The sequence below is a fragment of the Labrys sedimenti genome (assembly GCF_034424805.1).
In the GTDB taxonomy this organism is placed as follows: domain Bacteria; phylum Pseudomonadota; class Alphaproteobacteria; order Rhizobiales; family Labraceae; genus Labrys; species Labrys sedimenti.
Map to the genome: position 1 here is coordinate 906,404 of NZ_JAXOUF010000001.1, position 56,531 is coordinate 962,934.

Annotated in this window: 52 protein-coding genes and 3 tRNA genes (1 of these 55 cut by a window edge); 23 read left to right on the forward strand and 32 right to left on the reverse strand. The window is 63.5% G+C overall.

What is annotated here, in order from left to right:
- Positions 1-876, forward strand: partial view of a tetratricopeptide repeat protein gene (locus tag U1R88_RS04230; RefSeq protein WP_322430107.1) — the 3' portion only. 120 nt of this gene lie to the left of the window's left edge; 876 of the gene's 996 nt are visible here — the last part of the coding sequence; its start codon lies beyond the left edge, outside the window; its stop codon occupies positions 874-876.
- Between the two features lie 84 nt (positions 877-960).
- Here the strand turns inward: U1R88_RS04230 and U1R88_RS04235 are convergent, their stop codons facing one another.
- Positions 961-1,662: a metal-dependent hydrolase gene (locus U1R88_RS04235; protein ID WP_322430108.1), complete on the reverse strand. Its 702-nt coding sequence runs from the start codon at positions 1,660-1,662 to the stop codon at positions 961-963.
- Positions 1,663-1,869: 207 nt separating this feature from the next.
- On the opposite strand from U1R88_RS04235, the gene ruvX reads away from it, so the two are divergent.
- On the forward strand, positions 1,870-2,334 hold the full coding sequence (gene ruvX / locus U1R88_RS04240; RefSeq protein WP_245315004.1) for a Holliday junction resolvase RuvX: 465 nt from the start codon (positions 1,870-1,872) through the stop codon (positions 2,332-2,334).
- A 255-nt stretch (positions 2,335-2,589) separates the two neighbouring features.
- Here the strand turns inward: ruvX and U1R88_RS04245 are convergent, their stop codons facing one another.
- The 3 genes from U1R88_RS04245 to U1R88_RS04255 all read right to left on the reverse strand — a co-directional run bounded on the left by U1R88_RS04245 (position 2,590) and on the right by U1R88_RS04255 (position 6,722).
- Complete coding sequence (locus tag U1R88_RS04245; RefSeq protein WP_322430109.1) at positions 2,590-3,567, reverse strand: Ldh family oxidoreductase; 978 nt, start codon at positions 3,565-3,567, stop codon at positions 2,590-2,592.
- A 108-nt stretch (positions 3,568-3,675) separates the two neighbouring features.
- On the reverse strand, positions 3,676-4,971 hold the full coding sequence (locus tag U1R88_RS04250) for an MFS transporter (RefSeq protein WP_322430110.1): 1,296 nt from the start codon (positions 4,969-4,971) through the stop codon (positions 3,676-3,678).
- A gap of 221 nt (positions 4,972-5,192) precedes the next feature.
- On the reverse strand, positions 5,193-6,722 hold the full coding sequence (locus U1R88_RS04255) for an ABC-F family ATP-binding cassette domain-containing protein (RefSeq protein ID WP_322430111.1): 1,530 nt from the start codon (positions 6,720-6,722) through the stop codon (positions 5,193-5,195).
- Between the two features lie 86 nt (positions 6,723-6,808).
- Between U1R88_RS04255 and U1R88_RS04260 the strand changes: the two genes are divergently transcribed.
- The 3 genes from U1R88_RS04260 (at position 6,809) to U1R88_RS04270 (ending at position 9,471) form a co-directional block, all read left to right on the forward strand.
- The gene (locus tag U1R88_RS04260; protein WP_322430112.1) at positions 6,809-7,078 is read left to right on the forward strand and encodes a hypothetical protein; all 270 of its coding nucleotides are present in this window, start codon (positions 6,809-6,811) and stop codon (positions 7,076-7,078) included.
- 133 nt (positions 7,079-7,211) lie between these two features.
- Complete coding sequence (locus U1R88_RS04265) at positions 7,212-8,159, forward strand: aspartate carbamoyltransferase catalytic subunit (protein WP_322430113.1); 948 nt, start codon at positions 7,212-7,214, stop codon at positions 8,157-8,159.
- Entirely contained in the window at positions 8,152-9,471 is a 1,320-nt protein-coding gene (locus U1R88_RS04270; protein WP_322430114.1) for a dihydroorotase, read from the forward strand. The genes U1R88_RS04265 and U1R88_RS04270 overlap by 8 nt, the downstream gene beginning before the upstream one ends.
- A gap of 161 nt (positions 9,472-9,632) precedes the next feature.
- Here U1R88_RS04270 and U1R88_RS04275 read toward each other — a convergent pair whose 3' ends face one another.
- Positions 9,633-10,070 (reverse strand): hypothetical protein, encoded by a 438-nt coding sequence (locus tag U1R88_RS04275; RefSeq protein WP_322430115.1) that lies wholly within the window; start codon positions 10,068-10,070, stop codon positions 9,633-9,635.
- Positions 10,071-10,323: 253 nt separating this feature from the next.
- Between U1R88_RS04275 and plsY the strand changes: the two genes are divergently transcribed.
- From plsY to U1R88_RS04295, 4 genes are all read left to right on the forward strand, one after another.
- Positions 10,324-10,929, forward strand: coding sequence for a glycerol-3-phosphate 1-O-acyltransferase PlsY (gene plsY, locus U1R88_RS04280; protein WP_322430116.1), 606 nt, complete (start codon positions 10,324-10,326; stop codon positions 10,927-10,929).
- A complete protein-coding gene (gene dprA / locus U1R88_RS04285) occupies positions 10,926-12,086 on the forward strand; it encodes a DNA-processing protein DprA (protein WP_322430117.1) in 1,161 nt (386 codons plus the stop codon). The genes plsY and dprA overlap by 4 nt, the downstream gene beginning before the upstream one ends.
- Positions 12,087-12,330: 244 nt before the next feature.
- Complete coding sequence (topA, locus tag U1R88_RS04290; protein WP_322430118.1) at positions 12,331-14,985, forward strand: type I DNA topoisomerase; 2,655 nt, start codon at positions 12,331-12,333, stop codon at positions 14,983-14,985.
- A 190-nt stretch (positions 14,986-15,175) separates the two neighbouring features.
- Positions 15,176-15,934: a DUF2259 domain-containing protein gene (locus tag U1R88_RS04295; RefSeq protein WP_322430119.1), complete on the forward strand. Its 759-nt coding sequence runs from the start codon at positions 15,176-15,178 to the stop codon at positions 15,932-15,934.
- Between the two features lie 14 nt (positions 15,935-15,948).
- On the opposite strand, the gene U1R88_RS04300 is transcribed toward U1R88_RS04295, so the two are convergent.
- Both U1R88_RS04300 and U1R88_RS04305 read right to left on the reverse strand, forming a co-directional pair.
- Positions 15,949-16,353, reverse strand: coding sequence for a thiol-disulfide oxidoreductase DCC family protein (locus U1R88_RS04300; protein WP_322430120.1), 405 nt, complete (start codon positions 16,351-16,353; stop codon positions 15,949-15,951).
- A complete protein-coding gene (locus U1R88_RS04305) occupies positions 16,343-17,200 on the reverse strand; it encodes a 5'-nucleotidase, lipoprotein e(P4) family (RefSeq protein WP_322430121.1) in 858 nt (285 codons plus the stop codon). Before U1R88_RS04305 ends, U1R88_RS04300 begins: the two co-directional genes overlap by 11 nt.
- A 491-nt stretch (positions 17,201-17,691) precedes the next feature.
- Between U1R88_RS04305 and rnr the strand changes: the two genes are divergently transcribed.
- The 5 genes from rnr to U1R88_RS04330 all read left to right on the forward strand — a co-directional run bounded on the left by rnr (position 17,692) and on the right by U1R88_RS04330 (position 22,165).
- Positions 17,692-20,001 (forward strand): ribonuclease R, encoded by a 2,310-nt coding sequence (gene rnr / locus U1R88_RS04310; RefSeq protein WP_322430122.1) that lies wholly within the window; start codon positions 17,692-17,694, stop codon positions 19,999-20,001.
- The gene (locus U1R88_RS04315; protein WP_322430123.1) at positions 19,998-20,405 is read left to right on the forward strand and encodes a DUF983 domain-containing protein; all 408 of its coding nucleotides are present in this window, start codon (positions 19,998-20,000) and stop codon (positions 20,403-20,405) included. The genes rnr and U1R88_RS04315 overlap by 4 nt, the downstream gene beginning before the upstream one ends.
- 23 nt (positions 20,406-20,428) lie before the next feature.
- Positions 20,429-21,142 (forward strand): NUDIX hydrolase, encoded by a 714-nt coding sequence (locus tag U1R88_RS04320; protein ID WP_322430124.1) that lies wholly within the window; start codon positions 20,429-20,431, stop codon positions 21,140-21,142.
- A gap of 171 nt (positions 21,143-21,313) precedes the next feature.
- The gene (rpmG, locus tag U1R88_RS04325; protein ID WP_068297055.1) at positions 21,314-21,481 is read left to right on the forward strand and encodes a 50S ribosomal protein L33; all 168 of its coding nucleotides are present in this window, start codon (positions 21,314-21,316) and stop codon (positions 21,479-21,481) included.
- Positions 21,482-21,556: 75 nt separating this feature from the next.
- Positions 21,557-22,165, forward strand: coding sequence for an MFS transporter (locus U1R88_RS04330; RefSeq protein WP_322430125.1), 609 nt, complete (start codon positions 21,557-21,559; stop codon positions 22,163-22,165).
- Between the two features lie 36 nt (positions 22,166-22,201).
- Here U1R88_RS04330 and rpe read toward each other — a convergent pair whose 3' ends face one another.
- The 8 genes from rpe to U1R88_RS04370 form a co-directional block, all read right to left on the reverse strand.
- A complete protein-coding gene (gene rpe, locus U1R88_RS04335) occupies positions 22,202-22,885 on the reverse strand; it encodes a ribulose-phosphate 3-epimerase (protein ID WP_322430126.1) in 684 nt (227 codons plus the stop codon).
- A 29-nt stretch (positions 22,886-22,914) separates the two neighbouring features.
- Positions 22,915-23,850: a CbbX protein gene (cbbX, locus tag U1R88_RS04340; RefSeq protein ID WP_322430127.1), complete on the reverse strand. Its 936-nt coding sequence runs from the start codon at positions 23,848-23,850 to the stop codon at positions 22,915-22,917.
- 106 nt (positions 23,851-23,956) lie between these two features.
- Entirely contained in the window at positions 23,957-24,376 is a 420-nt protein-coding gene (locus U1R88_RS04345; RefSeq protein ID WP_322430128.1) for a ribulose bisphosphate carboxylase small subunit, read from the reverse strand.
- A 13-nt stretch (positions 24,377-24,389) separates the two neighbouring features.
- On the reverse strand, positions 24,390-25,850 hold the full coding sequence (locus U1R88_RS04350; protein WP_322430129.1) for a form I ribulose bisphosphate carboxylase large subunit: 1,461 nt from the start codon (positions 25,848-25,850) through the stop codon (positions 24,390-24,392).
- Positions 25,851-25,878: 28 nt separating this feature from the next.
- Complete coding sequence (gene fba, locus U1R88_RS04355; RefSeq protein ID WP_322430130.1) at positions 25,879-26,961, reverse strand: class II fructose-bisphosphate aldolase; 1,083 nt, start codon at positions 26,959-26,961, stop codon at positions 25,879-25,881.
- Positions 26,962-27,011: 50 nt separating this feature from the next.
- Positions 27,012-29,036: a transketolase gene (gene tkt / locus U1R88_RS04360; RefSeq protein ID WP_322430131.1), complete on the reverse strand. Its 2,025-nt coding sequence runs from the start codon at positions 29,034-29,036 to the stop codon at positions 27,012-27,014.
- Between the two features lie 74 nt (positions 29,037-29,110).
- Positions 29,111-29,986, reverse strand: a complete 876-nt coding sequence (locus U1R88_RS04365; protein WP_322430132.1) for a phosphoribulokinase — start codon at positions 29,984-29,986, stop codon at positions 29,111-29,113.
- A 115-nt stretch (positions 29,987-30,101) separates the two neighbouring features.
- Positions 30,102-31,163 carry a class 1 fructose-bisphosphatase gene (locus U1R88_RS04370; protein ID WP_322430133.1) on the reverse strand — a complete coding sequence of 354 codons (1,062 nt, stop codon included), beginning with the start codon at positions 31,161-31,163 and terminating at the stop codon, positions 30,102-30,104.
- Positions 31,164-31,288: 125 nt separating this feature from the next.
- Between U1R88_RS04370 and U1R88_RS04375 the strand changes: the two genes are divergently transcribed.
- Positions 31,289-32,224 carry a LysR family transcriptional regulator gene (locus tag U1R88_RS04375; protein ID WP_322430134.1) on the forward strand — a complete coding sequence of 312 codons (936 nt, stop codon included), beginning with the start codon at positions 31,289-31,291 and terminating at the stop codon, positions 32,222-32,224.
- A gap of 59 nt (positions 32,225-32,283) precedes the next feature.
- Here the strand turns inward: U1R88_RS04375 and U1R88_RS04380 are convergent, their stop codons facing one another.
- Entirely contained in the window at positions 32,284-32,652 is a 369-nt protein-coding gene (locus U1R88_RS04380) for a response regulator (RefSeq protein ID WP_068297025.1), read from the reverse strand.
- A gap of 182 nt (positions 32,653-32,834) precedes the next feature.
- On the opposite strand from U1R88_RS04380, the gene U1R88_RS04385 reads away from it, so the two are divergent.
- A complete protein-coding gene (locus tag U1R88_RS04385) occupies positions 32,835-33,164 on the forward strand; it encodes a DUF3572 domain-containing protein (RefSeq protein ID WP_322430135.1) in 330 nt (109 codons plus the stop codon).
- Positions 33,164-34,432 (forward strand): DNA polymerase IV, encoded by a 1,269-nt coding sequence (locus tag U1R88_RS04390; protein ID WP_322430136.1) that lies wholly within the window; start codon positions 33,164-33,166, stop codon positions 34,430-34,432. Before U1R88_RS04385 ends, U1R88_RS04390 begins: the two co-directional genes overlap by 1 nt.
- A 119-nt stretch (positions 34,433-34,551) precedes the next feature.
- On the opposite strand, the gene U1R88_RS04395 is transcribed toward U1R88_RS04390, so the two are convergent.
- The 7 genes from U1R88_RS04395 to U1R88_RS04425 all read right to left on the reverse strand — a co-directional run bounded on the left by U1R88_RS04395 (position 34,552) and on the right by U1R88_RS04425 (position 38,980).
- The gene (locus U1R88_RS04395; protein WP_322430137.1) at positions 34,552-36,252 is read right to left on the reverse strand and encodes an ArnT family glycosyltransferase; all 1,701 of its coding nucleotides are present in this window, start codon (positions 36,250-36,252) and stop codon (positions 34,552-34,554) included.
- A gap of 99 nt (positions 36,253-36,351) precedes the next feature.
- Positions 36,352-36,428: transfer RNA gene (locus U1R88_RS04400), tRNA-Arg, on the reverse strand.
- A 23-nt stretch (positions 36,429-36,451) separates the two neighbouring features.
- Positions 36,452-36,757, reverse strand: a complete 306-nt coding sequence (locus U1R88_RS04405; RefSeq protein WP_322430138.1) for an ETC complex I subunit — start codon at positions 36,755-36,757, stop codon at positions 36,452-36,454.
- A 33-nt stretch (positions 36,758-36,790) separates the two neighbouring features.
- A tRNA-Pro gene (locus U1R88_RS04410) sits at positions 36,791-36,867 on the reverse strand.
- Between the two features lie 95 nt (positions 36,868-36,962).
- Positions 36,963-37,382, reverse strand: coding sequence for a DUF192 domain-containing protein (locus tag U1R88_RS04415; protein ID WP_245315001.1), 420 nt, complete (start codon positions 37,380-37,382; stop codon positions 36,963-36,965).
- Positions 37,383-37,441: 59 nt separating this feature from the next.
- Positions 37,442-38,032 carry a cold-shock protein gene (locus U1R88_RS04420; protein ID WP_068297011.1) on the reverse strand — a complete coding sequence of 197 codons (591 nt, stop codon included), beginning with the start codon at positions 38,030-38,032 and terminating at the stop codon, positions 37,442-37,444.
- Positions 38,033-38,203: 171 nt separating this feature from the next.
- Positions 38,204-38,980, reverse strand: a complete 777-nt coding sequence (locus U1R88_RS04425; RefSeq protein WP_322430139.1) for an SIR2 family NAD-dependent protein deacylase — start codon at positions 38,978-38,980, stop codon at positions 38,204-38,206.
- 34 nt (positions 38,981-39,014) lie between these two features.
- Here U1R88_RS04425 and U1R88_RS04430 point away from each other — a divergent pair, with 34 nt between their 5' ends.
- The 4 genes from U1R88_RS04430 to U1R88_RS04445 all read left to right on the forward strand — a co-directional run bounded on the left by U1R88_RS04430 (position 39,015) and on the right by U1R88_RS04445 (position 42,064).
- Positions 39,015-39,455 carry a VOC family protein gene (locus U1R88_RS04430; protein ID WP_068297007.1) on the forward strand — a complete coding sequence of 147 codons (441 nt, stop codon included), beginning with the start codon at positions 39,015-39,017 and terminating at the stop codon, positions 39,453-39,455.
- Positions 39,456-39,571: 116 nt separating this feature from the next.
- Positions 39,572-39,646: transfer RNA gene (locus U1R88_RS04435), tRNA-Glu, on the forward strand.
- 684 nt (positions 39,647-40,330) lie between these two features.
- Positions 40,331-41,353, forward strand: coding sequence for a sulfotransferase family protein (locus tag U1R88_RS04440; RefSeq protein ID WP_322430140.1), 1,023 nt, complete (start codon positions 40,331-40,333; stop codon positions 41,351-41,353).
- Positions 41,354-41,536: 183 nt separating this feature from the next.
- Complete coding sequence (locus U1R88_RS04445; protein WP_322430141.1) at positions 41,537-42,064, forward strand: DedA family protein; 528 nt, start codon at positions 41,537-41,539, stop codon at positions 42,062-42,064.
- 47 nt (positions 42,065-42,111) lie between these two features.
- Here the strand turns inward: U1R88_RS04445 and U1R88_RS04450 are convergent, their stop codons facing one another.
- The 8 genes from U1R88_RS04450 to U1R88_RS04485 form a co-directional block, all read right to left on the reverse strand.
- Positions 42,112-43,404 carry a dihydrolipoamide acetyltransferase family protein gene (locus U1R88_RS04450; RefSeq protein WP_322430142.1) on the reverse strand — a complete coding sequence of 431 codons (1,293 nt, stop codon included), beginning with the start codon at positions 43,402-43,404 and terminating at the stop codon, positions 42,112-42,114.
- 12 nt (positions 43,405-43,416) lie between these two features.
- Positions 43,417-44,430, reverse strand: a complete 1,014-nt coding sequence (locus tag U1R88_RS04455; protein ID WP_322430143.1) for an alpha-ketoacid dehydrogenase subunit beta — start codon at positions 44,428-44,430, stop codon at positions 43,417-43,419.
- On the reverse strand, positions 44,430-45,707 hold the full coding sequence (locus U1R88_RS04460; RefSeq protein WP_322430144.1) for a thiamine pyrophosphate-dependent enzyme: 1,278 nt from the start codon (positions 45,705-45,707) through the stop codon (positions 44,430-44,432). The genes U1R88_RS04455 and U1R88_RS04460 overlap by 1 nt, the downstream gene beginning before the upstream one ends.
- A gap of 223 nt (positions 45,708-45,930) precedes the next feature.
- The gene (locus U1R88_RS04465; RefSeq protein WP_489671953.1) at positions 45,931-47,079 is read right to left on the reverse strand and encodes an isovaleryl-CoA dehydrogenase; all 1,149 of its coding nucleotides are present in this window, start codon (positions 47,077-47,079) and stop codon (positions 45,931-45,933) included.
- Between the two features lie 39 nt (positions 47,080-47,118).
- Entirely contained in the window at positions 47,119-48,027 is a 909-nt protein-coding gene (locus U1R88_RS04470) for a hydroxymethylglutaryl-CoA lyase (RefSeq protein ID WP_322430146.1), read from the reverse strand.
- Positions 48,024-50,036 carry an acetyl/propionyl/methylcrotonyl-CoA carboxylase subunit alpha gene (locus tag U1R88_RS04475; RefSeq protein ID WP_322430147.1) on the reverse strand — a complete coding sequence of 671 codons (2,013 nt, stop codon included), beginning with the start codon at positions 50,034-50,036 and terminating at the stop codon, positions 48,024-48,026. The genes U1R88_RS04470 and U1R88_RS04475 overlap by 4 nt, the downstream gene beginning before the upstream one ends.
- Positions 50,033-50,794 (reverse strand): enoyl-CoA hydratase-related protein, encoded by a 762-nt coding sequence (locus U1R88_RS04480; RefSeq protein WP_322430148.1) that lies wholly within the window; start codon positions 50,792-50,794, stop codon positions 50,033-50,035. Before U1R88_RS04480 ends, U1R88_RS04475 begins: the two co-directional genes overlap by 4 nt.
- An 8-nt stretch (positions 50,795-50,802) precedes the next feature.
- The gene (locus U1R88_RS04485) at positions 50,803-52,410 is read right to left on the reverse strand and encodes a carboxyl transferase domain-containing protein (protein WP_322430149.1); all 1,608 of its coding nucleotides are present in this window, start codon (positions 52,408-52,410) and stop codon (positions 50,803-50,805) included.
- A 377-nt stretch (positions 52,411-52,787) separates the two neighbouring features.
- Between U1R88_RS04485 and U1R88_RS04490 the strand changes: the two genes are divergently transcribed.
- Both U1R88_RS04490 and U1R88_RS04495 read left to right on the forward strand, forming a co-directional pair.
- Positions 52,788-53,387 carry a TetR/AcrR family transcriptional regulator gene (locus U1R88_RS04490; RefSeq protein ID WP_322430150.1) on the forward strand — a complete coding sequence of 200 codons (600 nt, stop codon included), beginning with the start codon at positions 52,788-52,790 and terminating at the stop codon, positions 53,385-53,387.
- Between the two features lie 288 nt (positions 53,388-53,675).
- Positions 53,676-54,701, forward strand: a complete 1,026-nt coding sequence (locus tag U1R88_RS04495; protein WP_322430151.1) for an aldo/keto reductase — start codon at positions 53,676-53,678, stop codon at positions 54,699-54,701.
- A gap of 21 nt (positions 54,702-54,722) precedes the next feature.
- Here the strand turns inward: U1R88_RS04495 and recJ are convergent, their stop codons facing one another.
- Complete coding sequence (recJ, locus tag U1R88_RS04500) at positions 54,723-56,528, reverse strand: single-stranded-DNA-specific exonuclease RecJ (protein WP_322430152.1); 1,806 nt, start codon at positions 56,526-56,528, stop codon at positions 54,723-54,725.
- Positions 56,529-56,531 lie beyond the last annotated feature (3 nt).

The window sequence follows — 56,531 nt, forward strand, 5'->3', positions numbered from 1 at the left end:
GAGGACATCTTCTGGCAGTCGGTGCAGAACAGTACCGATCCTGCCATGTTCCAAGCCTATCTCGACCAGGTGGCCAACGGTACCTTCAAGGGCGTCTACAAGCCCCTGGCCGAAATCAAGTTGAAGGCCCTCGGCAAGGCTGCCGCACCAGCCACGCCGGCGACGGAAACAACGGCACAGGACCGGGCTACGCCGCCGCCGGCAACGGAACCGGCAACCCCGCCGCCGCCCGCCCAGACTGCGCAGGATACGGTGTCATCGCCGGATATCGAGGCCTGTGATCGTGCGGCGGCGCATGCGATGGACGAGCAGAAGCCGGCCAACCTGCCCGGTGTCACCTTCGACAAGCTCGACACCTCGGCGGCCATCACCGCTTGCCTCAAGGCGACGCAGCTTGCCGACGCGCCACCGAGGGAGTTCTTCCAGCTTGGCCGCAGCTATGACAAGGCTGGGAACTACAAGGAAGCCATGGTGGCTTACAAGGCAGCGATGGAAAAAGGGCACAAACGGGCGATCTACAACGTAGCGACCGGCCTGATGAAAACCCAGCGCGGCGTCAAGAAGGATCCTGCCGCGGCATTGGCGCTGATGGAGAGGGCAGTGGACGAGAAAGTCATGTTCGCCCTGTCCGGCCTGGGCGACTATTACCGCCTCGGCGTCGGTGGCCGCCGCAACTACCCGAAGGCGATCGACTACTACAACCAGGCCATCGCGGCCGGCGATTCACAAGGCTATGTCGGCCTCGCCATCATGACCTATGACGGCACGGGCGTACCGAGAAACCGCAACAAGGCCTGCGATCTCTGGCAGAAGGGCTCCAGCCTCGGGGACGTCAACGCTGCCGATTACAGCAAGCGCTACTGCCGGTATCGCTGAGGCCGCGGCACAAACAGCCACCGCTTTGGACAGAGGGCGCAGGCAGGCTGCCTGCGCCCTCCAAGCATTCTCACCCGAGCATCCTCACCCGACTTCCACGCTCTCGCCGGATCTGGGAGCAAGCACCCTCGTCTTGGTGCCGGCAAGCCCTGCGGCGAAGGTGTCGGCATTGCTCACCAGGCCGGGGAAGGTCGCATAATGGCAAGGAATGGCGACATCGAGATCGAGATAGCGCTTCACCGCCAGTGCCGCGGTCTGCGGTCCCATCGTGTAGCGGTCTCCGATCGGTACCAGGCCGATCTTGGGCTGATGTAATTCGGCGATCAGGGCCATGTCGGAGAAGATGTCGGTATCGCCGAGATGATAGAGGGTCGGCTGGCCCGGCGCCTTGAGAATCAGGCCATTGGCGTTGCCCACGGCAATGCTGACGCCATTGTCGATCAGGCTGGCCGAATGATCGGCTCTTACCATCGTGACGCTGAATCCAGCGAGATCGACCGTGCCGCCGGTGTTCATCGGCTCGACCTTCTCGACCCCCTTGCCCGCCAGGAAGGTCACGAGATCGGCGTTGGAGACCACTGTCGCACCCGTTTCCCGCGCCAGCTCGATCGTGTCGCCGACATGATCGGCATGGCCATGGGTGAGCAATATATGGCTGATGCCGGCACTGACGGCGGCGCGATCTCCCTTGAAAGAGGGATTCCCGCTCAGGAAGGGGTCGAACAACACGGCCTTGCCGTCGAATTCGACCCGGAAAGCGGCGTGGCCGAGCCAGGTAATACGCATTTGGACAATTCCTTGAACAATGAGGTTGGTGCTTGGATCAGAAAACCATAACGCCCAAGCGGCGCAAAATGCTATCGGGATTCTCGCAGGGTTCCACGATGAGGTGCCCTTCCCTGGAGTGCGGACGTCCTCGTCCGCATCCAGGAACGTGACATTCAATGGATGGGAAGAGCGGACGAGGACGTCCGCACTCCCAGGGATATTCCCTTGATTGTTGATCTCTTCGACCTCGCCGAAAACCTGCCCGCCAACCAGCGCCTGCTCGGCCTCGATCTCGGCACCAAGACGATCGGCCTGGCACTATCCGACGTGATGCTCACCATCGCCTCGCCCCTGGAGACGATCCGCCGCACCAAATTCACCGCGGATGCCGAGCAATTGCTCTCACTCTGCGCCCGGCACGAGGTCGGCGGCCTGGTCCTCGGCTATCCCCTCAACATGGATGGCAGCAAAGGCCCGCGCGCCCAGGCCTCGGAGAGTTTCGCCCGCAACCTGCAGCGCCTGAGCGACCTGCCAGTTGCCCTCTGGGACGAGCGCCTGTCGACAGCCGCCGTAACCCGGACCTTGCTCGAAGCCGACGCTTCGCGTCGCAGGCGGGCAGAAGTCGTCGACAAGATGGCGGCATCCTTCATTCTGCAAGGCGCACTGGATCGCCTGGGCTATGGGCGATAACCGCGCGAAGCCTCTGGCTTCGATATCGCCAAGCCACCGCCGCGCCGTCATGACCGATTTAGCAGCCGTGTCATGCCAACGGCCGCGACGTTGACCCGCGCGTCCTTGCGAGCGCAGTGAAGCAATCCAGGCGCCACGGCCGCTACGATTTCCAGCACTGGATTGCTTCACTGCGCTCGCAAGGACGGTGCTTGATCGGTCAAGCATCAATGCCATTGGTGTCATTGCGGGGAGGAACCGAGATGGCGGAACATGTCAGCGCCCGTGCCGTTCCAGCGCCTCTATCACCGCCTTGGGAACGTCGATGGCCTCTCCTGCCCGCCCGCGGCCGGGAATGTGCACGCCCTTGCCGGACAGCCTTTCCAACTGCTTTTTCAGGCGGTCGGCAAAGTCCGGCTCCAGGAGATCGGGCTTGAGGGCGAGGACGAACAGGCCCGTACCCGGGCTCTTCTCTCCGGTCATGAAACGGGGAGCATCGAGCGACCAGTTCGCCCCGCTGATGCCGGCTGCCAGGACCTCCACCATCAGCGCGATATTGCCTCCCCGCGCGCCGCCGAAAGCCAGGAGCGCTCCCTTGACGGCCTCGCGCGCATCGGTGGTTGGCTGCCCCTGTGCGTCGATCGCCCAGCCTTCCGGAATGGTCTCGCCCTTCTCTGCAGCCTTCCGGACATTGACGAAGGCGGTGGCGCTGGAAGCCTGGTCGATCACCAAGGGGGGCTCGCCTGCAACAGGCGCCGCGAAAGCCAGCGGATTGGTACAGTAGACCGCCTCGCTTCCCAATGCGGCCGCCATCAGGGCCGGGCCATTCGAAGCGGCGATGGCGACCAATCCCTGTTCGGCCAGGCGGCGGACATAATAGCCCAGTTCGCCGGTGGTATAGCTGTTGCGCTGGGCGAAGACCGCCAGTCCGTAACGGCCGGCCCGGCTGCATAATTCCTGGAAGGCCCGGTCGAAACCGAGCTGGGCAATGCCGCCCTTTGCGTCCGAGCGGATGATGGCCAAGGCCGGATCGTCGAGCTCCGGCTCCACATTGGTGGCGATACGCCCCGAGGTAAAGCCGGCCAGATAATCGCGCAGATGCGCAAGGCCCACCGAGGGGCGCCCGACCCATTCGGCAGCGACGATGGCATCGGCGAGCGATCTTGCCATCGCTTCACTGGCACCCGCCCTCCGGCAAGCGCCATGGGCGAGCGTCCAGGCGGCCTCTCGCCCCAATCTTACGACATCCGACATCTGCGATACTCACCCCCCGAACCGTCCTGCGACCTTCCGGAACACAGGAGAAACCATTCAACAAAGAGTTAGAGCAAACGAGCATTCGGGTCCGAACGTTCGGTTGTTCTAGAAGGCCGAAGCCGGATCCGGCCGGCTGCTCGCCAGCTTCATACGATAGATGAGCAGCGCCGCAACCAATCCGCAAGCAGCCGCCAGCGACAACCACAGCCCCGGAGCGGCCTTGTTCTGCAAAAGGGAGATCAACCAGGTGCAAATCGCCAGCGAGAAACCGCCGAGCGCCGTGGCGAAGCTGTAGGCCAGTGAAAAGCCCGTCGTGCGGACATGGGCTGGCACGATTTCGGTCAGGGCCACCACCATCGCACCGTTATAGCTGCCATAGAGGAAGGAAAACCACAGCTCGACCTCCAGCATGCGCGCAAAGCTCGGCGCGCTGACCAGCCAGGAAAGCGCGGGATAGGCGGTCACCAGCATCAGCAGGGAGAAGATCGCCAGGATGGGAAAGCGCCCGATGCGATCCGACAACGCTCCCATCACCGGCAGCCAGATGAAATTGGAAATGCCGACGCACAAGGTGACCACGAGAGCATCGGACTCGGAGAGCTTGAGCACGCTCTTGCCGAAAGTCGGCGTGTAGACGGTGATGAGATAGAAGGAGACGGTGGTCATCAGCACCAGCATCACGCCGAGCAGCACGACCTGCCAGTTCTGCAGCAAGGAAGACACGGCCTGCTGCAAGGTCGGACGGACATGGCGTGCCTCGAACTCGGCTGTCTCCTCCAGGCTCCGGCGCAGGAAGAACAGCAGCGGCACGATCATGCAGCCGATGAAGAAGGGAATGCGCCAAGCCCAATCGGTGATGGTCTCCGGCACGAACAGGTGATTGAGCGCATAGCCGATCAGGGCCGAGACGACGATGGCGACCTGCTGGCTCCCCGATTGCCAGGAGACATAAAAGCCCTTGTTGCCCGGTGTCGCCATCTCCGCGAGGTAGACGGAGACGCCGCCCAGTTCAACGCCGGCCGAAAACCCTTGCAGCAACCGCCCGACCAGCACCAGGATCGGCGCCAGCACGCCAATGGTCTGATAGCCCGGCACGAAAGCGATCAGCACGGTGCCCATCGCCATGATGCCGAGCGTGACGATCAGCCCCTGCCGCCGCCCGATGCGATCGATATAGGAGCCCAGGAACAGCGCACCGAGCGGCCGCATCAGGAACCCGGCCCCGAACGTCATGAAGGCCTGCAGGAGAGATGTCGTTTCGTTCTGGGACGGGAAGAAGGCCTGGGAAATCTGGGTGGCGTAAAACCCGAACAGAAAGAAATCGAACATTTCGAGGAAATTGCCGCTGGTGACCCTGAGAACGGTCCCCGCTTTCGACTGACCTGCCGCCGCGCCTGCCATGAGCGTTCTCCCCCGCTGTTCTTGTTCGGCGCCCCCCGGCATGGGCATTAAGAGCCAGCCTCCCCGCCCGGACAAGGGAAATTTCGGGCCACCGACAGGGCGAAAGGCGCTCTTCAAGCCCCATGGAGAGGCCCCAGCCACAAAATAGGGGCAATACCGGCTATCCCGCCGGTCCTCCTGATCGTGCCCGTGGCTCGAGCAGGAGGACCGGCCAGGAAGGATCAGCTTCCCGCTTGGCTGATGGAAGCGAAGAATGCTTCCGGCCCCTCCAGCTCGATGAGCCGCCGGCCTTCGATCAGCCAGAAGCGGTTGCCGACGGCCCGCACGAAGCTCCTGTCATGCGAAACCAGCAGGCAACTGACATTGGGACGCAGCAATTCCCCTTCCAGCGCCTCCTGCCCCTCGATGTCGAGATGATTGGTCGGTTCGTCGAGGAGATAGAAGTTCGGTTCGGCCAACCGAAGCATCAGCAAGCCCAGACGCGCCTTCTGGCCACCGGAAAGCTGGCCGATCGGCCGGGTCTGCTTCTCGATGGCGATGCCGGCTCCCGCCAGCAGGGAGCGTCCCCGCTGGTCGCCGACCTCGAAGCGATGGGTCAGGGCGTGGTGCGGCGTCTGCCCATCGTCGAGATCGGCAAGGGCCTGGTCACCATAACCCAGCACCAGCGCGGGCGTTGCCTTTATGCCCTCAACGCTGGTCTCCGGCTGGGCGATGGCGCGGCGCAGCATGGCGATGAGGCGGCTCTTGCCCGCGCCGTTCCGGCCAAGCAGGACGATACGGTCGCCCTGACAGATGAAACGCTGTCCGGTCCGGAACAGCAGGGCCCCATCCGGAATGGTCACGGCGGCATCCTCCAGCGTGACCAAAACCTTGGCATGCGTACCCTGGCTGGCGAGACGGACTGCCCCCGCGGAGCGCTCCTGATGCGCGGGCTTTGCCGCCTCTTCCAGGCGCCCTGCCCGCTCCTTGAGTTGTTTGGTCTTGACCACCAGGAGATCGCTGCCGGAGTTGATGCCGATATTGTTCAGCTTCGCCGCCTGCTTGCGCAATTGCTGGGCCGTCTTCATGTCGCGCTGATAGCGCCGTTCCTCCGAGGCGTCGGCGTCCTCAAGGGCAGCCCGTGCCCGCGAATAGGCCAGGGGGAAGAGTTGCGATCGCTCCGGGCGCAGGAACAGGGTGCGGTTCGTGGTGGCATCGAGGAAGGCACGATCATGGCTCGCCACCAGCAGCGGCACGTCGCGCGGCAGGGCATTGAGCCAATCTTCCAGCAGGGCGATCTTGGCAAGATCGAGATGGTTGGTGGGCTCGTCGAGCAGCAGGAGATCGGGCTCCCTCACCCAGACTCTGGCCAGCATGGCGAGCCTCAGCCAGCCGCCGCTCAACTGCCCGAGCGCTCGCTGGCGCAGATCGTCCGGCACCTGCAGCGAGTCGAGGGTGACGTCGACGCGCCAGGCCTCGCTCGCCTGCATTTCTTCGGGCAGTGCTGCCAGTACGGCGTCATAAAAGCGCGCTGCCAGGAGGGCTGGCGGGACCTGCTGTTCGACATGTCCGACCGTCAAGCCCCGTGATCTTGTGATATCGCCCTCCCCGGCTTCCATCGTGCCGGCGATGCAGCGCAGCAAAGTGGACTTGCCTCGGCCATTGGCCGCCACCAGGCCGATCCTGTCACCGGCATTGATGGAAAGGTTGAGTTGCGAGAAGAGCGGTGCGCTCAGCGTCACGCCGAGGTTGCGCAGGGTAATCAGGCTCATGGAAATTCTCTGGTCCGAACCGGCGATCGCAATATCCCGGGCATCAAGCCATCAAGGGATACGGGGCGAAGGCACGGCGTTTGACAATGCGCAGTCACGAGCTGCAGCTCGTTCTGCACGGCCATGAAGGGCAGACCAGTATGGGGAGATACGACCTCTGGTCAGCCCTGCAAACGCGTTTGCAGGGCCTGGACTGGGCCACGCTGGCGATGATGATCGCAGCGAATAATCATGCGCAGCCCTCCTTTCCCGGTTCGAATATCCCTTCGCCGATAGCATTGGCCGGAGGGATAGGCAAGGTCGTCTGGAGGGGCGATCTCCAGTTCGACCGCGTGCAAACACGGCTGTCGCCGTAAGAAAATGGTCGCCCGCGCCTATCATTCTGTGGAGCCGAGGAGATCGCCCCTCCAACGCCCGCGGTGGAAAAATGCGCAAGGCGCATCTCCTGCCTTGCTGCCGTCACCGGTGCAGCCTATGAAATCGGCTTTGATGACAAAGACAGCCCCAGCGACGTATCCGCATCGCCACCTCCTCGGCATCGAAGGCCTGACGGAGAGCGATATCATCAGCCTGCTCGACGAAGCCGACGAGCACATCGCCTTCAACAGGCAGGTCGAGAAGAAATCGTCCGCCCTGCGCGGGCGCACCCAGATCAACCTGTTCTTCGAGCCCTCGACGCGCACCCAGTCCTCCTTCGAGCTGGCGGGCAAGCGGCTCGGCGCCGATGTGATGAATATGTCGGTCGGCTCGTCCTCGGTGAAGAAGGGCGAGACGCTGATCGATACCGCCATCACCCTCAACGCCATGCGGCCAGACGTGATCGTGGTCAGGCACAACCAGGCCGGCGCCGTGCATCTCCTGGCCCGCAAGGTCGATTGCGCCGTGGTAAACGCCGGCGACGGCGCCCACGAGCACCCGACCCAGGCTTTGCTGGATGCCCTCACCATCCGCCGCAACAAGGGGCGCATCGCCGGGCTGACGGTGGCCATCTGCGGCGACATCCTGCATTCACGCGTTGCCCGCTCCAATATCCTGCTGCTCGGCACGCTGGGGGCCCGCGTCCGCCTGATCGCCCCTTCCACTCTGCTGCCGGCCGGCATCGACCGCTTCGGCGTCGAGATCCACAGGGACATGAAGGAAGGCCTGCGCGATGCCGATATCGTGATGATGCTGCGTCTCCAACGCGAGCGCATGGCCGGCGCCTTCATTCCCTCGATCAAGGAATATTTCCGCTATTTCGGCCTGGACGAAGAAAAGCTCAGCCATGCCAAGCCGGATGCGCTGGTGATGCATCCCGGGCCGATGAATCGCGGGGTAGAAATCGATACCGCGGTCGCAGACGGTGCCCAGTCGCTTATCCGCGAGCAGGTGGAGGCGGGCGTCGCCGTCCGCATGGCCGTGCTCGAAGCGCTCGCCCGCAACCTGCCGAATGTCTGAGGGGAATGAAAAGTTGACGAACGCTCGCCCTCTGCTTCTGGCCAACGCCCTGCTGACCGATCCCGCTGCCCGTACCCAGCAGCATGGCGGTCTGCTGATTCGAGACGGCGCCATCGCCGATACCGGGCGTCATCTCACCGCCGGCGCCGTCGGATCGGACACTGATGTCATCGACTGCGAGGGCCAGGTCGTCGCTCCCGGCCTGATCGACATGCGCGCCGTGACGGGGGAGCCCGGCGCCGAACATCGCGAGACGCTCGCCACCGCCTCGCAGGCCGCGGCGGCCGGCGGCGTCACCACCATCGTATGCACGCCGGAAACCCATCCGCCGATCGATGATCCCGCCGTGGTCGATTTCGTGCTGCGCCGTGCCCGCGACACCGCCATCGTGCGGGTCCATGCCATGGCGGCGCTGACCAAGGGGCTTGCCGGACAGGAGATGACCGAGATCGGCCTGCTCGGCGAGGCCGGCGCTCTGGCCTTCACCGACGGTGCGCGCAGCGTGATGAATGCCCGGGTGATGCGCCGGACGCTGACCTATGCCCGCGACTTCGACGCCCTCATCATCCATCACACCCAGGACAAGGACCTGGCCGGTGACGGCGTGATGAACGAGGGTGAATTTGCCAGCCGCCTCGGCCTGCCCGGCATTCCCGCCGAGGCCGAGGCGATGCTGCTGGAGCGCGACATGCGCCTGGTCGCCCTGACCGGCGGCCGCTATCACGCCGCCACCGTCACCAGCCGCGCCTCGATCGAGGTGCTGCGCCGGGCCAAGAAGGATGGGCTCAGCGTCACCGCCTCCACCTCGATCAACCACGTCACCCTCAACGAGAACGACATCGACGGTTTCCGCACCTTCTGCAAGGTGTCGCCGCCGCTGCGTCATGAGGATGACCGCATGGCCCTGGTGCAGGCTATCAAGGATGGGCTGGTCGATGCGATCGTCTCCGATCACAATCCCCAGGACGTCGAGACCAAGCGCCAGCCCTTCGCCGAGGCGGCCGACGGCGCCATCGGCCTGGAGACTATGCTCTCGGCCGGCCTGCGCCTGGTGCATGACGGCTCGCTCGACCTGATCGGCCTGCTGCGCGCCCTCTCGACGCGCCCCGCCGAGATCCTGCGCCTGCCCGGCGGCACCCTCGCCAAGGGCGCCAGCGCCGACGTCATCGTCTTCGATCCCGACGTGCCCTTCGTGCTCGACGCCGCCAAGCTGCGCTCACGGTGCAAGAACTCGCCCTTCGACGGTGCTCGCCTCAGCGGTCTGGTCTCGCGAACCTTCGTCGCCGGCAAGCAGGTGTTCGAACGGAGCTGATACCAGCGTCCCCGTTCGCTGGAGCTTGGGAAACGCCATGCCAGGTCACGTATTGCCCGACCTGGCGCTACGAGGGTGGTCATTGGTGTGCCGGTCTTCAGACCGGCAACTGCGCTCCGAATGCCGATCTGAAGATCGGCACACCAGACCGCACTCAGCCATTATTCGTCAAATGTCTGGTCCAGAACCTGCTTCTGCGCCGCGCTGGGTCCGCCCAGATAGACCGGCTTGTCGCCGTCGCGGATCTCCGCCCAGGCCCGACGGCCATCGGCCGTGAACAGGAAGACGCTTCCATATTCGGCACAGGTCACATTGGTGGGGCAGACCATGGCGACGCGATAGGCCGAACCATCGACGCTCACCTGCTTCGAGCCGAAGGTCATATAGTCACCCTTGCGCCGGAGCACATCGGACAGATAATCGGGAACGGGTGACAATTCCTTCAGAAGGGTACTGTAAGCTCCCTTGTAGGGCTGGGCCTTCACCAACTTGTCCAAGGCGGGAAACTCCTTCTCGACCTGCTCGTTATAGGTCGGCTGTTGCGCGAAGGCAGCGCTGGCAAAGCCGAGAAACAAGGCCGAAGCCACGATGGCACGCATTCAAATCTCCTTCAGTCGGCCGGCTCCCGCATATGCGGCATGTCCCTGCGTCATACAGCATTGAACCAGCACGGCACACAGGGAAAGCCTTAGCGTGCTCCCGGGTCATCGCAACCTGCCGCCCCAACAAAGGCTGAGGAAAACTCCCGCCTCGAAGTCCCACCTCGCCCCGAAGTAAAAATTTTCGTGGCCGGGCCTCGTCGAGTGGCGATAGTGTGCGGCACGGACCTTTTCTTCCCAAAGCGAGCTGCCGATGTTTGCCGACCTGACCCTGACGACGACGCTGGCGGCGCTGCTGCTCGGCTATCTGCTCGGGTCGATCCCCTTCGGCCTGATCCTCACCCGCCTGGCAGGATTGGGCGACATCCGCGCCATCGGTTCGGGCAATATCGGCACCACCAATGTCCTGCGCACCGGGCGCAAGGACCTGGCGGCCGCCACCTTGATCCTCGACGCCCTCAAAGGCACGGCCGCCGTGCTGCTCGCGCGCCATTTCTGGGGCGACGGGGTCGCTGTCTTCGCGGGTCTCGCCGCCTTTGTCGGCCACCTCTTCCCGATCTGGCTGAAATTCAAGGGCGGCAAGGGGGTTGCGACCTATCTCGGGCTGCTTGCCGCCTTCGCTTGGCCCATCGCCATCTTCTTCGCACTGGTCTGGGTCCTGGTGGCCTTCACCACCCGCTATTCTTCCGCCTCCGCCCTGACGGCCAGCCTGCTGAGCCCGATCGGACTGCTACTGATGGGCTACCAGCGTGAAGCCCTGCTCTTTGCCCTCCTCTCGACGGCTCTTTGGGTGATGCATCGCGCCAATATCGGCCGTCTCCTCAATGGCACGGAGAGCCGCATCGGAAAGAAGGCGTGACGTCGCCAGCGTTAACTCTCTCGGATGAAGAAAAGCTGGATTGGCTGCGCCTGATCCGCTGCGACGGCATCGGCCCCATCAGCTTCAAGGGCCTCATGGAAAGCCACGGCTCCGCCAGGGCGGTAATCGAAGCCTTGCCCGAGATTGCCAGACGCAGCGGCCGAGCCCTCAAACTGCCGTCCGAAGCCGGCCTTCGGCGGGAGCTGCAAGCCATGGCTGCTCTTGGCGCCCGCTTCTTGGCCGTAGGCGAAGCGGACTACCCCGTCTCCCTGGCAACTATCGATTCGGCCCCGCCTCTCCTCGCCGCCTGGGGCTCGCTCGCCCCCCTGTCCCGGCCGATGGTCGCCATCGTGGGAGCCCGCAATGCCTCCGCGCTCGGGCGCCGATTCGCGGCTGCAATGGCGAGCGAACTGGCCAATGCCGGCTTCACCGTGGTTTCCGGCCTGGCCCGCGGCATCGATGAGGCAGCCCATAGCGCCACGGTAGGAAACGGCACCGTCGCCGTGGTCGGCGGCGGTCTCGGCAATATCTATCCTCCCCAGCACATACAGCTCGCACAGGATATCAGCGAGGCAGGCTGCATCCTGTCCGAGATGCCGTTCGGCTGGGTAGCGACGGCACGCGATTTTCCCAAACGCAACCGCATCGTCTCGGGCCTTTCGCTCGGCGTCGTCATCATAGAGGCCGCTGCGCGCTCCGGCTCCCTCATCACCGCCCGCCTTGCCTTGGAGCAAGGCCGGGAACTGATGGCAGCCCCGGGTTCCCCGCTCGACCCGCGCAACGAAGGCAGCAACCGATTGCTGCGCGAAGGCGCCATCCTGGTTCGGCATGCCGGCGACGTGCTGGAAGCCCTGACACCGTTGGTCGAACGCCCCGCAGCGACGCCGCGGCGGCCCATTCAACCTCGTTTCAATTTCGAGGCTCCTTCCTCCGAAGCCCCGCCCGCCCCACCGGACGCCTCGACGGGCGATCCCGACCAGGATCGGCTGATCGCCGTGCTCGGCCCCTCGCCCGTAGCCATGGATGAGCTGGTGCGCGCCTGCGGCCTGGATGCAAGGCGAGTTCAGCTCGCCTTGCTCGAACTCGACATGTCGGGCCGAATCGAACGGCACGGCAATGGCATGGTGTCGCTGTTGTACGCCGGTCGGCCGAATTGACTTGAGCCCGCCTTTTGCCCATCTTGCCGCCGCCTTGGTGGTTGCAACACCACCTAATCTGACAAATGCGCCAGTTTGCAATTTTCGGATTTACCCTTATTTGGCAGTTAGTCGACGGCTCCAGGGCGCCTATTCGCGCCGAAAAGCCGGACGGCCTGCTCGTTTCCATGCCCTGTTTGGCCGGCCACCGAGGTGAGCTCCTGGCAGGGGAGATTTCGTTTTCCGCGTATTGAACGGCCCGCCCATGCCTGTCGTCATCGTTGAGTCGCCTGCCAAAGCACAGACGATCAACAAATATCTCGGTTCCAACTACCAGGTGATCGCCTCCTACGGTCACGTGCGCGACCTGCCGGCCAAGGATGGTTCGGTGGAGCCCGACGCCGATTTCGCCATGGTCTGGGAGAACGACGCCAAGGCCGGCAAGCGCCTGTCCGACATCGCCAAGGCGGTGAAGGAGAGCGACAAGCTCATTCTGGCAACCGACCCTGATCGCGAGGGCGAGGCGATCTCCTGGCATGTGCTGGAGATCCTGCGCCAGAAGCGCGCCATCAAGGATATCCCGGTCGAACGCGTGACCTTCAACGCCATCACCAAGGACGCTGTCCTGAAGGCGATGAAGGCGCCGCGCGAGATCGACGAAGGCCTGGTCGACGCCTATCTCGCCCGCCGTGCCCTCGACTATCTCGTCGGTTTCCGCCTGTCGCCGGTGCTCTGGCGCAAGCTGCCGGGCGCCCGCTCGGCCGGCCGCGTCCAATCGGTGGCCCTGCGCCTGGTCTGCGACCGGGAACTCGAGATCGAGCGCTTCGTCGCCCGTGAATATTGGTCCCTCGTCGCCACCCTGACCACGCCGCGCGGCGATCTGTTCGAAGCGCGCCTCGTCGGCGCCGACGGCCAGAAGATCCAGCGCCTCGACGTCGGCACGGAGAAGGAGGCACTCGCCTTCCGGGATGCCCTCGACCGGGGCCGCTATGTGGTGGCGGGTGTCGAAGCCAAGCCCGCCCGGCGCAATCCCTTCCCGCCCTTCACCACGTCGACGCTGCAGCAGGAAGCCAGCCGTAAGCTCGGCCTGTCGCCCAACCGCACCATGCAGATCGCCCAGCGTCTCTATGAGGGCGTGAATCTCAATGGCGAACAGGTCGGCCTGATCACCTATATGCGTACCGACGGCGTCGATATGGCGCCGGAGGCCGTCGCCGCTGTGCGCAGCATGATCGGCAAGAGCTATGCGCCGGGTTACCTGCCCGAAACGCCGCGCCGTTACATCACCAAGGCCAAGAACGCCCAGGAAGCCCATGAGGCGATCCGGCCGACCGATCCTTTCCGTACGCCCAAGGACGTCACCCGTTTCCTCGACAACGAGCAGGCCCGGCTCTATGAACTGATCTGGAAGCGTACGGTCGCGAGCCAGATGGCTTCGGCAGAGCTCGAGCGCACCACGGTCGACATCCTGGTCGAGGCAGGCGGGCGCAAGCTCGATCTGCGCGCAACCGGCCAGGTCGTGAAGTTCGACGGCTTCCTGACGCTCTACAATGAAGACCGCGACGACGATGGCGACGAGGAGGACGGCAAGCGTCTTCCCGCCATGACTGCCGGCGAGAAGCTCGACAAGAAATCGATCGCCGCCACCCAGCATTTCACCGAACCGCCGCCCCGCTACAGCGAGGCGACGCTGATCAAGCGCATGGAAGAACTCGGCATCGGGCGGCCCTCGACCTATGCCGCGACGCTCGCCACGCTGCGGGATCGCGAATATGTCTCTGTCGACAAGAAACGTTTGAAGGCGGAGGACAAGGGCCGCCTCGTCACCGCCTTCCTCGAGAGCTTCTTCGCCCGCTATGTCGAATATGACTTCACCGCGGCGTTGGAGGAAAAGCTCGACCGTATCTCCAACCACGAGCTCGACTGGAAGGAAGTCCTGCGCGATTTCTGGCGCGATTTCTCGGCTGCCATCGACGGCACCAAGGAATTGCGCACCACCCAGGTCCTCGACGCGCTCAACGATCTGCTCGGTCCCCACATCTTCCCCGATCGGGGCGATGGTTCCAATCCGCGCCAATGCACCGTTTGCGGGACCGGCACGCTCTCGCTCAAGCTCGGCAAATACGGATCGTTCATCGGCTGTTCCAACTATCCCGAATGCCGCTATACCCGCCAATTGTCGGCCGGCGCCGACCAGAATGGCGATGCGGAAGGCGGCGGCGAGGCCGGCACGAGGAAGCTCGGCAGCGATCCGGAGACTGGCCTGGACGTCACGCTGCGTGACGGACGTTTCGGTCCTTATGTCCAGCTTGGGGAGGGCGAAAAGCCCAAGCGCTCCAGCCTGCCGAAGGGCATGAGCGCGGCCAATGTCGATCTCGAACGGGCGCTGGCCTTGCTCTCCCTGCCGAAGGAAGTCGCGGTGCATCCCGAGAGCGGCAAGCCGATCCTGGTCGGCATCGGCCGCTACGGCCCCTATGTCCAGCACGAGAAGACCTACGCCAATCTCGACAAGGATGACGACGTGCTGTCGATCGGCTCCAACCGGGCCGTCGACCTGATCCTCACCAAGGAAAGTGGCGGTTCGGGACGCCGCTTCGGGGCGGCTGCACCGGCCGGGCGCCCTCTCGGCGATTATCCGGGCGGTGGCAAGGTCGAGGTCAAGCCGGGTCGCTATGGCGCCTATGTGACCAACGGCAAGGTCAACGCCACCCTGCCCAAGGGCATGGAAGCCGATGCGGTGACCCTGGACCAGGCCATCGAGTTGATTGCCGCCAAGGCCGGCAAGGCACCGACGACCAAGAAGGCACCGGCCGCCAAAAAGGCGCCAGCCAAGAAAGCCACGGCCGCCAAGAAGCCTGCCGCCAAGAAGGCAACCAAGGCAATCGTCGATTCCGACGAGGTGCCATTCGATACCGATTGAGGCGGCGTTTCCGGGTGCACGGGCATCTTGCCCGTTCTTCTTATTCTGCGAATGCCGCGTTTCCAGGAACGGGCAAGATGCCCGTGCACCCGGAATTCGCGATGCGGATCCCCCTCCTGTTCCGATCGGCACTTTCTTCTGCTCGCGCACAACTCTAGCTTGCTTGAGGCAAGCAAGCGGGAGGTGGGTCATGGTTCGTTACACTGTGAGGCTCTTCGGCGTCATATTGTCTTGCAATCTCGCCGCCTTGCCGGCCCTCGCCGGCGATGCCGCCACGCCCGACATCATCGGCTTTTCCAAAGACGGCCGTTATTTCGCCTTCGAGGAATACGGCACGCGCGATGCCTCCATCCATCCCTACAGCACGATCTTCGTGCTCGATCTCGACACCGGCAAATCCGTGCCCGGCGCGCCCTTCGCCATCGAGCATGACAAGGAAGGCCCCGAGGACGCCGCCCGGGCCGAGACGAGAAAGCAAGCGGAGCCTTTGCTGGCCCGGCTTGGCATCGGCGAGAAGCCGACCAGGCAGGTCATGCACGAGGACGCACGCTTGTTCGATCCGCCAACTCCCGACCAGGCCTATGCCACCATGGCCGCCGAAGTAACGAATCTCAGCATCGGGAATGCCCTTCCCGGCGGCGACGTCACGGTGGACGTTCTGTCCCGCACGATCACCGACGCGGCTTGCGCGGCTCGCGGGCGTGACAAGCTCAAGAGCTTTTTGCTGGTGCGCACCCTGCCGGAGAAAAACCGGAACAATGAAATCGTCTATGTCGACGAGGCTACCGGACAGGAGCGCGGCTGTTCCCAGTCCAATGGCCTGAATGCGCTTTTCGTCTACAGGCCGGCCAATGCCAGGCCGCGGCTGGTGGCATTGGTGAGCTATTGGCCCCATAGCTGGGAGGAGCCCGACAGACGCCATCTTGCCATCCCTGTTCCCCTGCCGTGATGGAACCAGGTCCGCTACCACCGCCCGTGGCGCTTGTTCCAGGCGAATAGAAGGTTTGCGAAGCGATCATAGGCAAAGCGGGTCAGCGTGCGGATCCCCGGCGCGCCGAGCAGGCCGGCAATCCAGGCCTGTCCCGGTGTGCGCCGCCAGACGGCCAGGGCGACGTCGGCGCCGACCAACAAACGGCCATCCTCGTCCGTCGCATGCAGGCGCCGCCTGATGTCGTCGAGGCTGGCGCCGAAATGCGCGAGGGCATCCGGTTCGAGATTGATGTCCAGAAACTCGATGCGTCCGGCCTTGACCGCTTCCAGGAGCCGGTTGCGTTGATGCCGGATGCCGGCATCGCAGACCGGACATTTGGTGTTGTACCAGACCGTCAGGGGACGGACGCCGCCGGCTTTTGCAATCTCACTGGCCATCCCAGCTCTTCAGCGCCTCGATCTTGAGCTTGCGTTGCTCGTCGGCAGAAAGCTCGTAATTGCTCTTGTAGGGCGCGGATTCGAACGAGCCATAGGTCGGATTGGCGATCACGATCCAGTCATGCCCCCAATGGGACGCATTGTCTGCAAAGACCTTATCGCGCTCTTCCGGCGTGCCCTTATAGGCATCGGTGAAGTCCCCGAGATTGTCACCGACCAGCAGCAGGATGCGATAATCCTTGGCAATCACTGCCCGCCTTGTGCCCTTGGCCGACTTCCAGTCCGGCTGTTCCTTGGCGCTGAGGAAGGTGTCAACATTGCCGCCATCCGGGAAACCAAGCTTCGTCATCAACTGCACCGTCGGTTCTTCCTCCTCCTTGGTGCGGTTGGTGACATAGAAGACCTTCACGCCCTTGGAGGCGGCATATTGGGTGAATTCAACCGCGCCGGGAATGGCGGTATCGACCTGCGCCTTGACATATTTCGTCCAGGTCTCCGGCGTGAACCTCGTTGCCGCCTTGACGTTCCAGGCCTGGTAATTGGAGGTGTTGAGCAAGGTATCGTCGACATCGAGGACGATCGCCGGCGGATGATCCTTGAAATCACCTGTCTGTTCCGCGGGCGCGGCCGTCCAGGCAGGGTCGGCGAGGGCCTGGTCGAGCCTGATCCTCGCCAGGGCGAACATGGCTGTCGCATTGGCCTTGGCTTCGACAGCGGTCTGGTCCCAGAGCACGGCATTGAGATTGTCGTCGGGCTTGGTGCTGTCCTGCGCTTGGGCCGAAGAAAGGACGCTCGAAACCGCAACGAGCGTCGATGAGAGGCAAAGTCCGATCAATGCACCACGCATACCGCACTCCCAGTTTGGACCCGCAAAAACAGGAACGATATCATCGCTCCCCGACGGGTCAACGCGACATGTTCCCGGGGATGGCGGCAAAAATGCTGCAACGCAGCATTTTCATTGACAGATCACGAACATGAACCTATATGCCCATGTGTCCGGTTCGATCGAACCATCCCTCCCCCCCGCCCGTGCCGGTGGAACGCTTGAGGGTTTTGGACAGTCTGTCCCGGCACGTTGAGTTTCCTGCCGTTCCGCGTTTTGCCAAACACGGCTCTGACGCGCAGTGGGATCCGTTGGGATCGCCGCGCAGAGCGCTTCGACAACCTCTTCCTTCGACAGACACAGCTGCCAATCGCGCAGGACGTTGCGGAAATGCGCAATGTCCACGATTGGCTTCGACAAATACCCCATGCGTTGGTCTATGATGACACTGGATCCACTGCCCGCTTTCCTTGGGCATGCCGGGCCGCCAACGCCAATTCGGAATAATTTCTGTGGTTCGTAAAAACAAACAAGCCGAGGCATTGGAACCCGCCCTGCCCAGCCGCGAAGACATTCTCGCTTTCATCGCCCGCTCGCATGGCCGCGCCGGCAAACGGGAGATCGCCCGTGAATTCGGCCTGGGCGGGGCCGAAAAGATCGCCCTCAAACATCTGCTCAACGAATTTGCCGACGAAGGCGCGGTGCAGCGCAGCCGCAAGGGCTTCAATGCGCCCGGCGCCCTGCCCTCCTCCCTCGTCGCCGACATCACCGGCCGTGACCGGGACGGCGAACTCGTCGCCGTTCCTTCCGACTGGAACGAGGACAATGGCAAGCCGCCGCGCATCGTGGTGACCGTTCCCAAACGCTTCGGCGGCGCGGCGCCCGGCGTGGGTTCCCGCGTTCTCCTGCGCATGGCCGATGGCGGCTCGGATCATCAGCCGACCGGCCGGGTGATCAAAGTGCTGGAGCGGCTGCGCCAGCGTATTCTCGGCGTCTTCCGCCGCCTTCCCAATGGCGAAGGCCAGATCGTGCCGATCGAGAAGCGCAATGCCGGCCGCGAGATGCTGGTGCGGCCCGACGATGCCGCGAAGGCCGAGGATGGCGAACTCGTCGCCATCGAGCCTCTGCGGGCCCCCCGCCATGGCCCGCCGATGGCGCGCATCGTCGAACGCGTCGGCAAGGTCGGCAGCGAAAAGGCGATCAGCCTGATCGCCATCCATGCCCACGACATTCCCTATGTCTTCCGCAAGGACACGCTGGAAGAGGCCGAAGCCGCCAAGCCCGCCACCTTGTCCGGCCGCGAGGATTGGCGGCGCCTGCCGCTGATCACCATCGATCCGGCCGACGCCAAGGATCACGACGACGCCGTCCATGCCGAGCCCGATCCGGCCAATCCGGGCGGTCATATCCTGACCGTGGCGATCGCCGATGTCGCCGCCTATGTCAGGCCGGATTCGCCGCTTGACCGCGAGGCCCTGATCCGCGGCAATTCGGTATATTTCCCCGATCGTGTCGTGCCGATGCTGCCGGAACGTATCTCCAACGACCTGTGTTCGCTGCGGGCCAACGAAGACAGGCCGGCGCTGGCCGTGCGCATGATCATCGCCGCCGACGGGCGCAAGCTGCGCCACAGCTTCCATCGCGTGATGATGCGCTCGGCCGCCAAGCTCTCCTACCAGCAGGCCCAGCGCGCCATCAACGGCGATACTGACGAGGTGACGGGCCCGCTGCTCGCTCCTGTCCTCCAGCCCCTGTGGGCCGCCTATGCCTGCCTGAAGACGGAGCGCGAAGGCCGCGGGCCGCTCGACCTCGATCTGCCGGAGCGCAAGATCCTCTTGAAGCCCAACGGCATGGTCGACCGCGTCGTCGTTCCCGAGCGCCTCGACGCTCATCGGCTGATCGAGGAATTCATGATCCTCGCCAATGTCGCGGCGGCCGAGACGCTGGAGGCCAAGAAGACACCGCTGGTCTATCGCGTGCATGACGAGCCTTCGATGGAGAAGATCATCGCTTTGCGCGAGTTCCTCCACACGCTCGACATTCCGCTCTCCAAGCAGGGCTCGCTTAGGCCGAACCAGTTCAACGTCATCCTGGAAAGAGTAGCAGGCACCGATAACGCCCATCTCGTCAACGACGTGGTGCTACGCTCGCAAAGCCAGGCTGAGTATTCGGCCGACAATATCGGGCATTTCGGCCTCAATCTGCGGCGCTATGCGCATTTCACCTCGCCCATCCGCCGCTATTCCGACCTGATCGTGCATCGCGCCCTGATCCGGGCGCTGCATCTGGGCGATGACGGCCTGCCAACGGAGATGACGCCTGCCATGCTCTCCGAAATCGCCGGTCGGATTTCGGCCTGCGAGCGGCGAGCCATGACGGCGGAACGCGAGACCATCGACCGCCTGATCGCCCATTTCCTGGCCGATCATGTCGGCGAGATCTTCCAGGGGCGCGTATCCGGCGTGATCAAGTCGGGCCTGTTCGTCAAGCTCGCGGAAACCGGAGCCGACGGCTTCGTGCCCGCCGCGACGATCGGTCACGACTATTATCGCTTCGAAGAGAACGCGCATCAGCTTATCGGTGCAGCCACGGGTGAATCCTTCCAGCTTGGCGACACGGTGTCGGTGAAGCTGGTGGAGGCAGCGCCCTTTGCCGGTGCACTGCGCTTCGAGATCGTCTCGGACGGTCAGCGGCGCCGAGCGCCCGGCCGAAAGGTCGGCGTGGTCAAGCGGCCGCGGATCACCGATCGCAAGGGCAATGCGGCCAAACGCAAGGCCAAGGCGCTCAAAGGCGAGCGCGCCGGGAAGGGAAGTCGGCGATGAACGAATATCGGCCCGAGCAGCGCGACGCGGCGCTCGCCATGCGGCGGGGCGCCTTTGGGCGCTGCCCCAATTGCGGCAAGGGCAGGATCTTCACCTCCTACCTCAAGGTCGCTCCCCGCTGCAGTGTCTGCGGAGAGGACCTGTCGCATCATCGCGCCGACGACGCTCCGCCCTATTTCACCATGCTGATCGTCGGCCATATCGTGGTTGCAGGCATCCTTACCTGCGTGATCGAAACGGAGATGCCGCTCTGGTCGCTCGGCGTGATCTTCGGTACGCTGACCATCGTGCTGTCGCTGGTCCTGCTGCCGATGATCAAGGGTGCCATCATCGGGCTGCAATGGGCAAACCGCATGCATGGTTTCTCCGGCAAGCCGGATCCCGATACGCTTTCTCCGTACTGAGCCATTTCCTTCCTGCTGAACCCATGCCCGAAATCCCGTCCTCGCCGTCAAAACCTCGTCCCGTCCACCCCCGCGATGCCGCTTCGCTGATCCTGCTCGACCGCACCGGCAGGAAACCGCGCATCCTGATGGGAAGGCGACATTCAGGCCATGCCTTCATGCCGGGTGTGATGGTATTTCCCGGCGGGCGCGTCGAGCCGGCCGATCGCAGCATGAGTGCCTATGGCACGCTGGCCGCCCATACCGAACGCGGCCTGCTCACCCGTGTTGTCAGCCCCTCCCCGGCCAAGGCCAGGGCGCTGGCCCTGTGTGCGATCCGGGAGACCTTCGAGGAAACCGGCATCCTGCTCGGCGAGACCGGCCTCGGAGCTCCGTCCACCAGCAGCGCCCATTGGCAGGCCTTCGCCGAACACGAGGTGTTCCCCTCGCCCGAGAGCCTGCATTTCGTCGCCCGAGCCATCACCCCGCCGGGCATGAAACGCCGATTCGACACGCGCTTCTTCGTGGCCGATGCGAACGCCATCGCGCACCAGACCGAAGGCGTCGTCGGTCCCGACTCGGAGCTGATCGAAACGAAATGGCTCTCCTTCGACGAAGCCCGCGCGGAAGATCTGGTCTGGATCACCCGCACCATTCTCGAGGAAGTCGCCAAGAGACTGGAAATCGGCCTGGAGAAGGACGTTCCCGTACCCTTCTATCGCGAGCAGCGAGGCGTGCGGAGCCGGGAAGAGATCTAGAAGAGCCGCGAGCGGCCGGCATGACCGCACAATTCCCGCTGGCGCGCTCTTCTTTTGGTTGACTTCGGCGCTTCCATGAGTAGTGTGCGCCAAGATTCAAAAGGGCCGCGCCATTGCGCGGCTTTGCTGCCTTAGCCGATACGGTCCGGTAGCAATATTCGGAGCATCACCATGGCCAAGGCCGCAACCATCAAGATCAAGCTGCTTTCGACGGCAGACACGGGCTACTTCTACGTCACCAAGAAGAACACCCGCACGAAGACCGAAAAGCTCGCGATGAAGAAGTATGACCCCGTCGCACGCAAGCACGTCGAGTTCAAGGAAACCAAGATCAAGTAAGATCGGTTTCCGGATCGAAATCAAGGGCGCCTTCGGGGCGCCCTTTGTTTTTGCAAGGCTCGTGGGAGGCTACAGATGTCGATGTCCGGCGAAACCCAAGGGCCCTCCCGTGGCTTGCAGTTCTTCATCCTCGCCTGCACCCTCCTGGTCATCGGCTTCGGTTCCGGAGCTGCCTCGATCAGCCTCTCGGCCATCTTTCAGGAATTCGCGCTCTCCTACGCACTCATAGGCGCCGTCACCTCTGGCGTTTTACTGTTCCTGATCCTGTTTCTCGCCCTAGGCGGGCGCCTGCGGGCACTGGTTGGCGACAAGCCCCTGCTGCTGGCGGCAACTGCCGTCTTCGTCGCCGGCGAAGCCCTGGGCGGACTTGCCCCCGATTTTTCCGTCTGGGCCATCGGGCGCCTGCTTCAGGGAGCAGCAAGCGGTTGCCTCCTTTCCGTCAGTCTTGCATTTGCGGCCGACAATGCTCGCCGGCGATGGCGGGGCGACGTCATAAGTGTGCTGCTTGCCCTCTATTTCCTGGGCACGGCACTTGGCCCCGGCGTGGCAGGCTACGTCACCGCATTTTACAGCTGGCGTGATATCTCCTACGCTTCCGCAGCGGCCGGCGCGATCGTGCTCATCCTGCAGGCAGCCTTCGTCACTGCGCCCAGAAGGCCGGAAATCGAGACCATTTTCGACTGAGCCGCACCCGGGGGCGATCCAGGCCGCATCCTGCCGCTATGCCGCCTTGCGGACATGGTCTTCCGCTGCCTCGCGAATGGCGGCGATATTGCCCGCATAATCTGCAGCCCCGCCCCGGAACACGGCCGATCCCGCCACAAGGGTATCGGCGCCGGCCGCGGCGACTAGGGCTGCCGTCTCTGGATTGACGCCGCCATCGACCTCGAGACGGATCGGCCGTGTTCCGATCATCGCCCGGATGCGCCGGATCTTGTCGAGCTGCGAGGTGATGAAGGCCTGCCCGCCAAAACCCGGATTGACCGTCATCACCAGGATGAGATCCAGACGGTCGAGCACATAATCCAGTACGCTTTCCGGCGTAGCCGGGCAAAGCGTCGCTCCCGCCTTGCAGCCGAAAGAACGGATCGCCTGCAGTGAGCGATCCAGATGGGGGCCGGATTCGGCATGTACGGTGATGATGTCGGCGCCGGCCTTGGCGAAGGCTTCCAGATAGGGATCGGCCGGCGTGATCATCAGATGCACGTCGAAGGGCTTCTTGGTGTAGGGCCTGATGGCCTTGATGACATCGGGCCCGAAGGTGATATTGGGCACGAAATGCCCGTCCATTACGTCGCAATGGATCCAGTCCGCCCCGCTGTCGTCGATAGCCTTGATCTCCTCGCCCAGCCGCGCGAAATCGGCCGACAGGATGGAGGGCGCGATCACGATCGGTTCTGCCATAATGGTCTTCCTTTCCTTTGTGCTCCTGGTCAGGCGCTGCCGCCATCGGGCTGCGTGCCCTTGGCAAACACACGGCTCGCCAGCACATCGGCCGCTTCGATGGTCATGATGTCGTCCGCGGTCAGCCTGCGGTCGAGGTCGTCGACGAGCCGGCTCGCCTGGCGCAGGCGGATGCGGTCGAGGGCGTTGCGGATGGAGCGCGCATTGGAAAACAGAGGCTGGGTCTTGCGCAGCTCGATATAGCGGACGAACGCCGCCCGTGCCTGCGCATCGAAGCGGTAGTTGCGCTCCTGCAGCATCAGCTCGGCAATCGACAGCAGTTCGCCGTCCTCATAATCGGGAAAATCGATGTGATGGGCGACCCGCGAGCGGAAGCCGGGATTGCTGGCGAAGAACTTCTGCATGCGATCTTCGTAGCCGGCCAGGATCACCACCAGATCGTCGCGCTGCGTCTCCATCACCTGCAGCAGGATCTCGATGGATTCCTGGCCGTAGTCGCGCTCGTTCTCGGGACGATAGAGATAATAGGCCTCGTCGATGAACAGCACGCCGCCCATCGCCTTCTTGAGGATCTCCTTGGTCTTCGGCGCTGTGTGGCCGATATACTGGCCGACCAGATCGTCCCTGGTCACCGAAACCAGATGCCCGCGCCTGATGAAGCCGAGGCGGTGCAGGATGTCGGCCATGCGCAGGGCCACCGTGGTCTTGCCGGTGCCGGGATTGCCGGTGAAGGACATGTGCAGGGTCGGCGGATCGTTCGCCAGGCCGATCTTCTGCCGGATACGCTCGATCATCAGAAGCGAGGCGATCTCGCGGATGCGTGTCTTCACCGGCTTGAGGCCGATCAGTTCGCGATCGAGCTGGGCGAAGACGTCGGCGATGCCGACCGCCTCGAACTCCTGCCTGAGATCGATGGACTGCGCCACCGGCGTTCCGGCCTCTTTCACGGTGTCTGCATCGAGCATGGAAATTCTCCCGAAAGGCTCCGCCGCCCGGTCGGCGGCGGAGCAAGTTGTCCAGTTGGTCGCCAGGGACGGGAGGCACTGCCGTCACCAACCGGACTGGGACGTCTCAGCCGTAACGCTGGCCTTCCGGCCGGTCCGCGGCATAGCTGTGGGTGGTGTAGCGGATGTTGCGTCCGACGCTCTCCTGGCGTTCGAGGCGGAACCCGGGCTCGTCCTTTGGGCGATTGACGATGAAGGAGATACGCACCGACTCCCAGCCATGCGTGGAATCGAAGCCCGAGATGCGGATATAGCGATCACCATAGACGCGCCGGCATTCGGCGAGTTCCATCATCACGCCCGCCGAATCGCGCAGGTCGAACATCGGCAGGCCCCACATCTCCCAATAGGTGTTGCGGGGATGGGGATCGTCGGTGAATTCGATGTTCACCGCCCAGCCCATCTCAAGGCAATATTGCACCTGCCGGCCGATCTGCTCGTCGGTGAGATCGGGCAGAAAGGAAAAACATCCTTGTGTGATACGCATTGTCCCTCTCCTTTCAGGCCGTGACGGCGACGGTGGGCACGAAGTCCGGCGTGTCAGTGGATTCGTAGTTGAAGGTGACGTCCTTCCACACTTCGAGCGCCTGCTTGAGCGGGGTGCAGCTATTGGCCGCCTTGGCCAGGATTTCCGGGCCCTCATGCAAGTAGTCGCGCCCTTCGTTACGGGCGAGGATCATGGCTTCCAGTGCCACGCGGTTGGCCGTTGCGCCGGCAGCGATCCCCTGCGGATGGCCGATGGTGCCGCCGCCGAATTGCAGCACCACGTCCTCGCCGAGCAGATGCAGAAGCTGATGCATCTGGCCGGCATGGATGCCGCCGGAGGCCACCGGCATCAGCTTGTTGAGGCTGGCCCAATGCTGGTCGAAGAAGACGCCATGTTCGAGGTTGGTCGGATTGAAGTCCTCGCGGCAGATGTCGTAATAGCCGCGCGTGGTGTTGGGATCGCCTTCCAGCTTGCCGACCACGGTGCCGGCATGGATGTGGTCGACACCGGCCAGCCGCATCCATTTGGCGATGACGCGGAACGACACGCCATGGCTCTTCTGGCGCGTATAGGTGCTGTGGCCGGCGCGGTGCAGATGCAGGATCATGTCATTGCGGCGCGCCCAGGCCGCCATAGACTGGATCGCGGTGTAGCCGATCACCAGATCGATCATGACGATGTTGGAGCCGATCTCCCGGGCGAAGTCGGCCCGCTCATACATCTGCTCCATCGTGCCAGCCGTGACGTTGAGATAGGTCCCCTTGATCTCGCCGGACGCGGCCTGTGCCTTGTTCACCGCCTCCATGCAATAGAGGAAGCGCTCGCGCCAATGCATGAAGGGCTGCGAGTTGATGTTCTCGTCGTCCTTGGTGAAATCGAGTCCGCCCTTCAGCGCCTCGTAGACGACGCGGCCATAGTTGCGGCCCGACAGGCCGAGCTTGGGCTTCACCGTGGCCCCCAGCAGCGGCCGGCCGAACTTGTCGAGCCGTTCACGCTCGACCACGATACCGGTCGCCGGCCCCTGGAAGGTCTTCACATAGGCCACGGGAAAGCGCATGTCCTCCAGGCGCAGCGCCTTCAGGGGCTTGAAGCCGAAGACATTGCCGATGATCGAGGCCGAGAGGTTGGCGATCGAGCCCGGCTCGAACAAATCGAGGTCATAGGCGATATAGGCGAAATACTGGCCGGGCGCGTTTGGCACCGGGTCGACCCGGTAGCACTTGGCCCGGTACTTTTCCGCCGCCGTCAGCCTGTCCGTCCACACCACCGTCCAGGTGGCGGTGGAGGATTCGCCGGCCACGGCCGCCGAGGCCTCGATCGGATCGACGCCATCCTGGGGCGTCACGCGGAACAGCGCGATGACATCCGTGTCCCTGGGTTCGTAGTCGGGCTCCCAATAGCCCATCTTCCTGTATTCCATCGTGCCGGACCGGTAGCGATCCTTGCCGCGGACGGTTTGTGTATTCACGTTCATCTCGTCCTCCTTGACTGGATGGATTGCGCTATGCTGCGGCCGCCAGGCCAGCGAGTTTCGATTCCAGGCTGCCGGCTCGATAGCGCCGGGCCATTTCGGGCAGCGGAACGACCTTGATCCGCGAGGCGTGTCCCGCCGTGCCGAACGCTTCGAAACGTTCGCGGCAAAGGGTTTTCAATCCGTCCATGGCGGGTTTGAGGAACTTGCGCGGATCGAACTCGCTGCGGTTCTCGCTGGCGACCTTTCGGAAGGCGGCGGTCATGGCGAGGCGGCAATCGGTATCGATATTGACCTTGCGCACGCCATGCCGAATGCCCCGGACGATCTCGTCCACCGGCACGCCCCAGGTCTGCGACATCTCCCCGCCAAAGGCGTTGAACATGTCCTGCAGTTCCTGCGGCACCGAGGAGGAACCGTGCATGACCAGATGCACGCCGGGCATGCGGCGATGGATCTCCTCGATCACATGCATGGCAAGGATGTCGCCATCGGGCTTGCGGCTGAACTTGTAGGCGCCATGCGACGTGCCCATCGCGATGGCCAGGGCATCGACCTTGGTGGCCCGCACGAAATCCACCGCCTGGTCGGGATCGGTAAGCAACTGGTCGTGGCCGACCTCGCCGACGACGCCGTGGCCGTCCTCCTGTTCGCCGCCCCCCTGTTCGAGCGAACCGAGCACGCCGAGTTCGCCCTCGACGGAGGCGCCGACCCAATGGGCAAGATCGACGACGCGCCGGGTGATTGCGACATTGTAGTCGTAGCTCGCCGGCGTCTTGGCGTCGGCCTCGAGCGAGCCGTCCATCATCACAGAGGTGAAGCCATAGCGCAGCGCCGTCGCGCAGGTCGCCTCCTCATTGCCGTGGTCGAGATGCAGGCAGAGCGGGATCTGCGGATACATCTCCTCCAGGGCTTCGACCATCTTCGCCAGCATGATGTCGTTGGCATAGGAGCGGGCGCCCCGCGAGGCTTGCAGGATCACGGGAGCATCGACGGCCGCCGCGGCCTCCATGATGCCGAGTGCCTGCTCCATATTGTTGATGTTGAAGGCCGGCACGCCATAGCCATGCTCGGCGGCGTCATCCAGCAATTGCCTGAGAGTGATGCGGGCCATGACAGCCTCCGTTTCCATTGCAGCTTTTGAAATTTACAGACTTACAAACCCTATTCCCGTTTTCCCGACGCGAGCCGGCGGGCGGTCTCCACGATGGTGCCGGGCGTGATGCCGAACTCGCGATAGAGATCGCCGGCCGGTGCCGAGGCGCCGAAGCCCGTCATGCCGATGAAGACCCCATCCTCCCCGAGCAGGCGGGACCAATCGGCCTCGACTGCCGCCTCCACGCCGATGCGTGGAGCCGTTCCCAGCACGGCCTGGCGATAGACAGGTCCCTGACGCCGGAAGAGCTCGAAGCAGGGTGCCGAAACCACGGCGGTACGAATGCCCTCCTTCGCCAGGCGTTCGGCCGCCTCCACGGCGATCGAAACCTCCGACCCCGTGGCGATCAGGGTGATGTCTCGCACCCCCGGTGGCTCGACCAGGACATAGGCGCCGAGAGCGACCCCATTCACGCCGCAGTCGGAACGCAGCGTCGGCAGGGCCTGGCGCGACAGGCAGAGCACCGACGGTTGCCTGTCGGCCATGAGCGCGCACTCCCAGGCCTCGGCGGTCTCGACGGCGTCAGCCGGCCGGAACACCAGCAGATTGGGAATGGCACGCAGCGCCGCCAGATGCTCCACCGGCTGGTGGGTCGGTCCATCCTCGCCAAGACCGATGGAATCATGCGTCATCACGTGGATCACGCGCACCCCCATCAGGGCTGCCAGCCGGATCGCCGGCCGTGAATAATCGGCAAAGGCCAGAAAGGTGCCGCCGAAGGGGATGAAGCCGCCATGCAGGGCGATGCCGTTCATGGCTGCGGCCATGCCGAATTCGCGCACGCCGTAATGGATATAGCCTCCCGTGAAATCGTCGGCCTGCACCGGCTGTAACCCCTTTGCTTGGGTGAGGTTGGAATGGGTGAGGTCGGCCGAGCCCCCCAGGAGATTGGACTGAGCGGCAACGATCGCATTGATGACCTGCTGGGACGCCTGCCGCGTGGCGATCGTTGGGCATTCGCTGGCAAAGCGCTGCCGGATGCCGGCCAAGGCACGCTTGAGCTCCGCCCCCATCCCGCCTTTGAGAGCTTCCTCGAACTGGCGTCTTTCCGTTTCGCCGACATCGTGCAGCCTCTGCTGCCAGGCTTCGTGCTCGGCCTTGCCGCGGGCGCCAACCGCCAGCCATGCCTCGCGGATTTCGGACGGAATCTCGAAAGGTTCATATGGCCAGTCCAGAGCCTCGCGCGCGGCCAGACTCTCTTCGGCGCCCAGCGGCGCACCATGCACCTTCTCCGTGCCCTGCCGATTGGGCGCGCCGAAGCCGATGATGGTCCGGCAGGCGATGAGCGAGGGCCGCTCCGTCGCCCGTTCCTCGGCGATCGCCTTGGCCACGGCCTCGCGGTCATGGCCATCGACCCGTCGCGTCGACCAGCCGGATGCCGCGAAGCGGGCGAGTTGATCGTCCGAGCAGGAGAGCGAGGTGGCCCCGTCGATCGAGATCTCGTTGTCGTCGAACAGCACGATCAGCTTGCCGAGCCTGAGATGGCCGGCCAGCGAGATTGCCTCGTGGCTGATCCCCTCCATCAGGCAGCCATCGCCGGCGATGACGTAGGTATGGTGGTCGACGAGATCGTCCCCGAAGCGGGCATTGGCGAGGCGCTCGGCCAGGGCCATGCCGACGGCCGTCGCCAGCCCCTGCCCGAGCGGGCCTGTCGTGGTTTCCACGCCTTGCGTGTGACCATATTCGGGATGCCCCGGCGTCCTGGAGCCCCATTGCCGGAAGGATTTCAGCTCTTCCAGCGTGAGCTCGGGATAGCCGGTGAGATGCAGGAGGCCATAGAGCAGCATCGAGCCGTGCCCGGCTGAAAGCACGAAGCGGTCCCTGTCCGGCCAGGCGGGGTCCGACGGATCGAACTTCAGGAAACGGGAGAACAACACGGTGGCGACGTCGGCCATGCCCATGGGCATGCCGGGATGCCCGGACTTGGCCTTTTCCACGGCATCGATGGCCAGGAAACGCAGGGCATTCGCCATGTCGCGATGTGGCACCGAGGTCTCGAAAGTGGCTGATGGCGTCGAGATATTCACGGACATGTCCTCCCATTCCGCTGCCGAGGGCAGACGGTGGTGTGGTTCACGGAAAGGCTCTGTGTCTTGCGGGCGCGCTTCTAGGCGGCCCGTTTCTTGCGATCGACCAGTTGCAGGATCAACGGGGTCAGGATGAGCTGCATGGCCAGATCCAGCTTGGAGCCATGGATGACGATGGAGTTGGCCCGCGACATGAAACTGTTGGGGATCATCGACAGCAGATAGGGAAAATCGATCCCCCTTGGCACCTGAAAGCGGATCACCACCATCGATTCATCCGGCGTCGGGATCCAGCGCGCGATGAAGGGGTTTGAGGTATCCACCGTCGGCACGCGTTGGAAATTGATGTCGGTATGGGTGAACTGCGGGCAGATATAGTTCACATAGTCCGGCATGCGCCGCAGAATGGTGTCGGTCACCGCTTCGGTCGAATAGCCCCGCGTGCTGCGATCGCGGTGTAGCTTCTGGATCCATTCGAGATTGATCACCGGCACGACGCCGATCTTGAGATCGGCATATTTGGCAACGTCGACCTCGTCGGTCACCACCGCTCCATGCAGCCCTTCATAAAAGAGCAGGTCGGTGCCTGGAGGCAGCGGCTTCCAGGGTGTGAAGGTCCCGGGCGGGGCCCCGTAGAGAATCTCCTCCTCGTCATCATGGACATAGTGGCGCGTGGTGCCGGTACCGTGATTGCCATAGTCGCGGAACAGCGCCTCCAGCTCGGCGAACAGATTGGTTTCCGGGCTGAAATGACTGAAATGCTTGTTGCCCTTGGCCGCCTCATCCGCCATGTGGGCCCGCATCTCGGCCCTGTCATAGCGATGAAAGGAATCGCCCTCGACATAGGCCGCCTCGATGTTCTCCCGGCGGAAGATCTGCTCGAAGGTCCGCTTGACCGAGGTGGTGCCGGCGCCGGACGAGCCGGTAATGGAAATGATCGGATGCTTGATCGACATGGTATTCCCTGACGGCGAAAGCATTTTCCAGAAGAGCTGACAGGCTTTTCGATTAAGAAAATGCGTCAGAACAAAGAGTTAGAGAAGAGGAGATCTGAAGGGATCGCATTTTGCTCTAAACGCGGAAGAGACCGCGATTGGCGAACAAGGGCGCCGAGGTCGGTGGCCACAAACCCGGCCTGTTATGCAACGTTTCCAAACGGGCGACCTTATTGGAGGCCCCGAGGATCAACGGTACGCGCTGATGCAACGAGGTCGCACGGATGTCGAGAATACGGATGCGGCCGTTCGACCCCGCCCCTCCCGCGCGCTCCATCAGGAAGGCCATGGGATAGGCTTCGTAGATCAGCCGCAGGCGCCCCTGCCCGTAGCCGGTCCTGGCGTCGGCCGGATAGAGATAGATACCGCCTCGGGTGAGGGCCCTGAAGGTGTCGGCCACCAGCGCCCCATGCCAGCGCATGTTGTGGTCGCACCCCGACGGACCATCGGCACCCGCCTGGCATTCGTCGATGAAGGCCCGCACCGGCTCCTCCCAATGCCGATAGTTGGAGGCGTTGATCGAATATTCCGGCTGGTCCTGGTCCGGCAGGCGGACATTGGCCTGGGTCAGTCGAAAGTGGCCGCTGCGGCGGTCGAGGGTGAAGATGTCCACCTCCTCGCCGAGCGAAAGCACCAAGGTCGTCTGCGGGCCATAGATGACGAAGCCTGCGGCAAGCTGGCTGGTGCCGGCCGGCCAGACCAGGGTGCGGTCGGCCGCCGAGGCCAGCACGATTTCATCCGGTGTCGGCATGACGGAAAAGATCGTCCCCACAGGCATGTTGAGGTCGAGGTTGCCGGAGCCATCGACCGGATCGATGGCGACACATAGCGGCTGACTCGCATCCCAGATCTCCAGCTCATCGACCTCCTCCGAGGCAAAGGCCGCAATGGCGCAAGCCTTCAGCGCTTCCCGGAACTGGCGGTCAGCCCAGACATCCATGTCCTTTTGTTCGTCTCCGCCGGCATTGTGGCCACGGGTTTCCTCGACGATCTCGGCAAGGGCGCCGAGCGACACGGCTTCCGACACGCGAATGGCCGTTGCGGCCAGGCTGGCGACGACTTCGGCAACCGCAACCCTGAGCATGTCGCTGCCGGCGTGGCGGGAGAGATAGGAGTCCAGAGTCGGCTTGTCGGTCATCGGCATTTCCCCCGGATGACGCCTCGTGAGAGGCATCGTCATTTCGCGATCTTTCGAGGAGCTTGACCGAAAATAGAAAATAAACGAAATTTTGTTTTCTTCGCCTTTGCGAAAGTTTTCCTTATATGCCTGTTCGCCTGCGCGACATCACCCGCCGGCAGCTCCGCGCCCTCGCCGCCATCGCGGCAAGCGGCTCGGTGACTTCGGCCGCCAAGAACCTGCATCTCACCCAACCGGCAGTGACATTGCAGCTTCGCAATCTGCAGGACCTAGCCGACCTACCCTTGCTGCAGCGGACGGGCGATGGGATGATCCTCACCGACGCCGGCATCGAGATGCTGCAATTGCACAGCCGCATCGAGGCGGCCATTGCCGATTGCGAAGCCACGCTGGGCATCATTTCTGGAAAGACCGCCGGGCGTGTCTCGATCGGGGCCGTCAGCACGGCCAAGTACTTCGTGCCCTTCATCATCGCGGCCTTTTCGCGCGCACATCCCCGGATCGAAGTGACATTGTCGATCGGCAATCGCGCTGAAATCATGCAGGCCCTGCGCGACTACAAGCTCGACGTGGCCATCACCGGCCGCCCTCCTCCCGACATCGAGGTCGAGAAGCACCTGATCGGCCAGAACCCGCATGTCATCATCGCATCGCGCAACCACTGGCTGTCAAAGGAACGAGGCCTGGCCGCGGTCGATTTGTCGCATGAGACCTTCCTCACGCGCGAGCCCGGCTCGGGCACGCGCATGCTGATGGAACGCCTGTTCGAGCAGACGGAGCTTGCCCCCCATATCGGCATGGAGTTCGATTCGAACGAGACGATCAAGCAGAGCGTGATCGCCGATCTCGGCATCGCCTTCCTGTCGGCCCATACCGTCGCGACCGAGCTGGAGGATGGGCGCCTGGTGACATTGGACGTGGCCGGCCTACCTGTGACGCGCCAATGGTTCGTGGTGCGCCGGGTCGACAAGGTACTGCTTCCTCCGGCTCAGGAAGCCCTGGATTTCATCGCGAGAGAAGCATCGCAATATCTGCCGCGCCCAGTCCTCAGCCACGACTGACTTGAAAAAAGGGAATTCCGGGATCGCAGGCATCCTTGCCTTAGCGAATTTCGAACGGCCTATTCTCCCAGGAAGCCTCGCACGGTTTCCAGGAACTTCGCCACCGAGATCGGCTTCGACAGATAGGCCTCGCATCCCCCCTGGCGGATGCGTTCTTCGTCGCCCTTCATGGCGAAGGCGGTGATGGCGACCACCGGGATCGACTTCAGCTCGTCGTCGTCCTTGAGCCAGCGCGTCACCTCCAGGCCGGAAACCTCCGGCAGCTGGATATCCATCAGGATCAGGTCAGGACGATGCTCCCGCGCCAGGTTCATCACATTGATGCCGCTGCGGGTTTCCACGATGTCGTAGCCGTTGGCTTCCAACAGATCATGGAAGAGCTTCATGTTGAGCTCGTTATCTTCCACGATCAGGACTTTCTTGGCCATGGAGACCCTCGTCTGCGCCAAAGCATCTCGCGATCCGGCAGAATCGCCAGGAATCGCAAAGACGCGTCAATACAAAGAGTTAGAACAAGGAAGCGTTTTCAGCAAAACGCACTTTGCTCTAGAATGAACCGCGGATATCGGGGCTGCGAATCTGTTTTCAACCACGCCCGCTTACAGGCACTTTGTTAGCAGTCAGTCCTTACCAAACGGGAAATCAAATGTTCAGGCAAAACGCCGGGCAGGCAGCACAAAAGCAACGCGCCGAAGAAATTGCGACGGCGGCTCTCGGCTTCATTGCGTCCCATGGAGATCGACTCAATGGTTTCTTCATGGCGACCGGCCTGTCGCCCGACGAGATTCGCAGCGCGGCCGCCAAGCCCGGTTTTCTGGCTTCGGTGCTGCAGCATGTTCTCTCGGATGAGGAGAGCGCCGCCGGATTTGCCACGGAAAACGGCTTGTCCCCCGAGGACTTGCAACGGGCGGCGTTCCAGCTCGGCCTTCGTTGGGACTGATGAGCGCGCTCTGCCGGGACTGTCTTGGCGAGGCTGGCGAGGCGGATCGCTGCCCAACCTGCCGCTCGCCCCGCATCATCCGGCATCCACAACTCGAGCGCCTCGCCATCGCCCATGTCGACTGCGACGCCTTCTACGCCACGATCGAGAAGCGGGACGATCCTTCCCTGGCCGACAGGCCGGTGATCGTCGGCGGTGCCAAGCGCGGCGTGGTCTCGACCGCCTGCTACATTGCCCGCACCTTCGGTGTCAGATCCGCCATGCCGATGTTCCAGGCTCTCAAGCTCTGTCCGGATGCGGTGGTCGTCAGGCCCAATATGGAGAAATATGTCGAGGTCGGCCACCAGGTTCGCGACATGATGCTGGCCCTGACGCCCCTGGTCGAACCACTTTCGATCGACGAGGCCTTTCTCGATCTCAGCGGCACCGACCGCCTGCACCATGCCAGCCCGGCGCGCACGCTGCTTCGCTTTGCCAACCAGGTCGAGAAGGAACTGAGGATCACCGTCTCCATCGGGCTCTCCACCAACAAATTCCTGGCCAAGACGGCCTCCGATCTGGAGAAACCGCGCGGCTTTACCGTGCTCTCGTCGGAGGAGGCACCGGACTTTCTCGCCCCACGCCCGATCTCCTTCATCTGGGGCGTCGGCAAGGCCGGCGCGGCGCGCTACGAAAAGGACGGGCTTCGCACCATCGCCGATCTGCAGAAGGCCGGAGAGCTACCCCTGATGCGCCGCTACGGTGTCGAAGGACAGCGGCTCGCCCGTCTCGCCTTCGGCCGCGATACCCGCAAGGTCGATCCGGAGGGCGACCGCAAATCCGTCTCGGCCGAAACGACGTTCGAACATGACCTGGCCAGCGGCGAAAGCCTGCTGCCGATTCTCTGGCGCCTATCGGAAAAAGTCTCTTCGCGCCTGAAAAAATCCGCCATTGCCGGCTCGACCGTGACGTTGAAGCTGAAATCGGCCGACTTTCGTATCCGCACCCGCGCCCAGAGCCTGCACGAACCTACACGCCTGGCGGCGCGCATCTTCGAAACCGGCAAGAAGCTGCTCTCGAAGGAGACGGACGGCACCCAATATCGCCTGATCGGCATCGGGGTCACCGGTCTCACCGACGTGGCCGACGCCGATCACGGCGATCTCGCCGATCCTCACGCCAAACGCCTGGTCGCAACGGAAGACGCCATCGACGCTGTCAGGGCGAAATTCGGCAGGATGGCCATGCAAAAGGGCATCGCCTTCAAGCCCGATAAGGGAGAAGCCTAGAGCAAAGCGCGTTTAGACAGAAACGCTTGTTTGCTCTCGCTCTTTAGTTTGACGCGTCCTTGCGATGCTCGGCGATTCCGCCAAATCGCAAAACGCTATAGCCAACGCCTCAGGCAACGCTACGGGCTGCGATACACGCCGATATCCAGCTTCTTGCCGCCATTGATGTTGATCCCCGCAACCCTGGAAACCAGGTCTGCCTTGATTCCGCTCGCGGCGAGGCGGGCCAGAAAAGCCGGCTCGAAGCGCTTGTCGACGAAAGCCGTGCGGCAGGCACCCTGCCCCAGGAAATCCGCTGCGCCTTCGGGGCTGGGCATATCGAGGTCCGTCCCGGCCAGGAAGACCAGGCTCGGTTCCCGGAAGCCGACGCTCGCGGCTGTGATATCAGGGCATTGAGCCGTCTGTGCCGCCGCGGCCAGGCGCGGACTGATGGCCATGGCCTGCAGCTTGGGAATGGCACCGGCATAAATGCCCCAATAAAGCAGCAGGCTGCCGGCGAGACAGGCCAGAACGGCCTCGACGCCCCTGTCCTCGCCCAGTCGCCTCCAGGCCAGCCATGCCGTCGCCACGGCCACGATGGCAAAGGGCAGCGTCAGCCATGCGATCTCCCGCTGGTAGAACCACACCGCGCCGATCGCTACGACCGCGAGCACCAGGGCCAACAAGGGAATGAGGCCAGCCGCGATGCGGGCCCACAGGCTCCGCGAGAGCCCGTCGTCGCAAACAGCCGCGGCGATCAGGATGGCGATCGCCGGATAGACCGGCAGGACGTAATGCGGCAGCTTGGTCGGGAAGAATTCGAAGACGAGCCAGAAAGGCACCAGCCAGGCGAGCAGGAAGACCGCCGAGGCGGTTCGGCGCTGCCGCCAGACCCATGGCGCGGCCAGGGCGGCCAGCGGCGCGAAGGGCCAGAACGTACCCCAGAAGACCGCTAGATAGGTGCCGGGCCAGCCGCCATGGGATTCCTGGGCGCCCGCCACCTTGTTCAGCATGTCCTTGCCGACCGATTCCTGCAGGAAGGCGCCCTTGGTCTGGATCATGATGGCAATGAACCAGGGCGATACCAGCACGAGGGTGAACAGGATGCCCCAAAGCCAGCGCAGTTGCCCGAGCCAGCGCCAGTCACGCGTGGCAGCCACCGTACCGGCAATGGTCAGGGCGACCAGAAGGGCGCCGATCGGCCCTTTGATCAGAATGGAGGCCGCCATGCCGATCCAGAACACCGCCGGCAGGCCCAGGCCTGTCGGCAAGGCTTCGCCACGACGGGAGGCCATGAAAAAGCGGGCAAGCACGCCCACCATCGCCATCACCGTCAAAAGCTGGGTCGCATCCGTCTTCGCCAGGCGCGCTTCGACGCCAAGCAACAGGCAACCGGCCATCATCAGTCCCGCCAGCAGGGCCGTGCGGCGGCCCACGAGCGGAATGGCGGTCCACCAGGTCAGCAGCACCGCACCGATCGCCGCGATCAGCGAGGGGATGCGATAGAGCCAGATCGTGGTACGCGCTTCGGGAACGCCAAGGCTCTCGCCGAGGCTAACGGCAGCCGTCTGCAGCCAGTAGATGCCGACCGGCTTCTTGAGCCGGGCCTCGTCCTGGAAGCGGATACTGACGAAATCGCGGCTCTCCAGCATCTGCTTGGAGGCCTGCGCGAAACGCGGCTCGTCCCGATCCATCGGCGGCAAGCCGGTGAAGCCGGGTGCGAGCGCCAGGATGGCTACCAGCAGAAGTGTCGCAAGCGCGAGCAGGTTGGAACCTGCCAGCCGATCGAGCATACGGGCCGACCCACGAACGGCAGCAGGTGCTTCGGATAAGGCGGCCATGCTAACCTCCACCGGTCTCGCCGGTCTTCGATGAGAAGTGGAGACCGCCGCACGCCACCGCGATATTGCCCAGGGCCGTGGCCGGGTTGTCCAGCGGGATGGCGACCCCAGCAGGGCTCGAACCTGCGACCTAGCGCTTAGAAGGCGCTCGCTCTATCCAGCTGAGCTATGGGGCCAGTCCAAAGCCGGGCGCAGGCGTTCAATGCGTCCACTGACCGATGCGCGAAACCTTGAAGTTGTCCGAATAGGACAGGATCTTCGTCGTCGCCTCTTGAGGCTCGAAGATCTGGTAGGCGATGCCGTTGCGGGTGGCGTAGGCGATGGCCTCTTCCTTGGTGGCGAAATGCAGCTTGACCTGCTGCTTCATGTCGCCCGAGGACGTCCAGCCCATCAGCGGCTCGACCGAGCGCGGCTCTTCCGGCTCGAATTCCAGGAGCCAGTCCTTCGTCTTCGCCGAACCGGACTGCATGGCCGTACGTGCCGGCTTGTAGATTCTGGCTGTCATCGTTCGCCGTCCGCCTTTTGTCTCATCCGTCGCTGGTCGGGGCAGCAGGATTCGAACCTGCGACCTATAGTACCCAAAACTATCGCGCTACCAGGCTGCGCCATACCCCGTTCAGGACGAATGTGAGCTTACTAAGGGGCCTCGCCGAGAACCGCAAGGGCCTGGGTGCCCCGATTTCAAAAAGTTGTACGACCGGATCGGGTCGTCAAGGCTTGAAGATCGGATAGCTCACCTTGTCGCCGGGCTTGATGCCCAGCTTGTCCGCCGTTCCAGCCACCACCTCCAAAACGGCAAGCACGGGCGCGCCTGACATGATTGTACGCGTCGACAAGGGCTCGGCACGCTTCTCGATACGCTGGATCGTGCCATCGCCACGAATGAAGATCATGTCGAGCGAGACATAGGTATTCTCCATCCAGAACGATGCGACGCGCTCCGCCGTGAATGGAAAGAGCATGCCCTTGTCCGGCTCCAGGCTGCGCCGGAACATCATGCCGCGCCGCTGCTCGTCTTCGGTCCGCATGACTTCGACCTGGAAGTCGCGCTGACCACCTGCGGTGGCGATCGACAAGGGTTCGAACACGCCGTCCTCGGCCGGTGAAGCCGAAAGACCGGCAATGCTCACAAACAGAGCCAGGACAGCAGCATAAACTATTGAAAAAAGAGGACTCTTGCGCATTCTCGTCAATGAGACTGGGGGCCAGCCGGGCCGTCGGCAAGCTTGAGCTCTGCGGCCATCAACCCCTTGGGTCCGGTGCCGAAACGCACCATCAGGATCTGCCCGGGCTTGAGATCCATGATGCCGAACCGCCGCAGGGTCTCCATATGAACGAAGATATCCGGCGTGCCATCCCCCCGCGAGACGAAACCGAAACCGCGCAGGCGGTTGAACCATTTCACCGTGGTCGGCTCGAAACCGCCCGTCGGCGTCACCTGTACATGGGTACGCGCAGGCGGCAGCTGGGCGGGATGGACGGCTGTCGATTCATCCATGGACAGGATGCGGAACACCTGCAGGCCCTTGGCACGCTGCGTGGCCTCGACGACGACGCGCGAACCCTCGAAGGCGGCCTGATATCCGTCCCGGCGCAAGACACTGACATGAAGCAGGATATCCTGGCTGCCATTGTCCGGAACGATGAACCCGTACCCCTTGGCAATGTCGAACCACTTGATGGTGCCGGCGACCTCCAGCAAGCCTGCCGGCCTCTCGTCCGGATGCCCCCCGGAGTCGCGAACTGGCTCGAACCTCGCTTCAAAATCGTTCGTACCCATCTACGCCATCCAACACATTGCCCACGGACTGGGCCGCCGCACGATTCTTGAGGCTGCTACGATAACACCCCCTGGCTCAACGGAAAGCCCGAATTAACATTTTTGTGCCTCATCTTCATACAATCGCAAAACGTCCCTAAAATCGACGAACTCTCGATAAACCGGCCGGATTTACAGGATAAACTCCCCGAGCAGATCGCCAATTTCTCCCCTCAGCAACAACTCGGCATAGGGGTCGCCCGGAGTCTCCTCCCGGTTGACGATCACCACTCGCGCGCCTTGGCGATGGGCAAGACGCGGCAGATCGGCAGCCGGATAGACGACCAGGGACGAGCCGACGACCACGAAAAGATCGCAGGTCCTGGCGAGTTCGGTAGCCCGTCGCATCGCCGCCTCCGGCATGGGCTGCCCGAAGGATATCGTCGCCGTCTTGATGAAACCGCCGCAATCATCGCAGCGCGGTGCCTCCCCGCTCGCCAGGAACGGGTCCCGCAGGGCCGCGATCTCATAGCGCCTGGCACAGTCGAGGCACGTCGCATAGGTGGTGTTGCCATGCACTTCCACCACGGCATCGTCGGGGATGCCCGAATCCTGGTGCAGATTGTCGATATTCTGCGTGATCACCGCCGGGCATTTGCCTGCCTGCACCCAGGAGGCGATCGCCCGATGGCCCCGCGTGGGCCGGGCCAGGCGGATCTCGTCATCCATGTCGAAGCGCCGGCGCCAGCTCTCGCACCGGGCCGCGTCATCGGCCAGGAACGCTTCGAAGGGAATCAGCTTCATCCGGCTCCAGCGACCACCGGGCGAGCGAAAGTCGGGAATACCGGCCTCCGTCGACAGCCCGGCACCGGTGAAGGCGACGATGCGTTCGGCTTGCGCCAGCATCTGCGCAAAGCGAAGAAGCTTTTCACGATGCACGGCATCCTTGTCGGCGGCGGCAATCGGCATTAGGCCATACCTCTCCAATTGCGATGAGGATCCAATGAAATATTTGCACACCATGGTTCGCGTTCGCGACCTCGATGCCTCGCTCAAATTCTATGTCGACATCTTCGGCCTGGTCGAGGGCCGTCGCTATGAAAACGAGAAGGGCCGTTTCACCCTGGTCTTCCTGGTCGCGCCCGAGGATCTCGACGCCTTCAAGGCGGGCAAGGCCCCTGCCCTCGAGCTGACCTACAACTGGGATACGGAAGATTACGGCAGCGCCCGCAATTTCGGCCACCTCGCCTATGAGGTCGACGATATCTATGCCTTCTGTGCCAAGCTTCAGCAGGCCGGCGTCACCATCAATCGCCCGCCGCGAGACGGCCACATGGCCTTCGTGCGCTCCCCCGATCTGATCTCGATCGAGATCCTGCAGAAGGGCGATTCTCTGCCGCCGGCCGAGCCCTGGTCGTCGATGGCAAACACCGGCGTCTGGTGAAACGGGGCATTTTTGCCCCAAAACCGGCACCAAAAGCGCCCGGCACAACTAATTTCACAAAGGCGGCATATTCCTCTTGCCGCCTGCGATTCCCCCCTCTATATGTCCGCCCCGCCGCGCCCTTCGTCTATCGGTCAGGACGCCACCCTTTCACGGTGGAGAGAGGGGTTCGATTCCCCTAGGGCGCGCCACACTGCTAAGTCACCTCAGGCTTATCAGTCACTTGCTGACCGAAATTGTCGCACCTCCTGCAACCCGCTTTCAAGGTGCGACACGGCTGTGCCGTTTCCGTTAAAACCTTGGCTGCAACGAGCGTCTCCGCGATGCGTTCGAAGCCTTTGGTTGCTAGGACGAACGCCCTCGCCTTCTTCGTGTACGTGCCTGACTGGCGGTTGTTCGCCCAGCCATACATCGCCTCGACCCGTGGCAAGGGCATCGCGATAATCAGGCACACGCCCGTCTGCTGGTCTTGAAGCTGACCCTTCTCGATCTGGCATACTGGCGCCCGGACTTGGTTGCGTCTGATCGGCGAAGGTCGGTGAAGAGCAACACCATGCAGGCCGGATAGGGATGAACTCAAGGAATAACGGCACGATCTGCCCGCAATCCTGGTCCTCCGGGATTGGGATCGCTTTCTTATTTCACCGGGACCGACACATGGGCGAGCGAGGAGCGAGCCCATCCTTCGGTGCAGCCGCACAACATTATTACGGACGGCGACCTCACCGAAATGAAAGGAAATGAAAGAAAATGAAAGGAAAAGTAAAGTAATCGCTATAATCTTATGTTGAATAAAATTATTCAAAGCTACACATAGGAAGCGCGTCAAGTATATCGAAAGGGGACAAATGCCACATCATGTTTTAGTGGCTTGTATGCCGAAATCGGCCTCGACATTCATTTCCAACGCCATCGCGAACATAGCCAGCCTCGAACGGGTGCAATTGGTGCCCAGTTTTGGGCGGCGCGAGCAGGAACTCTGCGAGGTCTGCCTCGTCGACAACAACCGATCGAATTATGTCTCCCAGCTCCATATCCGGGCAAGCAGTTGGACCGATCAGCTGTGCCACGAATATAATATTTCGGTAATCGTTCTGGTCCGAAGCCTGTTCGACGTGATCGTGAGCCTGCGAGATCATGCTCACCGCGAGAGTCCAGAGGGCTCGATCATGTTTCTGGAGCGGCAGCACCTGAACCGGAGTAGCGTCGAACTCGAGCACTTAATCGCGACCCTGGCGATGCCCTGGTACATAAATTTCTACATGGGCTGGCGCAGCTCGAAGGCAGGCCAGATCTTCATGTACGAAGATTTTGTCGCGGCCCCGGACAAGACTGTGGCTGAAATGCTCTCCTACGCCGGGTTGTCCGCGATGCCTGAAGCCATTTCAGCGGGCCTAGCGGCAGCAAGGACCGGCGGAAGCCGTATCAATGTCGGCAAAGCAGGGCGCGGCGCCGGGCTTCAGCCCGAGACCATTTCGTTGGTGCTTGACATGCTGAAAGCCTACCCGGAAATCCAGGACGACCGGTATATCGTCATGATGAGGGAGCAAGCGGAGCGGATCCTGTCCGCCCGGCAGGCAAACGCTTCGGCTGCCACAGCGAGCGCCCCCGAAATCGTCGTACCACCGAAGCTGAAGCTGTCGGCATTCGACCGGGCCAAGCGCTGGCTCCGCAGGAAATCTCGGTTGTTTGGTCGAAAGCAGAACCAAGTCGTCGCTGCGGGGTTGATTGCGTTTGCTGCCGTCTATTATTCGCTTTTCAGAAATCTGATCCCTAACTCAATGACTGGAGGGCGGGTCGACGACTTCCTGGTCACCGCAGGGTGCATTTTCGTTGCCTCACGGCTGATCACCCGGAGCAAGACTAGGCCAGTTCCGGTGACGCCGCGAAGAGCTTGAAGCGTTCTGGGATTTGAATGAATCACTTCAAATTCAAAAGACGCCTCTAATCAAGGGCATAGAAAGAAAATGCGATTCCATGAAATCGCACTTTGCTCCAGGGCGCGCCACACTTTCGAACCCAAGCATCGATATCAGCCAAATATCTCGCGAATTCGATGCTTTGGTTCCCGCACATCTCCCATGACAATCGCTGACATCTCCCAGCCCATCATCGCTTTCGTTCGCACGCATGAGGGCTGGGGTACCCTCGTCGTGCTGCTGCTGGCCTTTGGGGAATCACTCGCTTTCGTCTCGCTGCTGCTGCCGGCAACCGTCATCTTGCTCGGCATCGGCTTCCTGATCGGCGAAAGCGGCATGTCGCTCTGGCCCTTCTGGGCGGCGGCAGCGCTGGGGGCCTTTCTGGGCGATTGGCTGTCCTATTGGATCGGCCTGAAGCTCGAGCATCGCGTGGCCCATTACTGGCCGCTCACGCGCTATCCGGACCTGCTGCCCCGCGGCCATCGCTTCTTCGAGAAATGGGGCGCGCTCGGCGTCTTCTTCGGCCGCTTCCTCGGGCCGCTCAGGGCCTCGGTGCCGCTGGTGGCCGGCATCTGCGAGATGCCGGCGCTGACCTTCCAGCTCGTGAACGCCGCATCGGCCGTGATCTGGGCATTCGGCGTGCTGGCGCCCGGCGCCCTGGGACTCAACTGGCTGCAATCGCTGTTCTGATCGGGTTCGGATGCGCTGGCATCTTCGAAACCCGGCCGGAAGAAGCGTTACACCATCAGCCGAACCGGCGCCTCCAATTCCCCCTTCACCGTCTTGATGAAAGCGGCAGCATCGAAGCCGTCGACGATGCGGTGGTCGAAGGAGGAAGACAGGTTCATCAGCTTGGCGACGACGATCTGGCCGTCTTTCACCACCGGCCGCTCCACGATCTTGTTGACGCCGACGATGGCGACCTCGGGTGGATTGATGATCGGTGTCGCCGCGATGCCGCCGAGCGCCCCAAGGCTGGACACAGTGATGGTCGAGCCGGTCAGCACCTCGCGGCTCGCCTTGCCGGCCCTGGCGAGTTCGCTGAGCTTGGCGATCTCGGCGGCAAGCTGGTGCAGCGTCAACATTTCGGCATGCCGGATCACCGGCACCACCAGGCCGCGGGGCGTCTGCGTCGCCACGCCGATATGCACGGCGTTGTAGCGGTGGATGACGGCCGCCTCGGCATCGTAGCGGGCATTGACGATGGGGTGCTGGGCGATACCGCGCACCATTGCCTTGATCAGGAAGGGCAGCAGCGTCAGCTTCGGCCAACCGACGGCTGCGGTGTTGATCTCGGCGCGCGCCGCTTCGAGGGCAGTGACGTCGATCTCCTCGACATAGGTGAAATGCGGCACACTGCGCTTGGCTTCGAGCATGCGCTCGGCGATCTGGCGGCGCAGACCGATCACCTTGATCTCCTCGATGCCGTCATCGCCGAACGCAGGCGGTGGCGGCACTGGTGGGCGGCTCAGCTGAGCCGAGGGCATAGTCTGGGGCTGGGACTGGCTGCGGGTCAGATAGTCGTCGAGATCGGCATGCTCGATCCGCCCCTCGGGCCCGCTGCCGTGGATCTTGCTGCCATCCAGCCCGAGAGCGGCCAGCCTGGCGCGTACGGCCGGAGCCGCCAGAACCTTGCCTGAGCCTGCCGGAGCAGCCGGCGGGGAGGACACGGCAGCCGGCGCCGCGGCCTGCGCCGGAGCCTGAGCAGCCTTGGCCGGCGCCTTGGAGGGCTTGGCCGGCGCTGATGCAGGGGCAGGCACTGGCTCCCCGGCAGAGGCCTCGGCTTTGCCGCCGGTATCGATCACCACCAATTCGCTGCCGATCGAGGCCATCACGCCCACTTCGGCATGGCGCGAGAGGATGCGCCCCGAAACGGGCGAGGTGATCTCCACCGTCGCCTTGTCGGTCATCACATCGACGAGCGGATCGTCCTCCTGGATCTCCTGGCCGATCTCCGCGTGCCAGGCAACGATCTCGGCCTGGGCGATGCCTTCGCCGACATCCGGCAATTTGAACACGAAATTGCTCATGATCGTCTCCGCTCAACCTGCCATCACTTTGCGCATGCCTTCTCCCACCCGTCTCGGACCGGGAAAATACTGCCACTCGAAGGTATGCGGATAGGGCGTGTCCCAACCGGTGACACGCTCGATCGGTGCCTCCAGGTGGTGGAAACAGCGCTCCTGCACCAGAGCCGACAATTCGGCGCCGAAGCCACCCGTCCGTGTCGCCTCATGCACGATCAGGCAGCGGCCGGTCTTCTTCACTGATTCCTCGATCGTCGCGATGTCGACAGGCAGGATGGTTCTGAGATCGACGATCTCGGCATCGATCCCCGTCTCCTGCGTCGCCGTGAGCGCGACATGCACCATGGTGCCATAAGCAAGAATGGTGAGTTCGCTGCCCTCCCTGATGATCGCAGCCTTGCCGAGCGGCACCTTGTAATGGCCCGCCGGCACGTCTGCCCCGGCCTGGTCGGTCCAGGGCTTGAGCGGGCGGTCGTGATGGCCGTCGAAGGGGCCGTTGTAGAGGCGCTTGGGCTCGAAGAACAACACGGGGTCATCATCCTCGACCGCACTGATTAACAGGCCCTTGGCGTCATAGGGGTTGGACGGGATCACCGTCTTGAGGCCGCAAACATGGCTGAACAGGCCTTCCGGGCTCTGGCTATGGGTCTGGCCGCCAAAAATGCCGCCGCCATAAGGCGAGCGTATGGTGATCGGCGAGGTGAACTCCCCACCCGAGCGGTAGCGCAGGCGCGCCGCTTCCGAGACGATCTGGTCGAAGCCGGGATAGATGTAGTCGGCGAACTGGCATTCGACGATCGGCCTGAGCCCATAGGCGCCCATGCCGATGGCGACGGCGATCAGGCCGCCTTCGGCGATCGGGGCATCGAAAACGCGCTGCGAACTGTAGCGCTGCTGCAGGCCGTCGGTGCAGCGGAACACACCGCCGAAGAAGCCGACATCCTCGCCGAAAACAAGCACGTTGGGATCGTTCTTGAGCAGGACGTCCATGGCCGAATTGAGGGCCTGCACCATGTTCATGGCCGGCATTATTCGCCCTCCTTCTTCTTAGTGGCGGCTTCCTTGGCAGCTTCGAAGCGGGTGAGCTCGTCCAATTGTTCCTTGAGATGCCAGGGCATCTCCTTGAACACGTCCTCGAACATGGTCTCGTTGCCGTGGTGCGGGCCATCGCTGAGAATGCCATGGCGCTGGGCTTCGGCGTTGGCGGCCTTGACCTCGGCTTGCAGTTCCTTGGCCTGCGCCTGGTGGCGCTCCTCGCTCCATTCGCCCAGGCCGATGAGATGGCGCTTCAGGCGCTCGACCGGATCGCCGAAGGGCCAGTATTTCTCCTCGTCACCGGGACGGTAGCGGCCGGGATCGTCGCTGGTGGAATGGGCGGCGACCCGATAGGTGAAGAGTTCGATCAGGGTCGGGCCATGATTGGAGCGGGCACGCTCGGCGGCCCAGCGCGTCACGGCATAGACGGCAAGCAGGTCGTTGCCGTCGACCCGGATGCCGGGCATACCGAAGCCGATGGCACGCGAGGCGAATGTCGCCTCCTCGCCGCCAGCGACGCCCTGGCTGGAAGAAATCGCCCACTGGTTGTTGACGAGATTGATCAGCACGGGCGCGTGATAGACCGAGGCGAACACCATGCCGTGATGGAAATCACCCTCGGCGGAGGAACCGTCGCCGATCCAGGCGGCGGCGATGCGGCGGTCGCGCTTATAGGCCGAAGCCATGGCCCAGCCGACGGCCTGCGGCACCTGGGTGGCGAGATTGCCGGAGATGGAGAAGAAGCCTGCCTCCTTGGCCGAATAGAGCACCGGCAATTGCCGCCCCTTCAGCCGGTCTTGCCCGTTGGAATAGATCTGGGACATCATGTCGGTGAGCGGCCATCCACGCGCCACCAGCAGGCCCTGCTGGCGATAGGTCGGGAAGCACATGTCGCCGGCTTCGAGCGCCAGCGCCTGGCCGACCGCCACCGCCTCTTCGCCTGTGCACTTCATGTAGAAGGAAGTCTTGCCCTGGCGCTGGGCCTTGAACATCTGGTCGTCGAAATAGCGCGTCAGCATCATGGCGCGCAGGGCTTTGCGCAACATGTCGGCATCGAGCTTGGGGTCCCAGGGGCCGACCGCCTTGCCCTCGTCGTCGAGCACCCGTACCAGGCCGAAGGCAAGGTCCCGGGTTTCGGACGCGACGGCAGTCACGGGCGGGCGCTGGGCCTCGCCCGCTCCCGGCAGGTTGAGATAGCTGAAATCAGGCGTATCGCCCGGCCGGAAGCGGGCTTCCGGGATGTGCAGACTGAGCGTGGTCTTCTTGGTCATCGAACGGGCGCTCCCAGGACGTCTGGAGCAAAGCGCGTTCAGGCATGAACGCTTGTTTGCCCCAGCTCTTTGTTTCGACGCGTCTTTGCGCTTCGACGTGAGGACGTCTCATCGCAAAACGCTTTGGCTGTCCGGCTAGCTTGAGGTTGCGTCTGGTCGGGTCAAAAGGGGAATGGGGCTCGATCCGATGATCGAACCCCACTCGATGGTGTTTCCAGCAGCGTCAGCTCGTCTCGCGAAAGATCTCGCGGCCGATCAGCATGCGCCGGATCTCGGAGGTGCCGGCGCCGATCTCGTAGAGCTTGGCGTCACGAAGAAGGCGTCCGGCCGGGAAATCGTTGATATAGCCGTTGCCGCCCAGGGCCTGGATGGCCTCGAGCGCGACCTTGGTGGCATTCTCGGCCGAATAGAGAATGCAGCCGGCTGCGTCCTTGCGGGCGACCTCGCCGCGGTCGCAAGCCGAGGCGACGGCATAGGTATAGGCCCGCGAGGCATTGAAGATCGTGTACATGTCCGCGAGCTTGCCCTGCATCAGCTGGAAGGTGCCGATCGCCTCGCCGAACTGCTTTCGCTCATGCACATAGGGCACCACCAGATCGAGGGCCGCAGCCATCAGCCCGAGCGGACCGCCCGCCAGCACCACGCGCTCGAAATCGAGGCCGGACATCAGGATACGCACGCCGTCGCCGGCCTTGCCAAGCAGGTTGGCGGCGGGCACGAAACAATCCTCGAACACCAGTTCGCAGGTGCTCGAGCCACGCATGCCGAGCTTGTCGAGCTTGGGCGAGGTGCGGAAGCCGGCAAGCCCGCGCTCGACGATGAAGGTGGAAATACCCTTCGGACCTGCAGTGGGGTCGGTCTTGGCATAGACCACCAGCACATCGGCATCGGGGCCGTTGGTGATCCACATCTTGGTGCCGTTGAGGACATAGCCGCCGTCCCGGGCCTCGGCCCGGAGGCTCATCGATACCACGTCAGAGCCGGATCCGGCCTCCGACATCGCCAGCGAGCCGACATGCTCGCCCGAAATCAGCTTGGGCAGATAGCGCTGCTTCTGCTCGGGAGTGGCATGGCGGGTGAGTTGGTTGACGCAGAGATTGGAATGGGCGCCATAGGAAAGCGCCACGGCACCCGAGGCCCGGCTGATTTCCTCCATGGCGATGCAATGGGCGAGATAACCCATGCCCGAGCCGCCATAGTCGGCCTCCGCAGTGATGCCGAGCAGGCCGAGGGCGCCGAGTTCGGGCCACAGGTCGCGCGGAAAGGCATTGTCGCGATCGATGGCGGCGGCGCGCGGCGCGATCTTTTCCGCTGCGAAACGCTGCACCATGCGGCGCAATTCCTCGATGTCCCCACCGAGATTGAAGTTCAGGCCGCCATCATACATGAGCCCTCTCCCTGACATTTCATGTTATTTTATCTTGGCCGCTAGAGCCTGCCCCGTGCGCGAGCGTGGGGCCGAGCCGAGCGCCGCACAGACCGCCCTGCCCGCTGCCGCCACCCTGTCGAGATCGACCCCGGTTTCGACGCCGAGGCCGTCAAGCATGTAAACGAGATCCTCGGTTGCCAGGTTTCCGCTCGCCCCCGGCGCATAGGGGCAGCCGCCGAGACCCGCCACCGAAGCGTCCACCACGACGACGCCGAGTTCCAGGCAGGCCAGGACATTGGCGAGCGCCTGGCCATAGGTGTCGTGGAAATGCACGGCAGTGCGCCGGATGCCGATCTCGCCGGCCACCGACGCCGTCATCGCGCGTGCCGCGTCGGGCGTTCCCACGCCGATGGTGTCGCCGAGAGAGATTTCCTCGCACCCCATCGCGGCCAGCGCCGTCGCCACCGAAACCACGGTGGAGACAGGGACGCGCCCTTCATAGGGACAGCCAAGCACGCAGCTGACATAGCCGCGCACCTTCAGGCCCTTGGCCCGGGCCTCGGTCACGATCGGCCTGTACTCGGCGAGGCTCTCTTCGATGCTGCGGTTGATGTTGCGGCGGCTGAAGCTCTCGGAGGCCGCGGCGAACACGGCGATATACTTGGCCTTGGCCGCAAGCGCATCGGCAAAACCGCGGGCATTGGGCACCAGCACGGGCAGATGCACCTGTCCCGCCAAGGAGGATAGCCCGGCCAGCACTTCGGCGGTCTCAGCCATCTGCGGCAGGTTCCTGGGCGAGACGAAGCTGCCGGCTTCTACCGTGCGCAACCCGGCCGCAGCCAGATCACGGACCAAGGCGATGCGGGTCTCGACCGGCAGCACCCTGCTCTCGTTCTGGAGGCCGTCCCGGGGGCCGACCTCGAAAATCTCGACGCGCCCGGCACGACTCATGGCTCGACCTCCAGCACCACCAGTTCGGCGCCGGCGACGACCTGATCGCCGACGGCGACATCGACAACCTTGACGACGCCCGTGCGCGGGGCAGAGACGGTGTGCTCCATCTTCATGGCTTCGATCACCACCAAGGGCTGCCCCTTCTCGACCGTCTCTCCCGCAACGGCATTGACCGACAGCACAAGGCCGGGCATGGGCGACAGGATGCGGCCTGCCCCATCACTTTCGACACCACGCGGCTTGCGGGGATCATGCACGACGAAAGCGTAGGATCGGCCATCCACGAACAAGGTCAGCGTTTCGCCGAACAAGGCAGCGCGGGCCTTCAGCACTCCCTCGCCGATCCGCAGCCTTGCCGTTCCGTCGGCCTCGAGGCTGCCCTCGACATTGACGAGCCGATCGCCGAGGCGCAGTTCATATCCCCCTGCCCGCCAAACCGCGTCGACACCGATCAGCGCTTCGCCCCAGGCCAGATCCAGCTTGCGCCGAGCCGAGCCGGACAGGCGCCAGCCGCCAGTCTCGCCCCACGGTGAATGGGGATCGGCCGGATCGGCAGCCTTGGCCTGGCGCTCGGCGGCCCCCAGGGCCACGAAGGCCGCCGCTGCAACCACCTCGTCTGACGGATGCGGGGCCGATGCCAGAAGATCGGCCTGATGGTGCTCGATGAAACGCGTGTCGACCCCGCTCTCGGCGAAGGCCGGATGACGAATGATGGCGGCAAGGAAATCCCTGTTGGTATGGGGTCCCACCACCTCGACGGTATCGAGCCCACCCCCGAGGCGGGCGATGGCTTCGACACGGTCGGCGCCAACGGCGATCACCTTGGCGAGCAGGGAATCGTAATGCATCGAGATGGTGTCGCCGCTGCGAAAACCGCTGTCGACGCGAATACCGGGAAGCTGATCGGGGAGTACGAGATGCTCGATCCTGCCGATGCTCGGCAGGAAGCCGCCGGCCGGATCCTCGGCGCACAGGCGCGCCTCCAGGGCATGCCCCGTGCAGGCGATCGCCTCCTGCGCCAACGGCAGCGGCGCGCCGCCCGCCACCCGCAACTGCCAGGACACGAGATCGAGGCCGGTGACTGCTTCCGTCACCGGATGCTCGACCTGAAGCCTCGTATTCATCTCCATGAAATAGAAATGGTCGTCGGCAACCAGAAACTCAACGGTGCCGGCGCCGACATAATCGACCGATTGCGCACAGGTGATCGCCGCCTGATGCAGGCCGGCCCGCAACGCCGGTGGCAGGTCCGGCGCCGGTGCTTCCTCGATCACCTTCTGGTGGCGACGCTGCACGGAACAGTCGCGGTCGAACAGATGCACCGTGTTGCCGTGGTGGTCGGCGAAGACCTGCACTTCGACATGGCGCGCGGTCTGGAGATAGCGCTCGATCACCATGCGATCGTCGCCAAAGGACGAGCGCGCTTCGCGCTGGGCGGCCAGCAGGGCAGCTGGCATGTCCTCGACCCGCCTCACGATATGCATGCCCTTGCCGCCGCCGCCCGCCGAGGGTTTCAACAACACCGGAAAGCCGATCGCCTCCGCCGCCGCGACCAGCGTATCGACGCCCTGGTCCTCGCCCTCATAGCCCGACAGCACCGGCACGCCAGCTGCCGCCATGCGGGAACGCGCCTGAGCCTTGTCGCCCATGGCCAGGATGGTCTCGGCCGACGGCCCGACGAAAGTGATATCAGCGGCGGCGCAGGCCCGGGCGAACTCGGCATTCTCGGCCAGGAAACCATAGCCGGGGTGAATGGCATCGGCACCGCTGGCCTTGGCAGCAGCAATCAGCTTTTCAATCGACAGATAACTTTCGCGCGACGGTGCAGGGCCGATGCGCAGCGCCCGGTCCGCTAGCGACACGGCGAGACTGTCGGCATCGGCATCTGAATAGACGGCGACCGTACGGATACCCATGGCGCGGGCCGTGCGGATGATGCGTACGGCAATCTCGCCGCGATTGGCGATCAGGAGCACGCGAATGGGTCTGGGCTGAGGAGCGGTCATGACATCCATCCCGGCTTGCGCTTGGCGAAGAAAGCGGCGAGCCCCTCGCGCGCTTCGATCGATGAGCGGATCGAGGCGATGCGTCGGGCGCTCTCCTCGATGCGCTCGGCCGTGATCGGGCCGGCCATGTCGACCGCCAGTTTCTTTGCGGCAGCGATGGCCTCCGGACCACCGGCGAGGATGTCCGAGAGACAGCGTTGCACCGCCTCGTCCAGCGTTTCTGGCGCCGCTATTTCATGGACCAGCCCGTATCTCAGCGCGTCCTCGGACGAAAAGCGCTCGGCGGTGAGGAAAAGGCGGCGCGCGGCGCGCTGGCCGATCGCCCTGACGACATAGGGGCTGATCGCACCGGGAATGAGGCCGAGGCGCACCTCACTGAAGGAAAACCGCGCCTGCGGCACGGCAATGGCGATGTCGCAGCAAGCGACCAGGCCCACGGCGCCGCCGAAGGCCGCGCCCTGTACCCTTGCGAGTGTCGGCTTGGGGCAGGTATCGACCACGCGCATAAGTTCGGCAAGCTGGCGCGCATCGGCGAGATTGTCCTCCGGCGAGGCATCGGCGGCACGCCGCATCCAGGCGAGATCCGCCCCGGCCGAGAAGGCCTTGCCCTCTGCCCGCAGCAGGACCGCACGCACGCCTGCGTCGGTGCCCGCCTCGGAAAAAGCCCGCGTCAGTTCGGCGATGAGCCCTTCATCGAAGGCATTCAGCACCTCTGGACGGTCCAGCGTCAGGATCGCGACCGCTCCGTCCCGCTCCACGCGCAAACTCACATCCGGAACACGCCGAAGCGTGTCTCCCTGGTCGGAGCATTGCGCGACGCCGACAGCGCCAGCGCCAGGACCATGCGCGTTTCCGCCGGATCGATGATACCGTCGTCCCACAGCCGCGCCGTCGAGTAATAGGGGTTGCCCTGTTCCTCATACTGGGCGCGGATCGGTGCCTTGAAGGCTTCCTCAGCCTCCGCGTCGATTTTGGACTCATCGGTCCCGGCCGCATCCCGCCGCACCTGCGCCAGCACATTGGCGGCTTGCTCGCCCCCCATCACGGAGATTCGGGCATTGGGCCACATCCACAGGAAGCGCGGATCATAGGCGCGGCCGCACATGGCGTAATTGCCGGCACCGAAGCTGTTGCCGATCACCACGGTGAATTTCGGCACGTTCGCCGCCGCGACGGCCGCCACCAGCTTGGCGCCGTCCTTGGCGATACCGCCCGCCTCATACTCGCGGCCGACCATGAAACCGGTGATGTTTTGCAGGAAGAGCAAGGGAATGCCGCGCTGGCAGGCCAATTCGATGAAATGGGCGCCCTTGAGCGCCGATTCGGAGAAGAGAATGCCGTTATTGGCGATGATGCCGACGGGATAACCCCAGATCCGAGCGAAGCCAGTGACCAGCGTATTGCCGAAATCGGCCTTGAACTCGTCGAATTCGGAACCATCGACCAGCCTCGCAATGATCTGCCTGACGTCATAGGGCTTGCGCGGATCGGCCGAGACGATGCCGTAGATCTCCCTGGGATCGTAGAGTGGCGGCTTCGGCACCTCGATTTCGCCGGTATCGTCCTTGCGGCGATTGAGATTGCCGACGATTTCCCTGGCGATGCCGAGGGCATGGGCATCGTTTTCGGCGGCATAGTCGGCCACGCCCGAAGTTCGGGTGTGGGTATCGGTGCCGCCCAGTACCTCTGCACTCACCGTCTCGCCCGTGGCGGCCTTCACCAACGGCGGACCACCGAGGAAGATGGTGGCCTGGTTACGCACCATCACCACCTGGTCGGCCATAGCCGGCACATAGGCCCCGCCCGCGGTGGAACTGCCCATCACCACGGCGATCTGCGGGATGCCGGCCGCCGACAGGCGTGCCTGGTTGAAGAAGATGCGGCCGAAATGCTCGCGATCGGGAAAGACCTCATCCTGCTTGGGCAGGAAGGCCCCGCCGGAATCGACCAGATAGACGCAAGGCAGATGGTTCTCGGCGGCGATAGCCTGCGCCCGCAGATGTTTCTTCACCGTCATCGGGAAGTAGGTGCCGCCCTTCACCGTGGCGTCGTTGGCGACGATCATGCATTCGCGGCCCGAGATACGGCCGATGCCGGTGATCAGCCCGGCCGCCGGCACTTCGTCGCGATAGAGGCCGAAGGCAGCCAGTTGGGACAGCTCCAGGAAGGGAGCTCCGGCGTCGAGAAGCAATTCGATGCGGTCGCGCGGCAGCAATTTGCCGCGCTTGAGATGTTTTTCTCGAGCGGATACGGAACCGCCGCCACCGGCGTGCTGATTGCGCTCCCTCAGTTCAGCGGCGAGCGCTGCCAGCGCATCATGATTGCGCTGAAACGTCTCCGACCGCCGATCGATTGTACTCCCTATGATCGGCATGCAGACCGCCTTGCCTGTTGCAAGCCGCTTGCGATGCGGCCTTGATTGGATCATAAACGAACGAACGTTTGTTTCTATAATCGGGAGCGGATTTCTCCGCAAGCGGAATAGGGCCTGTCTTCAGCTATGGTTTGGAGTTTGATGAGGTCAAAAATGGTTGAATGGGAGGAGCTAGCGCTGCAAAGACTGCTGTCTTGGCAAGCGAAGCAACGCTGCAGGCGACCATTTTTGACCTCCCCCTTCTGGGGCGGGGCGATTTTGGCCGATGAGTGCGTCGTTCTTCGTAGCAAGCCGAAAGGCTTGCGTCCTCGAACTCCTCCTTCTCGGCCAAAATCGCTCCCGTCAAACCAAAACCATAGCTGAAGACAGGCCCTAATATGGCACGCAGGGTGGGAGCAGATGGCAGCAAGACAGCGGAGGCGATCCGCGCCGCGGGCCTGCGTCTGATCTTCGAGCATGGCTATGAAGGCATGAGCCTGCGGGATCTCGCCCAGGTCGTCGGCATCCAGCCGGGCTCGCTGTACAATCACATCACCACCAAGCAGGCCCTGCTGTTCGATTTCCTGGTCGAACACATGACGCGGTTGACCGAAGCCCTCGACGCCGCATTGGCCGGCATCGAGTGTCCCCTCGCCCGTCTCGACACCTTCATCGAGTTCCATCTGCGCTACCATCTGACCCGGCGGATGGAAGTCTTCGTCAACAATTCGGAACTGCGCAGCCTGGAGCCTCAGAACAGGGCTGTCGTGACCGGCCTGCGCCGCGACTATGAACGGCGCCTGGAACAGATCCTGGCCGAGGGGACCAGGAGCGGTGCTCTGGCGGTGCCGGATGTGACCGTCGCCACCTTCGCGATCATCGCCCAACTTACCGGCGTGGTCGGCTGGTACGATCCCAAGGGACGTCTCGGCGAGGACGAGATCATCGCCATCCATCGGCATCTCGTCGTGAAGGGCCTCCTGCCGCGCCTCCCCTAGAGCAAAGCGCGTTCACGCGCAAACGCTTGTTTGCTCTAACTCTTTGTTCCGACGCGTCTTTGCGATTCTCTGTGATTCCGAGAAATCACAAACACTTTAGTCTGGAGATTTTTTCTTCATCAAAGGCTGGCCTTTGCCCGCGGTCGGAATATCATCTGACAATTGGCTTCACTCCTGAGTTCGTTGTCGGGGTGCCAATCGAATTTCGTTTCAATACCAGCATATGTTTCGAATGCCGGCGATCGAGATCGTCGCGAGCCGGCTTCGTTCCGTAAATGAGGAAACTCCATGGAATATCGTCAGTTAGGCGGCTCGGGCTTCAAGGTACCCGCGCTTAGCCTGGGAACCGGCACGTTCGGCGGCGGCGGTGATTTCTTCAAAGCCTGGGGCTCGACCGATGCGGAAGGCGCGCGGCGCCTGCTCGACATCTGCATCGACGCCGGCGTCACCATGTTCGACAGCGCCGATATCTATTCGTCAGGCCTCGCCGAGGAGATTCTCGGCAAGGCCATCGCCGGGCGCCGCGATCGGGTGATCATCTCAACCAAGGCGACCTTCCGCTCCGGCCCCGGGCCGAACGATGTCGGCTCTTCCCGTTTCCATCTCACCGACGCCGTCGACAAGGCGTTGAAGAGGCTCGGCACCGACTATATCGACCTGTTCCAATTGCACGGCTTCGACGCGCTCACACCGGTGGAGGAAGTGCTGCAGACCTTCGACGACCTGATCCGTGCCGGAAAGATCCGCTATATCGGCGTCTCCAACTTCTCCGGCTGGCATCTGGCGAAGTCCCTGGCGGCGTCGGACCGTCAGGGCCTGCCGCGCTATGTCGCCCACCAGGCCTATTATTCGCTCGTCGGCCGCGACTATGAATGGGAGCTGATGCCGCTCGGTCTCGACCAGAAGGTCGGCGCCGTGGTGTGGAGCCCGCTCGGCTGGGGACGCCTGACCGGAAAGCTGCGTCGTGGCGTGCCATTGCCGGAGCGTAGCCGCCTGCACCAGACCGCCGCCGATGGTCCGCCGGTTGCCGATGAACTGCTCTATCGTGTCGTCGATGCGATCGACGCCATCGCCGGCGAAACCGGCAAGAGCGTACCCCAGATCGCCCTCAACTGGCTGCTGCAGCGCCCCAGTGTTGCCAGCGTGATCATCGGCGCACGCGACGAGGCGCAATTGCACGAAAATCTCGGTGCCGTCGGCTGGTCGCTGACGCCGGAGCAAATCGCTCGTCTGGACGAAGCCAGCACCGTCACCCTGCCCTATCCCTATTGGCACCAGCGTGGTTTCGCCGAACGCAATCCGCCACCGGTGTGAACAGACAGAACCGCTCTCCGGTCAGGTAATGGCGGGGGCAGCGTCGATCACGCGCAATTGCACGCGTTCACGCCCGCCATAGCGGTCGACACTCAAGGTGCCGGCGACATGTACCGCCTTGCCGCGATGGCCGACGAGGCCATCGCCCAAGGGCTGCCCGACCGAGCGGAAGGCGATAGCGTCGAGCATCGCGCCGTCATGCGCCTTAAGGCGCAGACGCAGATGCGCTTCCCCGACCGTATCGACGAAAGCGAGCTGGTGGCCCGGCAGCGCCAGCACGGGCTCGGGATTGCCCTGGCCGAACGGGCCGGCCTTTTCGAGCATCTCGATCAGGCCGGTGGTCGCGCCGCCAGCTGCGAGTGCGCCATCGATCTCCAGGGCTGCGTCTGCCCGTGCCGTCTCGACGGCGGATGCGAGTTCCGCCTCCAGATAGGCCCGGAAAGCGCCGAGCTGGTCCTGGCCCAGAGTGATGCCAGCGGCCATGGCATGGCCACCGCCCTTGACGATGAGACCGCGCTCCACCGCCTGCCTTACGGCCTTGCCCAGATCCACGCCCCCGATCGAGCGCCCGGATCCCGTGCCGACGCCATCCTTGTTGAAGGCAACAGCAAAGGCGGGACGTCCGAAGCGCTCCTTGAGACGGGCGGCTACCAGGCCCACGACACCCGGGTGCCAATTTCGCGAGGCCGTCACCACTGTCGCGCCCGTCTCCTCGAGGCCAAGGGCCGCGACCGCCTCGGCCAGCGCTTCCTCCAGCATGATAGCCTCGACCGTCTGGCGCTCCCGGTTGAGCCGGTCCAATGTCGCGGCGATCGAAGCCGCCTCCTCGCCGTCTTCTGTCATCAACAGCCTTGCCCCGAGTGCGGCATCGCCGATGCGCCCACCTGCATTGATGCGCGGGCCGAGCAGGAAGCCGAGATGATAGGGACGTGGCGGCCCGTCCAGGCGGGCCATGTCCATCAGCGCGCGCAGGCCGGCACGCTGGCGCTGGCGCATGACGGCGAGGCCTCGCGCCACGAAGGCCCGGTTAAGTCCTTTCAGCGGCACTACATCGGCCACCGTCCCCAGGGCGACCAGGTCGAGGCGTGCCATCAGGTCCGGCTCGGGGTGCTCCCGCCACCAGCCGCGCTTGCGCAGGCTTCGACTGGCGGCGACGAGAAGCATGAAGGTGACGCCACAGGCACACAGATGCCCCTGCCCTGAAAGATCGTCCAGACGATTGGGATTGACCACCGCCACCGCCGGCGGCAGCGCTTCGCCGGCCTGGTGATGGTCCACGACCAGCGTCTCGAAACCGAGCTCAGCTGCCTTACCGAGGACGTCGACGCTCGTCGTGCCGCAATCCACCGTCACCAGCAGGCTGGCGCCTTCGGTCCGCAGCAGTCGAATCGCCTCCTCGTTCGGACCGTAGCCTTCATAGATACGATCGGGAATGTGGATCCGGGCCGGCACGCCGACCTCGCGCAGCCACCCCGCAAGCAATGCGGAGGAAGTGGCGCCGTCGACGTCATAGTCGCCGAAAATGGCAATGCTCTCACGCGCCACCACGGCATCGGCCAGCCGCTCCGCCGCCTTGTCCATGTCGGTCAGGCGCGAGGGATCGGGCATATAGTGGCGCAGGGTAGGAGCCAGATAGGCGTCGGTCTCCTCGGCCGTCACGCCTCTGCCAGCAAGGATGCGCGCCAGCAGGTCGGGCTGGCCGGAGCGCTGGGCCAGGGTCATGGCCTGCATCTGCCCCTGCGCATCCAGCCTTTCCCGCCAGGCCTTGCCGGTGAAAGAGGATTGCACGCCGAGAAAATAACGAGAGAGGGAAGCGGATGACTGCATGCG

Bases quoted from the DNA above. Each gene is read 5' to 3' on its own strand.
- U1R88_RS04330 (WP_322430125.1), top strand. From the start codon at position 21,557: ATGTCGATGTCCGGCGAAACCCAAGGGCCCTCCCGTGGCTTGCAGTTC.
- U1R88_RS04365 (WP_322430132.1), bottom strand. From the start codon at position 29,986: ATGTCGATCAAGCATCCGATCATTTCCATTACCGGCTCGTCCGGCGCC.
- U1R88_RS04375 (WP_322430134.1), top strand. From the start codon at position 31,289: ATGCCTGTTCGCCTGCGCGACATCACCCGCCGGCAGCTCCGCGCCCTC.
- U1R88_RS04245 (WP_322430109.1), bottom strand. From the start codon at position 3,567: ATGTCGGATGTCGTAAGATTGGGGCGAGAGGCCGCCTGGACGCTCGCC.
- U1R88_RS04440 (WP_322430140.1), top strand. From the start codon at position 40,331: ATGCCGAAATCGGCCTCGACATTCATTTCCAACGCCATCGCGAACATA.
- U1R88_RS04470 (WP_322430146.1), bottom strand. From the start codon at position 48,027: ATGAGTCGTGCCGGGCGCGTCGAGATTTTCGAGGTCGGCCCCCGGGAC.
- tkt (WP_322430131.1), bottom strand. From the start codon at position 29,036: ATGTCCGTGAATATCTCGACGCCATCAGCCACTTTCGAGACCTCGGTG.
- recJ (WP_322430152.1), bottom strand. From the start codon at position 56,528: ATGCAGTCATCCGCTTCCCTCTCTCGTTATTTTCTCGGCGTGCAATCC.
- cbbX (WP_322430127.1), bottom strand. From the start codon at position 23,850: ATGCTCGATGCAGACACCGTGAAAGAGGCCGGAACGCCGGTGGCGCAG.
- U1R88_RS04235 (WP_322430108.1), bottom strand. From the start codon at position 1,662: ATGCGTATTACCTGGCTCGGCCACGCCGCTTTCCGGGTCGAATTCGAC.
- U1R88_RS04485 (WP_322430149.1), bottom strand. From the start codon at position 52,410: ATGCCGATCATAGGGAGTACAATCGATCGGCGGTCGGAGACGTTTCAG.
- U1R88_RS04260 (WP_322430112.1), top strand. From the start codon at position 6,809: ATGCGCAGTCACGAGCTGCAGCTCGTTCTGCACGGCCATGAAGGGCAG.
- U1R88_RS04345 (WP_322430128.1), bottom strand. From the start codon at position 24,376: ATGCGTATCACACAAGGATGTTTTTCCTTTCTGCCCGATCTCACCGAC.
- U1R88_RS04475 (WP_322430147.1), bottom strand. From the start codon at position 50,036: ATGACCGCTCCTCAGCCCAGACCCATTCGCGTGCTCCTGATCGCCAAT.
- fba (WP_322430130.1), bottom strand. From the start codon at position 26,961: ATGGCCCGCATCACTCTCAGGCAATTGCTGGATGACGCCGCCGAGCAT.
- topA (WP_322430118.1), top strand. From the start codon at position 12,331: ATGCCTGTCGTCATCGTTGAGTCGCCTGCCAAAGCACAGACGATCAAC.
- U1R88_RS04300 (WP_322430120.1), bottom strand. From the start codon at position 16,353: ATGGCCAGTGAGATTGCAAAAGCCGGCGGCGTCCGTCCCCTGACGGTC.
- U1R88_RS04315 (WP_322430123.1), top strand. From the start codon at position 19,998: ATGAACGAATATCGGCCCGAGCAGCGCGACGCGGCGCTCGCCATGCGG.
- U1R88_RS04430 (WP_068297007.1), top strand. From the start codon at position 39,015: ATGAAATATTTGCACACCATGGTTCGCGTTCGCGACCTCGATGCCTCG.
- U1R88_RS04250 (WP_322430110.1), bottom strand. From the start codon at position 4,971: ATGGCAGGCGCGGCGGCAGGTCAGTCGAAAGCGGGGACCGTTCTCAGG.
- U1R88_RS04495 (WP_322430151.1), top strand. From the start codon at position 53,676: ATGGAATATCGTCAGTTAGGCGGCTCGGGCTTCAAGGTACCCGCGCTT.
- rpe (WP_322430126.1), bottom strand. From the start codon at position 22,885: ATGGCAGAACCGATCGTGATCGCGCCCTCCATCCTGTCGGCCGATTTC.
- U1R88_RS04420 (WP_068297011.1), bottom strand. From the start codon at position 38,032: ATGGGTACGAACGATTTTGAAGCGAGGTTCGAGCCAGTTCGCGACTCC.
- U1R88_RS04390 (WP_322430136.1), top strand. From the start codon at position 33,164: ATGAGCGCGCTCTGCCGGGACTGTCTTGGCGAGGCTGGCGAGGCGGAT.
- U1R88_RS04370 (WP_322430133.1), bottom strand. From the start codon at position 31,163: ATGACCGACAAGCCGACTCTGGACTCCTATCTCTCCCGCCACGCCGGC.
- U1R88_RS04455 (WP_322430143.1), bottom strand. From the start codon at position 44,430: ATGCCGGCCATGAACATGGTGCAGGCCCTCAATTCGGCCATGGACGTC.
- U1R88_RS04275 (WP_322430115.1), bottom strand. From the start codon at position 10,070: ATGCGTGCCATCGTGGCTTCGGCCTTGTTTCTCGGCTTTGCCAGCGCT.
- U1R88_RS04295 (WP_322430119.1), top strand. From the start codon at position 15,176: ATGGTTCGTTACACTGTGAGGCTCTTCGGCGTCATATTGTCTTGCAAT.
- U1R88_RS04425 (WP_322430139.1), bottom strand. From the start codon at position 38,980: ATGCCGATTGCCGCCGCCGACAAGGATGCCGTGCATCGTGAAAAGCTT.
- U1R88_RS04350 (WP_322430129.1), bottom strand. From the start codon at position 25,850: ATGAACGTGAATACACAAACCGTCCGCGGCAAGGATCGCTACCGGTCC.
- U1R88_RS04255 (WP_322430111.1), bottom strand. From the start codon at position 6,722: ATGAGCCTGATTACCCTGCGCAACCTCGGCGTGACGCTGAGCGCACCG.
- U1R88_RS04320 (WP_322430124.1), top strand. From the start codon at position 20,429: ATGCCCGAAATCCCGTCCTCGCCGTCAAAACCTCGTCCCGTCCACCCC.
- U1R88_RS04305 (WP_322430121.1), bottom strand. From the start codon at position 17,200: ATGCGTGGTGCATTGATCGGACTTTGCCTCTCATCGACGCTCGTTGCG.
- U1R88_RS04445 (WP_322430141.1), top strand. From the start codon at position 41,537: ATGACAATCGCTGACATCTCCCAGCCCATCATCGCTTTCGTTCGCACG.
- U1R88_RS04265 (WP_322430113.1), top strand. From the start codon at position 7,212: ATGACAAAGACAGCCCCAGCGACGTATCCGCATCGCCACCTCCTCGGC.
- U1R88_RS04490 (WP_322430150.1), top strand. From the start codon at position 52,788: ATGGCACGCAGGGTGGGAGCAGATGGCAGCAAGACAGCGGAGGCGATC.
- U1R88_RS04460 (WP_322430144.1), bottom strand. From the start codon at position 45,707: ATGACCAAGAAGACCACGCTCAGTCTGCACATCCCGGAAGCCCGCTTC.
- U1R88_RS04270 (WP_322430114.1), top strand. From the start codon at position 8,152: ATGTCTGAGGGGAATGAAAAGTTGACGAACGCTCGCCCTCTGCTTCTG.
- U1R88_RS04450 (WP_322430142.1), bottom strand. From the start codon at position 43,404: ATGAGCAATTTCGTGTTCAAATTGCCGGATGTCGGCGAAGGCATCGCC.
- U1R88_RS04405 (WP_322430138.1), bottom strand. From the start codon at position 36,757: ATGACAGCCAGAATCTACAAGCCGGCACGTACGGCCATGCAGTCCGGT.
- U1R88_RS04395 (WP_322430137.1), bottom strand. From the start codon at position 36,252: ATGGCCGCCTTATCCGAAGCACCTGCTGCCGTTCGTGGGTCGGCCCGT.
- rpmG (WP_068297055.1), top strand. From the start codon at position 21,314: ATGGCCAAGGCCGCAACCATCAAGATCAAGCTGCTTTCGACGGCAGAC.
- U1R88_RS04380 (WP_068297025.1), bottom strand. From the start codon at position 32,652: ATGGCCAAGAAAGTCCTGATCGTGGAAGATAACGAGCTCAACATGAAG.
- plsY (WP_322430116.1), top strand. From the start codon at position 10,324: ATGTTTGCCGACCTGACCCTGACGACGACGCTGGCGGCGCTGCTGCTC.